57 protein-coding genes and 1 pseudogene (1 of these 58 running past the window's edge) are annotated in these 57671 nt (G+C 47.8%); 14 read left to right on the forward strand and 44 right to left on the reverse strand.

All coding sequences use genetic code 11. From position 1 onward, the window contains the following. Positions 1-227: 227 nt before the first annotated feature. A complete protein-coding gene (locus HWY38_RS18535; protein WP_003155463.1) occupies positions 228-1112 on the reverse strand; it encodes a nucleotidyltransferase-like protein in 885 nt (294 codons plus the stop codon). A gap of 202 nt (positions 1113-1314) precedes the next feature. Between HWY38_RS18535 and HWY38_RS18540 the strand changes: the two genes are divergently transcribed. Beyond that, positions 1315-1668, forward strand: coding sequence for a YgzB family protein (locus tag HWY38_RS18540; RefSeq protein WP_003155464.1), 354 nt, complete (start codon positions 1315-1317; stop codon positions 1666-1668). Between the two features lie 34 nt (positions 1669-1702). Here the strand turns inward: HWY38_RS18540 and perR are convergent, their stop codons facing one another. Together perR and bcp are read right to left on the reverse strand one after the other, a co-directional pair. Then, positions 1703-2140 (reverse strand): peroxide-responsive transcriptional repressor PerR, encoded by a 438-nt coding sequence (gene perR, locus HWY38_RS18545; RefSeq protein WP_003155465.1) that lies wholly within the window; start codon positions 2138-2140, stop codon positions 1703-1705. Between the two features lie 124 nt (positions 2141-2264). Next, a complete protein-coding gene (bcp, locus tag HWY38_RS18550; protein WP_003155466.1) occupies positions 2265-2738 on the reverse strand; it encodes a thioredoxin-dependent thiol peroxidase in 474 nt (157 codons plus the stop codon). 158 nt (positions 2739-2896) lie between these two features. On the opposite strand from bcp, the gene HWY38_RS18555 reads away from it, so the two are divergent. Together HWY38_RS18555 and HWY38_RS18560 are read left to right on the forward strand one after the other, a co-directional pair. Then, entirely contained in the window at positions 2897-4186 is a 1290-nt protein-coding gene (locus HWY38_RS18555) for a glutamate-1-semialdehyde 2,1-aminomutase (RefSeq protein ID WP_088037530.1), read from the forward strand. Positions 4187-4395: 209 nt separating this feature from the next. Further along, the gene (locus tag HWY38_RS18560; protein ID WP_003155468.1) at positions 4396-5460 is read left to right on the forward strand and encodes an aromatic acid exporter family protein; all 1065 of its coding nucleotides are present in this window, start codon (positions 4396-4398) and stop codon (positions 5458-5460) included. A gap of 79 nt (positions 5461-5539) precedes the next feature. Here HWY38_RS18560 and HWY38_RS18565 read toward each other — a convergent pair whose 3' ends face one another. From HWY38_RS18565 to fabL, 5 genes and pseudogenes are all read right to left on the reverse strand, one after another. Continuing rightward, positions 5540-7282: an ABC transporter ATP-binding protein gene (locus HWY38_RS18565; protein WP_224182367.1), complete on the reverse strand. Its 1743-nt coding sequence runs from the start codon at positions 7280-7282 to the stop codon at positions 5540-5542. 82 nt (positions 7283-7364) lie between these two features. Beyond that, positions 7365-7895, reverse strand: a complete 531-nt coding sequence (locus tag HWY38_RS18570) for a DUF402 domain-containing protein (RefSeq protein WP_003155475.1) — start codon at positions 7893-7895, stop codon at positions 7365-7367. A gap of 135 nt (positions 7896-8030) precedes the next feature. Further along, a complete protein-coding gene (locus HWY38_RS18575) occupies positions 8031-8297 on the reverse strand; it encodes a YgaB family protein (protein WP_003155476.1) in 267 nt (88 codons plus the stop codon). Between the two features lie 160 nt (positions 8298-8457). Then, positions 8458-8610, reverse strand: a pseudogene (locus HWY38_RS18580) (gamma-type small acid-soluble spore protein); the annotation flags it as partial. 84 nt (positions 8611-8694) lie between these two features. Then, a complete protein-coding gene (gene fabL / locus HWY38_RS18585) occupies positions 8695-9447 on the reverse strand; it encodes an enoyl-[acyl-carrier-protein] reductase FabL (RefSeq protein ID WP_003155478.1) in 753 nt (250 codons plus the stop codon). Positions 9448-9528: 81 nt separating this feature from the next. On the opposite strand from fabL, the gene HWY38_RS18590 reads away from it, so the two are divergent. Then, positions 9529-9753 carry a hypothetical protein gene (locus HWY38_RS18590; protein ID WP_007408563.1) on the forward strand — a complete coding sequence of 75 codons (225 nt, stop codon included), beginning with the start codon at positions 9529-9531 and terminating at the stop codon, positions 9751-9753. Between the two features lie 6 nt (positions 9754-9759). On the opposite strand, the gene mutY is transcribed toward HWY38_RS18590, so the two are convergent. Next, positions 9760-10857, reverse strand: coding sequence for an A/G-specific adenine glycosylase (gene mutY / locus HWY38_RS18595; protein ID WP_224182368.1), 1098 nt, complete (start codon positions 10855-10857; stop codon positions 9760-9762). 225 nt (positions 10858-11082) lie between these two features. On the opposite strand from mutY, the gene HWY38_RS18600 reads away from it, so the two are divergent. Beyond that, positions 11083-12066 (forward strand): metal-dependent hydrolase, encoded by a 984-nt coding sequence (locus tag HWY38_RS18600; RefSeq protein ID WP_003155481.1) that lies wholly within the window; start codon positions 11083-11085, stop codon positions 12064-12066. On the opposite strand, the gene HWY38_RS18605 is transcribed toward HWY38_RS18600, so the two are convergent. The 6 genes from HWY38_RS18605 to HWY38_RS18630 form a co-directional block, all read right to left on the reverse strand. After that, positions 12063-14648, reverse strand: coding sequence for a YfhO family protein (locus HWY38_RS18605; RefSeq protein WP_224182369.1), 2586 nt, complete (start codon positions 14646-14648; stop codon positions 12063-12065). The two genes, HWY38_RS18600 and HWY38_RS18605, sit on opposite strands and share 4 nt — an antisense overlap. Before the next feature lie 36 nt (positions 14649-14684). Next, positions 14685-15665: a glycosyltransferase family 2 protein gene (locus HWY38_RS18610; RefSeq protein ID WP_105937948.1), complete on the reverse strand. Its 981-nt coding sequence runs from the start codon at positions 15663-15665 to the stop codon at positions 14685-14687. A gap of 211 nt (positions 15666-15876) precedes the next feature. After that, a complete protein-coding gene (locus HWY38_RS18615) occupies positions 15877-16737 on the reverse strand; it encodes an alpha/beta fold hydrolase (RefSeq protein WP_224182370.1) in 861 nt (286 codons plus the stop codon). After that, positions 16730-17065 carry an SdpI family protein gene (locus tag HWY38_RS18620; RefSeq protein ID WP_015417064.1) on the reverse strand — a complete coding sequence of 112 codons (336 nt, stop codon included), beginning with the start codon at positions 17063-17065 and terminating at the stop codon, positions 16730-16732. Before HWY38_RS18620 ends, HWY38_RS18615 begins: the two co-directional genes overlap by 8 nt. An 85-nt stretch (positions 17066-17150) precedes the next feature. After that, positions 17151-17678 carry an SH3 domain-containing protein gene (locus HWY38_RS18625; protein WP_224182371.1) on the reverse strand — a complete coding sequence of 176 codons (528 nt, stop codon included), beginning with the start codon at positions 17676-17678 and terminating at the stop codon, positions 17151-17153. A 131-nt stretch (positions 17679-17809) separates the two neighbouring features. After that, entirely contained in the window at positions 17810-18079 is a 270-nt protein-coding gene (locus HWY38_RS18630) for a YfhJ family protein (protein ID WP_003155492.1), read from the reverse strand. 123 nt (positions 18080-18202) lie between these two features. Between HWY38_RS18630 and HWY38_RS18635 the strand changes: the two genes are divergently transcribed. The 3 genes from HWY38_RS18635 to HWY38_RS18645 all read left to right on the forward strand — a co-directional run bounded on the left by HWY38_RS18635 (position 18203) and on the right by HWY38_RS18645 (position 19761). Next, positions 18203-18355 carry a small, acid-soluble spore protein K gene (locus tag HWY38_RS18635; RefSeq protein ID WP_003155495.1) on the forward strand — a complete coding sequence of 51 codons (153 nt, stop codon included), beginning with the start codon at positions 18203-18205 and terminating at the stop codon, positions 18353-18355. Between the two features lie 142 nt (positions 18356-18497). Beyond that, positions 18498-19409: a trypsin-like serine peptidase gene (locus HWY38_RS18640; protein WP_044801978.1), complete on the forward strand. Its 912-nt coding sequence runs from the start codon at positions 18498-18500 to the stop codon at positions 19407-19409. After that, positions 19372-19761 (forward strand): DUF2606 family protein, encoded by a 390-nt coding sequence (locus HWY38_RS18645; RefSeq protein WP_007610158.1) that lies wholly within the window; start codon positions 19372-19374, stop codon positions 19759-19761. Before HWY38_RS18640 ends, HWY38_RS18645 begins: the two co-directional genes overlap by 38 nt. A 39-nt stretch (positions 19762-19800) precedes the next feature. Here the strand turns inward: HWY38_RS18645 and HWY38_RS18650 are convergent, their stop codons facing one another. The 3 genes from HWY38_RS18650 to recX form a co-directional block, all read right to left on the reverse strand. Continuing rightward, complete coding sequence (locus HWY38_RS18650) at positions 19801-20994, reverse strand: MFS transporter (RefSeq protein WP_025284446.1); 1194 nt, start codon at positions 20992-20994, stop codon at positions 19801-19803. A 144-nt stretch (positions 20995-21138) separates the two neighbouring features. Continuing rightward, complete coding sequence (locus tag HWY38_RS18655) at positions 21139-21453, reverse strand: YfhH family protein (RefSeq protein ID WP_007408553.1); 315 nt, start codon at positions 21451-21453, stop codon at positions 21139-21141. Positions 21454-21459: 6 nt separating this feature from the next. Beyond that, positions 21460-22251, reverse strand: coding sequence for a recombination regulator RecX (gene recX, locus HWY38_RS18660; RefSeq protein ID WP_224182372.1), 792 nt, complete (start codon positions 22249-22251; stop codon positions 21460-21462). Between the two features lie 91 nt (positions 22252-22342). Here recX and HWY38_RS18665 point away from each other — a divergent pair, with 91 nt between their 5' ends. From HWY38_RS18665 to HWY38_RS18675, 3 genes are all read left to right on the forward strand, one after another. Further along, the gene (locus tag HWY38_RS18665; protein ID WP_088037533.1) at positions 22343-23242 is read left to right on the forward strand and encodes a TIGR01777 family oxidoreductase; all 900 of its coding nucleotides are present in this window, start codon (positions 22343-22345) and stop codon (positions 23240-23242) included. A 57-nt stretch (positions 23243-23299) separates the two neighbouring features. Continuing rightward, the gene (locus tag HWY38_RS18670) at positions 23300-23410 is read left to right on the forward strand and encodes a YfhE family protein (protein ID WP_003155504.1); all 111 of its coding nucleotides are present in this window, start codon (positions 23300-23302) and stop codon (positions 23408-23410) included. A 70-nt stretch (positions 23411-23480) separates the two neighbouring features. Continuing rightward, a complete protein-coding gene (locus tag HWY38_RS18675; RefSeq protein WP_003155508.1) occupies positions 23481-23672 on the forward strand; it encodes a YfhD family protein in 192 nt (63 codons plus the stop codon). A gap of 39 nt (positions 23673-23711) precedes the next feature. Here the strand turns inward: HWY38_RS18675 and HWY38_RS18680 are convergent, their stop codons facing one another. The 3 genes from HWY38_RS18680 to mprF form a co-directional block, all read right to left on the reverse strand. After that, positions 23712-24296 (reverse strand): nitroreductase, encoded by a 585-nt coding sequence (locus HWY38_RS18680; protein WP_022552782.1) that lies wholly within the window; start codon positions 24294-24296, stop codon positions 23712-23714. A gap of 76 nt (positions 24297-24372) precedes the next feature. Further along, positions 24373-25257 carry a PhzF family phenazine biosynthesis isomerase gene (locus tag HWY38_RS18685; RefSeq protein WP_224182373.1) on the reverse strand — a complete coding sequence of 295 codons (885 nt, stop codon included), beginning with the start codon at positions 25255-25257 and terminating at the stop codon, positions 24373-24375. Between the two features lie 94 nt (positions 25258-25351). Continuing rightward, the gene (gene mprF, locus HWY38_RS18690; RefSeq protein ID WP_224182374.1) at positions 25352-27922 is read right to left on the reverse strand and encodes a bifunctional lysylphosphatidylglycerol flippase/synthetase MprF; all 2571 of its coding nucleotides are present in this window, start codon (positions 27920-27922) and stop codon (positions 25352-25354) included. 168 nt (positions 27923-28090) lie between these two features. On the opposite strand from mprF, the gene HWY38_RS18695 reads away from it, so the two are divergent. Next, positions 28091-28573 carry a MarR family transcriptional regulator gene (locus HWY38_RS18695; RefSeq protein WP_007610142.1) on the forward strand — a complete coding sequence of 161 codons (483 nt, stop codon included), beginning with the start codon at positions 28091-28093 and terminating at the stop codon, positions 28571-28573. Positions 28574-28682: 109 nt separating this feature from the next. Next, on the forward strand, positions 28683-30275 hold the full coding sequence (locus tag HWY38_RS18700) for an MFS transporter (protein WP_224182375.1): 1593 nt from the start codon (positions 28683-28685) through the stop codon (positions 30273-30275). Here HWY38_RS18700 and bstA read toward each other — a convergent pair. From bstA to HWY38_RS18725, 5 genes are all read right to left on the reverse strand, one after another. Further along, positions 30235-30777: a bacillithiol transferase BstA gene (gene bstA / locus HWY38_RS18705; RefSeq protein ID WP_007610139.1), complete on the reverse strand. Its 543-nt coding sequence runs from the start codon at positions 30775-30777 to the stop codon at positions 30235-30237. The genes HWY38_RS18700 and bstA overlap by 41 nt on opposite strands. Positions 30778-30802: 25 nt before the next feature. Further along, the gene (locus HWY38_RS18710; RefSeq protein ID WP_007408543.1) at positions 30803-31075 is read right to left on the reverse strand and encodes a ribonuclease inhibitor Barstar; all 273 of its coding nucleotides are present in this window, start codon (positions 31073-31075) and stop codon (positions 30803-30805) included. 22 nt (positions 31076-31097) lie between these two features. Further along, positions 31098-33509 carry a PEP/pyruvate-binding domain-containing protein gene (locus HWY38_RS18715; protein WP_224182376.1) on the reverse strand — a complete coding sequence of 804 codons (2412 nt, stop codon included), beginning with the start codon at positions 33507-33509 and terminating at the stop codon, positions 31098-31100. A 259-nt stretch (positions 33510-33768) separates the two neighbouring features. Further along, positions 33769-34857, reverse strand: a complete 1089-nt coding sequence (locus HWY38_RS18720; protein WP_224182377.1) for an acyltransferase family protein — start codon at positions 34855-34857, stop codon at positions 33769-33771. Next, positions 34848-35450, reverse strand: a complete 603-nt coding sequence (locus HWY38_RS18725) for an NAD(P)H-dependent oxidoreductase (RefSeq protein WP_224182378.1) — start codon at positions 35448-35450, stop codon at positions 34848-34850. The genes HWY38_RS18720 and HWY38_RS18725 overlap by 10 nt, the downstream gene beginning before the upstream one ends. Positions 35451-35664: 214 nt before the next feature. On the opposite strand from HWY38_RS18725, the gene HWY38_RS18730 reads away from it, so the two are divergent. Then, entirely contained in the window at positions 35665-36216 is a 552-nt protein-coding gene (locus tag HWY38_RS18730; protein ID WP_014304649.1) for a PadR family transcriptional regulator, read from the forward strand. Positions 36217-36253: 37 nt separating this feature from the next. Here HWY38_RS18730 and cyoE read toward each other — a convergent pair whose 3' ends face one another. From cyoE to rlmD, 18 genes are all read right to left on the reverse strand, one after another. Beyond that, positions 36254-37201 carry a heme o synthase gene (cyoE, locus tag HWY38_RS18735; RefSeq protein ID WP_224182379.1) on the reverse strand — a complete coding sequence of 316 codons (948 nt, stop codon included), beginning with the start codon at positions 37199-37201 and terminating at the stop codon, positions 36254-36256. A gap of 361 nt (positions 37202-37562) precedes the next feature. Next, on the reverse strand, positions 37563-38420 hold the full coding sequence (locus HWY38_RS18740) for a VOC family protein (protein WP_224182380.1): 858 nt from the start codon (positions 38418-38420) through the stop codon (positions 37563-37565). 16 nt (positions 38421-38436) lie between these two features. Beyond that, positions 38437-38841 (reverse strand): DoxX family protein, encoded by a 405-nt coding sequence (locus tag HWY38_RS18745; protein ID WP_012117101.1) that lies wholly within the window; start codon positions 38839-38841, stop codon positions 38437-38439. 166 nt (positions 38842-39007) lie between these two features. Next, positions 39008-40819: an ABC transporter ATP-binding protein gene (locus HWY38_RS18750; RefSeq protein ID WP_224182381.1), complete on the reverse strand. Its 1812-nt coding sequence runs from the start codon at positions 40817-40819 to the stop codon at positions 39008-39010. Further along, on the reverse strand, positions 40800-42533 hold the full coding sequence (locus HWY38_RS18755; protein WP_224182382.1) for an ABC transporter ATP-binding protein: 1734 nt from the start codon (positions 42531-42533) through the stop codon (positions 40800-40802). Before HWY38_RS18755 ends, HWY38_RS18750 begins: the two co-directional genes overlap by 20 nt. 136 nt (positions 42534-42669) lie before the next feature. Then, complete coding sequence (locus HWY38_RS18760; protein ID WP_224182383.1) at positions 42670-44256, reverse strand: alpha-glucoside-specific PTS transporter subunit IIBC; 1587 nt, start codon at positions 44254-44256, stop codon at positions 42670-42672. Positions 44257-44272: 16 nt separating this feature from the next. Next, positions 44273-45034, reverse strand: coding sequence for a MurR/RpiR family transcriptional regulator (locus HWY38_RS18765; RefSeq protein WP_003155531.1), 762 nt, complete (start codon positions 45032-45034; stop codon positions 44273-44275). A gap of 68 nt (positions 45035-45102) precedes the next feature. Further along, positions 45103-46452, reverse strand: coding sequence for a maltose-6'-phosphate glucosidase (gene glvA, locus HWY38_RS18770; protein WP_007610111.1), 1350 nt, complete (start codon positions 46450-46452; stop codon positions 45103-45105). A gap of 170 nt (positions 46453-46622) precedes the next feature. Then, the gene (locus HWY38_RS18775) at positions 46623-46805 is read right to left on the reverse strand and encodes an H-type small acid-soluble spore protein (RefSeq protein WP_003155535.1); all 183 of its coding nucleotides are present in this window, start codon (positions 46803-46805) and stop codon (positions 46623-46625) included. Between the two features lie 65 nt (positions 46806-46870). After that, positions 46871-48679, reverse strand: a complete 1809-nt coding sequence (locus HWY38_RS18780; RefSeq protein ID WP_224182384.1) for a sigma-54-dependent Fis family transcriptional regulator — start codon at positions 48677-48679, stop codon at positions 46871-46873. Positions 48680-48785: 106 nt separating this feature from the next. After that, on the reverse strand, positions 48786-50165 hold the full coding sequence (gene lpdA / locus HWY38_RS18785; RefSeq protein WP_224182385.1) for a dihydrolipoyl dehydrogenase: 1380 nt from the start codon (positions 50163-50165) through the stop codon (positions 48786-48788). A 14-nt stretch (positions 50166-50179) separates the two neighbouring features. Then, entirely contained in the window at positions 50180-51379 is a 1200-nt protein-coding gene (locus HWY38_RS18790) for a dihydrolipoamide acetyltransferase family protein (RefSeq protein WP_224182386.1), read from the reverse strand. A 14-nt stretch (positions 51380-51393) separates the two neighbouring features. Then, positions 51394-52422: an acetoin:2,6-dichlorophenolindophenol oxidoreductase subunit beta gene (gene acoB / locus HWY38_RS18795; RefSeq protein WP_224182387.1), complete on the reverse strand. Its 1029-nt coding sequence runs from the start codon at positions 52420-52422 to the stop codon at positions 51394-51396. A 1-nt stretch (position 52423) separates the two neighbouring features. Then, positions 52424-53425, reverse strand: a complete 1002-nt coding sequence (acoA, locus tag HWY38_RS18800) for an acetoin:2,6-dichlorophenolindophenol oxidoreductase subunit alpha (protein WP_224182388.1) — start codon at positions 53423-53425, stop codon at positions 52424-52426. A 276-nt stretch (positions 53426-53701) separates the two neighbouring features. Further along, positions 53702-54181 carry a DUF6884 domain-containing protein gene (locus tag HWY38_RS18805; protein WP_224182389.1) on the reverse strand — a complete coding sequence of 160 codons (480 nt, stop codon included), beginning with the start codon at positions 54179-54181 and terminating at the stop codon, positions 53702-53704. A 145-nt stretch (positions 54182-54326) separates the two neighbouring features. Further along, positions 54327-55310, reverse strand: coding sequence for a tRNA dihydrouridine synthase (locus HWY38_RS18810; RefSeq protein ID WP_007408522.1), 984 nt, complete (start codon positions 55308-55310; stop codon positions 54327-54329). Between the two features lie 785 nt (positions 55311-56095). Beyond that, on the reverse strand, positions 56096-56395 hold the full coding sequence (locus tag HWY38_RS18815) for a YfzA family protein (RefSeq protein ID WP_224182390.1): 300 nt from the start codon (positions 56393-56395) through the stop codon (positions 56096-56098). A gap of 383 nt (positions 56396-56778) precedes the next feature. Continuing rightward, a protein-coding gene (gene rlmD / locus HWY38_RS18820; protein ID WP_044801999.1) for a 23S rRNA (uracil(1939)-C(5))-methyltransferase RlmD crosses the window boundary here: on the reverse strand, positions 56779-57671 show its 3' portion. It continues 508 nt past the right edge of the window; only the last 893 of its 1401 coding nucleotides appear in the window; the start codon falls outside the window, past its right edge — the gene reads right to left on this strand; the stop codon is at positions 56779-56781.

The raw sequence follows: 57671 nt of genomic DNA on the forward strand, positions 1-57671 counted from the left end.
GTAGTTTGACTGACTACGCACATCGCTGTGCGATTTATTTAAAACTTTGAATTAACAGGTACGTTTTGTCTTGTTTAGTTTTCAAAGATCATTTCAACCTCATCTCGAGGCGACTTTTTCAGTATAACATTTCAGCGAGTTGCTGTCAAATGTTTTTTGTTTTTATTTCTCCGCCGCTGTGAGCTTTTTGGTGAAGCGCATCAGCGACGTTTAATAATATACCATGCCTATGATTCAGCGTCAACACTTTTTTTGAAAGAATATCCTCGATGATAAACTTCCTGCCCTTTGGTCTCTATTTGAGATACTTCAACAAAGCCTTTTTCCGTCAGGTAATCAAGCATGACACCGAGATCTTGGGTGAAGTGCACCAGTTCAGGGTGCTGAAGCAATTCTCCAAACTGCCACATTTCTTTTTCTTTCATCACTTGAAAAAGGTGCGCAGAACCGATTTCAGCTTTTGAATGGATGAGAAAATCATTTGCTAAGAATAATAATTCGAGCCTTTTCTCCAAGCTTTCGTGACTCTCGACAAGTTCGGAATATAGCTTATATACCTGCGGCTCAATGTGACGGACCTGGTTCCAGACTGTCGTTTCGGGATAAAACCCCCGGTCAATCACTTCTATGCGGGCCAAGTGGTGAAGAGCGTGCACTACCGCATAATATGCATCCAGAAAATGATCAGCTTCAAAAAACGCTTTTCCTTCTACAAATCTTCTGATCAGCTTGCCGTATTCCATTCCGATCTTTAATTTCCGCTCGGCGAAAGGAAAAGTGCTGAGCCGGTCATTGAGTTCAGATATATATTCATTGCGGTCAAACAGCACTTTACCGTTGATGATCCAATCTATGACTCTTCTATTTGTCCCAAGCAGAATCCATTCCTGAAGCAGAGCATCCGTTACAATATGTAAAGAAGCGGTTTTGTGTTCGAATTCATAATGCTTTATAAAAAGAGGTTCATCAGCTTGTTTGACAATGACAAGCATGACCGCATCAAAGTTATCCGTGATGGATGATGCTTTACTCCTTCTCTCAATCATAAGGACGGCCAGCGTATCGGGATGACTTGCTCTTTCTTGGTAAATTGGACGGAGAAGATTGTCCATTACGATTCCTCCAATGCGATTGTTTCACTAGCTATTGTTTCTACATTTCTATGATAAAACATGAAAGTCCTTTTTTCTAAACACATTGCACTATTATAACAAATTTCCTTTCAGGTGCCATATTTATTCTTCCCTTTTCTTACGAAAACATGAAGAATATGCCATCTGTTTTGTGCTATAGTTAAACGAGAGGGGGATGGACATGGCGAAATACTCAAGCAAAATTAATAAGATCAGAACGTTTGCGTTAAGTTTGGTTTTCGTTGGGTTTATCATTATGTACATCGGGCTGTTCTTTAAGCAGTCTGTTTTGCTTGCCAGCTTGTTTATGATTCTCGGCCTGCTGTCGATCGGACTCAGCACCGCCGTTTATTTTTGGATCGGCATGCTGTCCACAAAAGCGGTCCGGGTGATGTGCCCCGCTTGCGAGAAAGAAACGAAGATTCTGGGCAGAGTGGATATGTGCATGCATTGCAGAGAGCCGCTTACATTGGATAAAGGATTGGAAGGCCAAGCGTTCGATGAGTCTTATAACAGAAAAAACAGTGTAAAATAAACGAAGCTGACCGTATCAAAGCGGTCAGCTTCGTTTAGTGGTTTTCTTTTTTGGAACATTCTTGGCAGACGCCGTAAATCTCCAAACGGTGGTGGCTTACCTTAAACCCTGTGACGTGAGCAGCAAGCTGTTCCACTTCGTCAAGCCCGGGATAATGGAAGTCCACGATTTTTCCGCAGCTTTCACAAATGGCGTGATAATGGTCAGAGGTGACAAAGTCAAATCTGCTGGACGCATCTCCGTACGTCAGTTCCTTTACAAGCCCCGCTTCCCGGAATACACGCAAATTGTTATACACTGTCGCAACACTCATATTAGGGAATTTCCCTTCCAAGGCTTTATATATATCGTCCGCTGTCGGATGTGCCATAGAATCCACGAGATATTCCAGAATGGCATGACGTTGAGGAGTAATCCGGACTCCCGTATCCTTCAACGTGTCTAAGGCTTCTTTTAATTCATGTGCAGCCATCCGTCATGCACCTCTCTTCTAAAAAAGATTCTTACTTTATAATGTTTATAATTAGTGTACATCTTTTTCCGGTCTCCTGTCAAATGTAATCTGAAGAAAACCCCGTGAGTTCAGCATTTGTCCATTAATTAGACGCAATTTGTTCCAATTCGCGAAGCGCCTCGGCAACGTGATCTTTCACTTTTACCTTCCTCCACTCCTTCACAAGACGGCCTTCTTTGTCTAACAAAAAAGTGGATCGCTCGATACCCATATATTCTTTCCCAAAATTCTTCTTCAGCTTCCACACATCAAAAGCTTCCGCCAGTTTGTGCTCATCATCAACGAGGAGCTGGAAAGGAAGATCGTGTTTTTGCTTAAATTTTTCATGTTTATCACGGCTGTCAGGGCTTACTCCGATGATAACCGCATCAAGTCCCGCGAAACTTTCGTGCTGATCACGGAAATCACATGCTTCCGTCGTGCATCCGGGTGTCATGTCTTTCGGATAAAAATAGAGAACGACGTACTTCCCTTTAAAATCCGTCAATGCTACTTCTTCCCCGCTGTCATTCACTAATTTCATATCCGGTGCTGTTTGTCCGATTTCAATCGTCATTTCTTATACCTCCGGGTTTTTTATTAAGCGTATCCAATTCACGTTAAGATTACAACCGTTATCCCCCCGCTCTTTTCTGGAAGCATGAACCCGTTGTGCTCGCAATGAAGCATGCTACAATAGAACATGATGTAAGGAGATATTAGGAGGGTCATTTTTTGTATACAAAATCAGTTGAACTTCATAAGGAAGCGTTAGAGCATATCGTCGGAGGCGTGAACAGCCCGTCCAGATCCTATAAAGCGGTAGGCGGCGGTTCACCCGTTGCGATGGAAAAAGCGAACGGCGCTTATTTCTGGGATGTAGACGGGAATCAGTATATCGATTATTTAGCGGCTTACGGTCCGATTATTACCGGACATGCCCATCCGCATATTACTGAAGCGATTAAAACAGCGGCGGAAAACGGCGTGCTGTACGGGACGCCGACCAAACATGAGGTCACTTTCGCCAAAATGCTGAAGGAGGCCATTCCTTCACTTGATAAAGTACGATTCGTAAACTCAGGCACTGAAGCGGTGATGACAACGATCCGGGTTGCACGCGCTTATACAGGCCGCACAAAAATCATTAAATTCGCCGGCTGCTATCACGGCCATTCTGATCTCGTACTTGTCGCTGCGGGTTCCGGCCCGTCTACGCTCGGCACCCCTGATTCCGCCGGCGTGCCGAAAAGCATCGCCAATGAGGTCATTACCGTTCCTTTCAATGACATTGAAAGCTACAAAGCCGCGCTGGATAAATGGGGTTCAGAAATTGCAGCGGTTCTCGTCGAGCCGATCGTCGGCAACTTCGGCATCGTTGAACCTGAAGAAGGATTTTTAGAACAGGTAAATGAATTGACCCATAAAGCGGGCGCGCTCGTCATTTATGATGAAGTGATCACGGCGTTCCGTTTTATGTACGGAGGCGCGCAGGATCTTCTTCAAGTGAAGCCTGATTTAACGGCGCTCGGTAAAATTATCGGGGGCGGCTTGCCGATCGGCGCTTACGGAGGCAAAAAAGAGATCATGGAGCAGGTTGCTCCGCTCGGCCCGGCATATCAAGCCGGCACGATGGCCGGAAACCCGGCATCTATCCTATCAGGCATCGCCTGCCTGGAAGTGCTGAAGGAAGAAGGCGTTTACGAGCGGCTTGATGAGCTCGGCGCCAGACTTGAGCAAGGCATTCTCGCCCATGCGGAGACACATGGCATTACCATCACCGTCAACCGTTTAAAAGGCGCGCTCACGGTTTACTTCACTGATGAAAAAATCATCAATTACGAGCAGGCGGAAAATACGGACGGAGAAGCATTCGCCAAGTTCTTCAAGCTGATGCTTGAACGCGGCATCAATCTCGCTCCGTCGAAGTATGAAGCTTGGTTTATCACAACCGCACATACTGAAGAGGATATCGACGCCACTTTACAAGCCGTTGAAGATGCGTTCAGACATATGAAAAAATAACTTCTGAAACAAGCGGGAGCCTGGGGCTTCCGCTTTTTCTTTTTGTCCGATTTGTGAGATAATGGTTTTTTCAAAAAAAGACCTTGAATAATTGGTATGATCCCTGTATATTACTTTATTGTTTAGCAAATCAGCCGACAGGGAAATGTAAGTGTCAGCCGTTCGTTCGGCACATAATTTATTAGAGAAAGGAATGCACGCACAAACCAATGAAACTTGGTGCCCGCATTTTTAAAACAGGGATTGCGATTACGCTCGCGCTCTACTTAGCATCATGGATCGGACTTCCGTCGCCGATCTTTGCCGGGATTGCAGCTATATTTGCCATACAGCCCTCTATTTACAGGTCTTTTCTTATCATTATTGATCAGGTTCAGGCAAATATCATCGGCGCTGTCATCGCTACGGTTTTCGGACTGATTTTCGGACCGAGTCCGATTATGATCGGATTGACCGCAGTGATTGTCATCACGATCATGTTAAAACTGAAAATTGAACACACCATTTCGATTGCGCTCGTGACGGTTATCGCGATTTTAGAAACACCGGGAAACAGCTTCCTGACGTTCGCTCTGATACGAACAAGCACCGTAATTTTAGGCGTGCTGTCTTCTTTTATTGTGAACCTTGTGTTTCTTCCGCCGAAATACGAAACGAAGCTGACTCATCATACGGTTGAATATACCGATGAGATCATGAAATGGATCAGGCTGACGATGCGTCAGTCTACGGAACACTCGATATTGAAAGAGGATATTGAGAAGCTGAAGGAAAAAATGATGAAGCTTGATCATACGTACCTTCTTTATAAAGAGGAGAGAAGCTACTTTAAGAAAACGACGTATGTAAAGTCGCGCAAGCTTGTTTTATTCAGACAGGCGATTATTACGGCAAATCGGGCGCTTGATACGCTGAAAAAGCTGCACCGCTATGAAAACGAGATTTATCATATGCCGGAGGAATTTCAGGAGACGCTGACAGAAGAAATTGATTATCTGCTTCATTGGCACGAAAGGATTCTGATGCGGACGGTCGGCAAGATCAAACCGCATGATGACGATGCTGAAGAAAGCATAAGATATAAACAGCTTTTGACGAAGTCTTTCTTGAAAAATCAGCAGAACTGCGAGGATGAACTGCTTGATTACAATATGCTCAGCATTATGGCTGCGGTTGCGGAATACCGCGAGCAGCTGGAGCATCTCGATACACTAATTACGAGTTTTCAGACATACCACCCGAAAGACAGCGAATTAGAAACAGACGAAGAGTAACCCGGTGCTTCCGTAAAACCGGGTTTTTTTGCATTCAAAAAAACGTATGCCGCCCATTCGGACGGCATACGTTTTTGTATCAGTTCAAATTCTGAATCGTAAATAAGTGTCTGTACTGGCCGCCTTGGGCCATTAATTCCTCGTGCGTGCCGGTTTCGACGACGGCGCCGTTTTCCATGACGACAATTTTATCCGCGTGCGTAATCGTGGACAGCCTGTGGGCGACGATAAAAGTCGTCCGGTTTTTCGCAAGCTTTTCCATCGCTTCCTGAATGTAGTGTTCACTTTCAAGATCAAGAGCCGATGTCGCTTCATCCAAGATCAGCAGCGGCGGATTTTTTAAGAATACACGGGCGATCGAAATCCGCTGCTTCTGCCCGCCTGACAATTTGACGCCCCGTTCGCCGACTTTGGTTTCGTAGCCTTCGGGGAAGTTCATAATAAATTCATGGGCATTTGCCGCTTTCGCAGCCGCAACCACCTCATCCAGAGACGCTCCCGGTTTACCGATAGCGATATTTTCACGAATCGTCTCACTGAACAGAAACGTATCCTGAAGCACCATTCCGACTTGATTGCGGAGGCTTCTCGCTTCATAATCGCGAATATCCGCGCCGTCAATCAGCAGGCTGCCGCCGGATACATCATAAAAACGCGGTATGAGGCTGACAAGCGTCGATTTTCCGCCGCCGCTCATCCCGACGAGCGCGACGGTTTCCCCTTTTGTCACCTTTAAGGAAACGTCCTGCAAAATCGTTTCTTTTCCTTCCTCATAACGGAACGAGACATTTCGGAATTCAACTTCGCCCTTAATGTCGTCAGCTTTTAGTGCATTCGGTTTATCAGTCAGTTCATACGGCTCGTCGATAAATTCAAATATGCGGTCCATTGAAGCGATCGACTGGGTCAGCGTCGTCGATGAGTTGATCAATCTTCTGACCGGATTGTACATTCTGTCAATATAGCCGACGAACGCAACCATCGTCCCTACCGTCAGCGGACCGTTTATGACAAAATAACCCGCAAACGCGATAACAAGCAGCGGCGCCAAATCCGTAATGGTGTTCACGACTGCAAACGTTTTTGCGTTCCAATTCGTATGACGGATCGCTCTGTCCAGAAAATGTCCGTTTTTTTCATCAAAATTGGCTTGTTCATAATCTTCAATGGCAAAACTTCTGATAACGGGCATTCCCTGAACTCTTTCGTGCAAATGTCCCTGAACTTGGGCGAGTGCCTGAGAACGCTCACGTGTCAGTTTTCGGAGGCGGCCGTAAAAGTATTTCACTGAAATTCCGTATAACGGAAACAAAATGACAGATATCAATGTCAGCTTAACATCGAGTGTAAACATAATGCAGATGACGATCAGCACCGTCATCATATCAAGCCAGATATTCATCAGTCCCGTTATGACAAAGTCTTTTGTCTGTTCGACATCATTTATCACCCGGGAAATGACCTCGCCCGTTCTCGTGTTGGCATAAAACCTCAGGCTCAATTTTTGAATATGATCAAACAATACCCCCCTGATATCGTAGAGCACCCGGCTGCCCGTCCATTGCGCGAAGTATTGCCGATAGTACTCTACCGGGGGACGCAGAATTAAAAACAGCACGAACATGATGCCCATTATCGTGAATAGCGATGATGTTTTAGCGCTTGCCGTTCCGCTCCCTTGAATAATGTCATCGACCACGTATTTTAACAGAAGCGGGAGAGCCAGCGGGATGGAGAATTTTATAATGCCGATTAACACTGTGATAAAAATTTGTTTTTTATAAGGTTTTACAAATTGCATATAGCGTCTGATTACGCCCACACTTTATCCCCCTCTCTCTTTAAGGCGTGTGAGCCCATGTGAAAAACCTGTTGACACCCCAACAGGTTTTTTTATTGTATCTTTATTTTGTATAGCGCAGATACCGTTCATACCACATATCAACAAATTCCGGAGCAAACGGTCCTTTCCGCTGATGAATCCAGTGCAGCAGCGTATTCAGATACTCCTTCAGAATGCTGTCAATCTCTTTAGGGTAATTCATTGATTTGCGGTGGTCATCGTATTCATCCTCGTCAAGAATGTTATACGTCATATCCGGAAACACCTTGACATCCAAATCGTAATCAATATATTTGATGGCCTCTCCGTCATAAGCGAACGGCGAGCTGATGTTGCAATAATAGTGCACCCCGTCATCTCTCAGCATTCCGATGACGTTAAACCACTGACGGGCATGAAAGTAGCAGATTGCCGGTTCTCTTGTCACCCACGTCCGTCCGTCGGATTCCGTCACCATTGTCCGGTCGTTGGCTCCGATGATACACAATTCCGTACTTTTTAAAATCGTCGTTTCATTCCAAATTCGATGAAGCAGCCCGTTATGCTTATAGCTGTGAATTTGAATGGTTTCTCCTTCCTTGGGATATCCCATATTTCTCCCCTACTTTCTGTAAAGCCCTGCAGTCAATGCAGCCGCAATTGCTTTCCGACAAGTCTTTTCACTATTATAACGTTACGAATTAAAAAATGAAAATAAAAGAACCACTCCGCTTCCGGAATGGCACATTCATTTCTGCACATAGGAAGACGGCTTTTCCGTGCTGCGATAAGACTGGATGACTTGCTCTGTCTGCCTTTGGAATAACTCCTGTATGCCGGCCAGGTCTTTTCGCTTTGTCGCAATTTCGTCCTGTACATTGTCCAGCTTTGCATCTCTTTCCAGACTGATAAGTTCCGCTTCCACCTGGCGGCAGCGGTCAAGTTCTGACTGCAGCTCGAGAAGCTGATCCATGATTTTCATCTGTTCACTTACAAGCTTTTCAAACTCTGACATCGGGTTCCTCCTTAGGCTTTTAGGTTGATACTCCTTACCATTTCGATTTTCCGCCGGAAAACCCTTTGACTCATTCTGTAGAGGAATCACAAGTTTTGTCGTTTCGGCAACAGAAAAAAGCACTTCCATCCGAAGATGAAGTGCTTTTTTGTTTCAGTGATTAGCTGTTTTGCTGTTTGTTTTGTTCAGCAGATTGGTTTTGCTTTCTAACCTGCTGCGCATCAGTTTCACTGCCGAATTCAGTGCCGTATTGACCCTGACCGGAAGCTGATTGCTGGTTTTGTCTTTTCACCTGCTGAACGTCTGTTTTGCTGTATTTTGAGTTTGCCATTGTTATCACCTCCACGCACTTTAGAATGCGCAGGAGATGATAAGGCTATTCATCTTTTTTTAAAACTTATACGAGCAGAGAACGTCCTCCGTCAATAATGATGGTCTGGCCGCGGATCATGTCCGCTTTTGAAGAAACTAAAAACTCCACCGTGTCGATCATATCTTTAATCTCGACCATTCTGCCGGCCGGCGTATTTTGGCGGGCATCTTCCAGCAGTTCATCTCTGTTAGGGAAATGCTTCAGCGCGTCCGTATCAATCGCTCCGCCTGACACCGCGTTTACGATGATATTTTTCGGAGAAAGCTCAACCGCCAGATAACGGGTTAACGATTCTAAAGCGGCTTTTGAGACACCGACCGTCGTATAGTTTTCAAGATAGCGGATGCTGCCTAGCGAGCTGATGCTGACGATGTGGCCGCCTCCGTTTTTCTCCATCATCTTTGCCGCTTCCTGGGCGCAGAAAAGCAATGCTTTCGCATTGATATTCATCGTCCAGTCCCAGTGTGTTTCTTCAAGTTCCATAACCGGTCTCAGCACGCCTGAAGCCGCATTATTGACGAACACGTCCAGTCTGCCGAATGTTTCGTCAATCTGGCGGAACATGTCTTTGATTTTTGCCGGCTGGCCGACATTGGCTTTAATGACGAGCGTTTTCACGCCGAGTTTTTCAATTTCTTCGGCGGTTTCTAATGCCGCTTTTTTACTGCGGGCGTAATTGATGACGATGTTGTATCCTTTTTCCGCGAGTCTGATGGCGGCTGCTTTCCCGACGCCGCGGCTGCTTCCCGTGATCAGTGCGCATTTATTTTGTTCCATTTTTCCTCAGCTCCTTGCTGTGTATAGTTCTTTTCATTCAACAAACAATAAAAGCAATATGTGTTGAAAGGGGTCTTTTATATGTATGTCGGACGTGATATGGGCGAATTGGCCATGATGCCCAAAAAAGATTGGAGAGATTCAGAGCTCGCCTATTTCCATCATGCCTTCCAGCAAATTATGCCGTATTTAAACGAAGAAGGCCAGTCCAAATACCGGGAACTGATTCAGGAAATCGAAGCCCGCGGCGGACTGAAACGGAATGAAGCGGATTACGGCCACGGCACTCGCGTCAGTTATGACTGACGCTTTTTACAGGCGGCCGCTTTCTTCAGCCATTTTCCATATCTTTTGATGGGAAACGGGAAATGCGTATTCCTCGAGCTCCTCTTTTGTGACCCGTATGAATTCCGTTGTATCCGACACTTGTTTTACTTTACCGAAAAAGACCGAAATATTCCAGACGAGATGGGTGAAAACATGTTCTACGATGCCTTCCAGCTCCCCGATTTCAGCGGTTGTTCCCATCTCTTTTTCTAAATAGGCTTCAAGCTGCTCTCTTTCGGTTTTGATTCCTTTCTGGGTTTCGGTATTCGGAAACTCCCACAAGTTGGCGAGCAAGCCTTTTGGCGGCCGTTTATGAATATAGACATCGCCTTGATCGTCTGTCAGCACAACGGCTGCCATTGTTTTTATTCCGGGCTTTTTCTTTTTGCTTTTAACGGGCAGCTCCCGCTCTGTCCCTTCCGCAAATGCCGAGCAGTGCTTTTGTACGGGGCAAAGCAGGCAGGACGGCGATTTCGGGGTGCAGATGATCGCGCCGAGCTCCATTAAACCCTGATTGAATTCAGATGGTTTTTCATGAGAAATGAAAGCGGATACCGCCTGTTCGAAAATGGTTCTCGTTTTAGGTCTTGCGATATCGTCCCATATGGAAAGAATTCTCGACATGACACGCATCACATTGCCGTCTACGGCGGGAATCGGTTTGTTGTATGCGATGCTGAGCACGGCGCCTTTTGTATAAGGGCCGACGCCTTTCAGTCCGCCAAATTCCTTTTCCTCGGCAGGGACGACTCCCCCGTATCGCTCATGCACTTCTTTTACGGCGCTTTGCAGATTTCTTACACGGGAGTAATAACCCAGCCCTTCCCAGGCTTTGAGCACTTTTTCCTCATCGGCTTCAGCGAGCGCTGAAACGGTCGGAAATTGCTCAACAAACCGCCGGAAATAAGGAATGACGGTATCTACGCGCGTCTGCTGCAGCATCACCTCTGACACCCACACCCGATACGGGTCCTGATTTTCTCTCCACGGCAGAATTCTCTGTTCTCTTTCGAACCATGTAATTAAGTCCTCGCGAAATTTGTCTATATCTTTTTGTTTCATTTTTTCTTCAAGTGCGTTCATATCTTCTCCTCAGATGTTTCGGGTTCCGCTTTTCTTGACACCGTATTTTGGTGTAAACTTAGGGCACGTTACGATAATATGTTACATTAAATAGTGATAAAGAAAAAGCGGAAACATATGAGAACGGCGGATAAACGCCATGATTGGGCAAACAGAAAATGGGGAATATCTTATAATGCGAAATATGCGGGCGACTGATTGTTAACGCCTGCTAGGAGGTCAACAATGGATACTGGCACTCACGTTGTCATGGGTATCGCGCTTGGCGGAATCGCAACTCTTGATCCTGCCGTCGGCATGCACACCCCCATGTCTCAGGCAGTTATGATCGCCGCTCTTGCCGGCTCTCAGGCACCTGATATTGATACCATATTGAAGCTGAAAAATAATGCCGTTTATATTCGAAATCATAGAGGGTTCACGCACTCCATTCCCGCCGTTTTATTTTGGTCCGTTCTGATTCCGGGTATTTTGTTTATGTTTTATCCGGAAGCGAACTTTTTGCACCTGTGGCTGTGGACGCTCCTCGCTGTCGTGTTGCATGTGTTTGTTGACATTTTTAACGCGTACGGCACACAGGCCATCCGCCCGTTTTCGAGAAAATGGATCGCTCTCGGTTTAATCAATACCTTTGATCCGTTTATTTTCGTCAGCCATTTGGCCGCGATTGCCGTGTGGTATATCGGAGGTCATCCGGGCGTGACATTTCTGATGCTTTATATCATCCTCGCAGGATATTACGCCGTCCGGTTTTTGATGCAGCTGCGGATAAAGCGAAGGCTGCGCGAGATGATTGAAGAGGAGATTGAAACCATCATTATTTCGCCAACGATGAAATTCAGGCAGTGGCGTATCGCCGTGACGACGGCGCATGCCTTTTATGTCGGCAGAAGCCTTGACGGCCATGTCGTGATATTGGATACATTCAACCGCGTGCCCGTTCCGGAAACCGATGTGATGAAGGCCGCGAAACAGGACGAAAATATTGCAGCCTTTCTTTCATTTTCCCCCGTTTACAGGTGGGAGGTCGATACCTTTAAAGATCATTATGAGGTGCGCTTTATTGATTTACGCTACCGGAGCAAAGGCCACTACCCTTTTGTCGCCATCGTCCACCTCAGTCATGATTTAGAGCTTCTCTCTTCTTACACGGGCTGGATTTTCAGCGAGGAAAAGTTGCAGAAAAAATTAAAGCTCGGCTCTGTTTAAGAGCCGGGCTTTTTTTGTCTTCTCACATATATAGCCGCAAACACGAGGCTGATCACCGATAGAGCGGCCGCGGGTTTAAAAAACGGCGGGTAATACGTTAATTGAATATCGTTTTTTCCTTTTTGCGCTTTAAATCCGATGAAGGAATAATCCGCTTTTTCAATCTGCTCTTTTCTGCCATTTATCTTCAGCTCCCAGCCTTTTTCATATGGAATCGGAAGCATGATATACGGCGCGCGGGTTTTGTTATCATACGAGATATGAAGCGTATTTCCGCGCCAGCTTAGATCGGCCGGCGGTTCTTTTTCCGCTTTTCGGTATGCGCTTTTCAGCGTATCGTACCGTTCTTCATAAAGCGCCAGTCTGTCAAGCTGATACGATCCTTTCGGCAGACGGATTTGGATGTTTTTTGTTTTCGGCACTCTGACAGTAAGATCGTTGACACCTGTTTTGTAAATGGATTGATTCGATTTTCTCGTTGTCGTGTAATCGTTCACTTTTAATGTAAAGCCCTGGTCCTTCGCTCTATTCTTCAAATAAAAGCTGACGTAATAATCGCCGCCGTCCATCTTAGCGGCTTGCGGCGTAATGATCAGGCCGCCGCCGTCTTCGTTTACCGTCAGGATGCCGTTATGATAATCGCCATGTTCGGCCGCTATCTCTGCACGGCGGATCATATTTTTCGCCTCAGGCGCTTTTTTCGTGTTGGTTGTGCTTGATTCCATGACGATCCCGTCAAGCATTGCCCGTTCCCTGGCAAGGGCGGGCGCTTTTTTCAGGCCGTCCTCGTTATATACGCGATCGGCTGTCCGTACGAACGGAAGCATATATTGATTTTGATAAACCGCATAATGGGATGATTCCATGATTTTTTTGAACCCGTACGGCACGCCGGCCTCGTTTGTTTTTTCCGTCATATAATATTTTCCGTAAAGCAGGCTGTATAAATTAGCCCTGTTTCCTAATGTCGCATAGCGGCTGACGCTTTCTCTGCCCATGTCAATCTGGAGGTCGTTCCAGTAAAAGGACAGCAGATTACGGTTCAGTATGCTTGAGTATACGCTGAATCCGTTGAACCCGTATATGATCGGGGTGTTATTGAAAACACCGTTCATCCAATCTAAACGGGCAAACGGATCAGGGTCTTTTTCTTTCAGACGCTGAATAAGCTCCGATTGCTCTTTGCCTTTATAGTCAGCACCCGTCATAAATGTATGCGATACCGTATAAATCTTCCCGCCTTCTGATAAAGCATATTTTTCATATGTATTAGCCGTAAGCACAGCCGTAAGCAAAATGACGGCATAGACGGCGGGCACCGCGCCTTTCAGTCTTGTCTTTGCTGCAAAGAAAGCGGCTATGCTCAGCACCAGAAGAAGGATGACGGGCAGGTTGGCGTGATCAGAAATATCCAGACTGTACCGCCTCACCTGGCTCCAATAGAGCAGAACGACGAGTACGGCGGACATCAGCATACTCTTCATGCTGATGTCTGAAAGCTTAGAAAGCCCGGCTGAAACCGTTCCGGCAATCGTGAAGCACAGGACGTATTCAAACCTGTTCTGCGGAGCTGAAAAACCGTTAAAGGCACTTGCCGCGAACGGACTGAAGTGAAACAAAATATACAGCAGACTGATTCCCGCAAACAGCCGGAACAAGCGGTTTTTATATAAAGTAAATGTAAATAGAAAAAGCAAAAAAGCCGCCGGCAGGATGATAATCCGGCTAGAAAATAAAATGTTGTCGGAAAAATCAAGCCATGCAATATGCTCTGAATACGGCGGCCGCAGATTATGAAGGTATCCGTATACGACAGGAATAAAGGAAACTGCGCTTATGCCGAACCCGAGAAGACCCGACAGAATAAATATCCTGCATTGAGTGAGCCTTTTCGCCTCATTGCTTTCAAGGGGGATCACCCACCTGAATAAGATATAAATGCCGATGAAAATCAGATTAATATACGCAAAATAAAAGTTGTTGATCAATGTCAGCGCACAGGCGAAGATAAACCACGACGGTTTTTTTTCCCTGATGATTTTTTCCGCGCCCAACACAAGCAACGGCAGCCACACCATACTGTCAGTGAAAAAGTCCCAATATACCTCATGCCGGAAGTAGATAATCGAGACCCCGTACAACACGGCGCCGGCAAAAGCAGGCACCGTCCGTTTGACGAAATAGCGGAACACACACGCCGCCGTGAATATGATAAAACTCTGCTTGGCGATGCTGATAAAAACGGAGGCCTGCGCCCAAAACAGCGCATCAGCCTCACCCGTCAGCTGAATAAGCTGCAAAAAGCGGACAGCGGCGGAGATAAACAGGAATAGAAAAGAAGTAGAGAAATAATAGCCGAGCTGACTGTACACTCCCCCGCCCAGTCCGAACGAATAGCTGTAAAACAGCCTGCCGTTCATATATTGATCAAACAGCAGCTTTTTGAAGACCGCCATTTGGGCGATCCCGTCTCCAGACCCCGTCATATAGCGGCCTGCCGACCACTCTTTTAAGAAAAAAATATGAGCGGCTGCCGCAGCCAGCACACAGGCTGCCGGCAAGATCCATTTATTTTTTTTCATACAACGTCCCCAGACCCTGCGCACAGCGGCGGCTGTTTAATGGTTCCACTTGCGCTTTTTTGTATAATTCGTTTCATTTTGTTCTCCGTATGTTATATTCGCTTCTTTAATTAAATAGTGCGGGCGTTTTTTTGTTTCATAGTAAATCCGGCCGATGTATTCTCCGATGATGCCGAGACTCAAAAGCTGGATGCCCCCTAAAAACAGCACGGCGGAAATAATGGTGAAGTATCCGGGTACGGACACGCCGTGTGTCAGAATCTGAACAAAGGTCGTTACAATATAAACAATCGACAGAAGCAATATCAGAATACCGGTGAAAAAGCATACCCTCAGGGGCTTGTTGTTGAAGGAGACGACACCGTCCATTCCGTAGTTGAACAGATTGCTGAATGACCATTTGGACGTGCCGTTCTTCCTTTCGACATTTTCATAAAATACGATTTTCTGGTCAAACCCGATCCAGCAGAACAGCCCTTTCGAGAAACGGTTCCCTTCACTCAGCTTCAAAAGGGCATCAACGGCCTGCCGGCTCAGCAGGCGGAAATCTCCGACCCCGTCACGCAGGTCCACTTCGACGGCTTTGTTGATAAATTTATAATACAGGGAAGAAAGCACGGAACGCACGGGGCTGTCCCCTTTTCGGTTGCGCTGCGCGATGACTTGGTCATACCCTTCTTCATAGCCTTGAATGAAGTCTTTCAGCAGATGGGTCGGATGCTGCAGATCGGCGTCCATCACGATTACCGCTTCGCCCTGCACGTGTTCAAATCCTGCCAGAATGGCCGCTTCTTTCCCGAAGTTGCGGGAAAAAGATATGTATTTGACGCGATGGTTTCTGGCGGCCAGTTCTTTAATCTGCTGAAGGGTGTCATCCGCGCTTCCGTCATTGATGTAGAAAATTTCATAGTCATAATGAATCGTCTGAAACTCTTTTTTTAAAGATTCATGGATGAGCTTGACATTGTTCCCTTCATTGTAAGACGGAATAATAATTGAGATTAACCTTTGTTTCATGAAGGCACCTTCTTTGTATTATTCTTTTTTTAGGACGGCCTTAAAGGAATTGTCCGCAAAACTTCAGTAAGGCTTTTCCTTTTTTTAATGACGTTTAAACCCTTTTTTTGTTACACGGGCAGAAAATTTTTTCTGCATATGGTTTATATTTTGTCATGTTTTTCGGCAGATATGAGAAAAAAAAAGAAAAAGTCTGTACGCGGGACAGACTTTATTGCTGAAGGTATTCATGAATCAAATGGCTGACGATGCGCGGTTTTTCGTGAATGACCCAATGTGAGGCATCGTCTATAAAGATTAAGTCGCCGTTTGGAATCATCCGTTTTGTTTCCTTGGCGAGCTTTTTGCTCAGCGCGCGGTCATTGACGCCCCATATTAATCGGTACGGAACGGGCATTTCAAGCGGAACGGCAGGGCCTAAACCGCCGGCTCTGATCGCCCGGTACCAGTTCAGCATCGCCGTGAGCGCTCCTTTTCTGCCCCATGCCTGTTTGTAGCTGTCGACATCTTCCCGTGAAAAAAGCGCCGGGCGTTCGGATAAGCCGATCGCGTGATCCAATACGCGGTAATCGTCTTCAGACAATCTCCGTTCCGGCTTTTCCGGAAGCTGAAAGAACGCGATATAAGAGCTTTTCTTCCACTGCGGCGGGTAGAACGGTGTGACCTTCCGCATAACAGCCGGGTGCGGGATATTGACCGTGATCAATTTTTCAACGTATTGCGGCCGCGTGGATGCCAGATGCCAGGCCACGGCTCCTCCCCAATCGTGGCCGATGACGACGGCTTTGTCATCTGTAAAATGAGTGATCAGCCCGATAATGTCGTCTCTGAGCGTATCAATGGTATAGTTTTCAAGGCCCTCCGGTTTGTCACTGAGATTATAGCCGCGCTGATCAGGCACGACAACATGGTATCCGGCATCCGCCAGCGGTTTGATCTGGCTCTTCCAGCCGTACCAGAATTCCGGAAACCCGTGCAGCAGCACAGCCAAAGGACCGTCTTTCGGACCGGCTGAAGCCGTGTGCAGCGTCACTCCGTTTGTTTCGATCATGTGAAACGTAATGTCATTCATCGATTCTCCTCCCCGTTTGTTTCAATCTTCTTTCTGTTAAGACGATGATCAGTACGCTGATCGCAATCAACAATACGGCCTGAACGATCAGGGCGAACGGCTGAGTCAGCCGGATAAGCAGGCTGACCGCAAATCCAGCTGCCGCCGATATAAGGCCGAACAAAATCATGAGGAGCGCACTGAATCGATTGCCTTCTTTCCACTGCGACTCATCCGCCATAGAGCGCTTCGTCCGATATCCGTACAGGCTGTTGATCGACTTCGGCGGAAAAAATGTGACTAAAATGCCGGCCGCAGCCATCAGAAGGCCGCCGATTACCATTATCATATCCGTCACTCTCCTTTTCATCTTTTACGAAAGGAAAGGCGAAAGGTTTCAGAAAAAAAGCAGGCTCATTCGCCTGCCTGAATCTTTATTTTTGAGTTAAGTCGGCCGTTTTCACATAACCTGCTTTCCCGCCGTATGTGACGTACGCCCATTTACGGTCAAATCCTCCGTCATGGCTGAACCCCCAGCCGAGCACATTGACGGTTTCACCCGCTTTAACGGACCCTTTTTTGCCGGTTTCCAAAGTCGGCGTATAAAAAGCGGTTTGTTTCGCCGTCACCGCCTTCACCGGCTGCTTCATCAGAAAATGCGTGGAAATATAGGCTTTGTGACCTTTGTAGTCAATTTCAGCCCAATCTGCTCCTTGAAGCCGTTTAACCTTTACGGAATCCTCTGAACGAAGCGTGCCGATAATCGACCCTTGTTTATTTGGTTCTTTGCGGACGTTAAGTTCTCCTGCTTTCACGATATATGTATCTGCTGCGGTGTCTATTTTTATCTGGTGCACTGCTGCGGCATTCGCTGCCGGATCAAAAAACACGGTGCCTGCGGCTAAAAATAAGCAAAGTCCTGCGGCCGGAATAAATGCGGTTAACCCCTTCTTCATGTTCATTGTGGTTCCTCCCCGCTATTTTATGAGTTATTACACATTTCCACATTCCGCGGGTCGTCAAACATGATTTTCCCATTTCTTTTATAAAAAGAAAAAACCGCCGGACGGTATCCGGCGGGTGCACTGCTATGTTAATGCAGGAGACCCCTGCTTTGATCCAAATAATGAGAAACGTCTTCCCGAACGCTCTGGAACATATGGAGCTTGCTGCCGTATGATTCGATCCATTCCTTGACGACGCGTTCTGTCATTTGCTCTCCTTGATACGGGCGGCCGGCTTTTGCGTAAGTCGCTTCGAAATCTCCCCATAAAAGCTCAACCCAAGTTCGCGCTTGCAAATAGCTGAGCATGTCATTTTTCTCAAGCAGCAAATTCGTCAGTTTGTCGATATATGTATTCATGTCTCTGTCTCCTTTCCTTGGGAAAACCTGCTGCTTTTACGCAGCTTGTCACAGGCATATACTAACTTTACGTCTTCAATCCAGAAGGCGCAACCTTTTGATATTGGCCGAGGGGGAAAACAAATGGTCCGGAACAAGGCAAAAGGATTTCCTAATCAGAACAATAATAAGTTTGAAGGCGAACCGCGGGCAAAGGATGACTACGCTTCTAAACGGGCGGACGGTTCAATTAATTCGCACCCGCAAGAGCGCATGAGAGCTTCAGGCAGACGATAACACACCGTAAGAGACCGGGAATGATCCGGTCTCTTTTTTGCGAAAAAAAACATCCTTTTGCGGTCATAACGCTAAGTAAATTCCATAATATGTTAAATGTTCAACCGAAAGCCGGTAGACAAAAAAGGAGGGGTTTTATAAAATGAAGACAGTTTCAAAACGATTGCTGAGCCTTACCGCATTCTTACTGTCAGTTTCATTATTTGCTGTTTCAGCAGAAGCAGCGGGCAGCCCGCAGACATCTGTATCAAACAGCGGTGAGGAGTTTGACGCCAATCTGAATCAGCCTGTACAAACAACACAGACATCCCCCGCTTATGAAGGAACGGGCCTCACCAAAAGACAGCTTGCACAAAACAGCAAAGCTGACATCAAGTCATTAAAGCCTTCCAGTATTATTGGAACAGACGAACGAATCAGAATTTCTCCTACAACATCATTTCCATATCGCGCGACAGCACAGCTGACCGTCACATACAGCGGCAGCACAAGCACCTACGGATGCACCGGTTTTTTTGTCAATGCCGACACGATCGTTACGGCGGGACATTGCGTGTATGACCAGAAAAACGGCTGGGCATCGAAAATTACGGCAGCTCCCGGCCGCAACGGGTCATCGTACCCGTACGGCTCTTATTCAGGAAAGACATTCTACAGTGTCAAAGGGTGGACAGAAAACGGTGACACAAACTATGACTACGGCGCAATCAAAGTAAACGGGTCGCCTGGGGATACTGTCGGCTGGTACGGCTACCGGACGACCAACAGTTCCAGTCCGGCCGGGCTTTCCTCAACCGTGACAGGATATCCGTGCGACAAAGTGTCCGGTTCGATGTGGTCGGACAGCAAGCCGATACGTTCTGCCGAGACATATAAACTCACCTACACGACAGATACGTTCGGCTGCCAGAGCGGATCGCCCGTTTACCGCAATTACAGCGACACCGGCCAGACCGCCATTGCCATTCATACAAACGGCGGGTCGTCTTACAATCTGGGAACAAGGGTGACAAACAGTGTATTCGACAACATTCAATATTGGTCAAATCAATAAAGCTTTTGTTTTCTTTCTCGCGGCGGCCGTTTTATGCGGATGCGGCAAAGCGGATGATTCCGCCGCCAAAAAAGCACTGCCCGTTACGCTCCATGCTGAGGATGCAGACGGTTCACCGGCGGCCGGTGTGACGGTCACCGTGATGAAAGCGGCGGAGTCAGATCATCAGCCGAATATAGACCGCGGAGAGATAATAGGCAAGACTGATCACCACGGCGAGATTGCATGGAAAAGCGGCGTGAAAGGAACCTATGCCGTCGTTTTTGAAAAAGACGGAGTACCGGAAACCCGGAATATTTCCTTAGCTGAGAGTGATAAACATACGGTGATCAGCATTACATTGAAACACTGAAAAAAACTTGCAGGCGGAAAATCCCCTGCAAGCTTTTTGTTATCCTTTATGCACTTGGTATTCATAAACATCTTTCTTCTCAGACAGATGAGCGAACGTGGAAAGCACAAGGCCGAGAGCTGTCATCAGCGCACCGCCGGCAAACAGCCATGAGTAAGATCCCGTTCCGCCGAGAATCAATCCGCCGATCCAGGCGCCGAGCGCGTTTGCCAGGTTAAAGGCGGAAACGCTCACCGCAGCGGCGATTGTCGTGCCGTTTTCAGAGGAAGAAATAACCTTGGTCTGCAAAAGCGGCGGCGTGCCGAACGCACATGCGCCGAATAAAAATGTCGCTGAAACCGCGGCGGCTGGAAAAACGGCGATATAAGGAAAAATCGCCAAGACGCCGATCAAGCCGATCATCACACCGATCATCGTGCGTGTCAGCAGTTTGAGCGGCACTTTCCCCGCGAAGAAATTCCCCGCCACTCCGCCGAGACCGTAGGCAAATAATGCGCCTGTAATGCCGACTGTGCCGAACCCCGCTGAATCTCTTAAAATCGGCTCAATAAACGTGTAAGCGATAAATACGCCTGAGTAGCCGAGAATGGTGATCGCAAAGGAAAAAATCACTTGTTTATGCTTAAAGACACTCCATTCATTCATCAGCATCGGAATCACTTTCGGTTTCCGGTTCGGTACGACCAGCATCAGTCCGATCAGCCCGATCATGCCTAAAACGGAAATAATGAAAAAGACGGCCCGCCAGTTAAGGGCATCTCCTAAATATGAGCCGAACGGAACGCCGAGCATCAGCGCCACGGTTAATCCGCCGTTCATGGAAGCCGCGGCGGCGGAACGTTTTTCAGGCGGTACCATTTCACTCGCAAATACCATGGCGATCGCAAAAAAAGCTCCGTGGATGGATGCGGATAAAATTCTGGAAATCGCCAGCACGGCGAAGTTCGGCGCAAAGACGCTCATCAGGTTGGCAAGGACGAAGATGCCCATCAGCCCTAGCAGCACCGGCTTTCTCGGCAGCTTAACCGCGATAATGGTTACGATCGGGCCCGTCAGGCAGACGCTTGCCGCGTACGCCGTAACAAGCATGCCCGCTGAAGATACATGTATATGAAAGTCATCGGCAATCGACGTCAGAATACCCATGACAGCGTATTCCGTATACCCGATGGAAAATGTGCAGATCATTAAAACAAAAATCATTAATTTCACAGATGGCTGTTTCATTTTGATATTCAACGCAAATCGCCTCCTTTTTATTAAAAAAACAACGAAGTCCATCTTAAAAGATATTAAAAATGAATTCAATCATTTTTTACTGAAAGGTTGAAACGAATGTGCCCGAAAAGAAAAAGAGGCCGGAACCGGCCTCTTTTGTTATTTTTTTTCTTTTAAAACGGAAATCGGCAGTGCTTCTTCCCCGTCTGACGGGGAAGATCTGTGTCCCCAGGCGAATACGCCGTTGATGTAATCAATGCGGAAAGTGTCATCAGAACCTTCTATCTGATACACCCCGCCGGGCCGAAAGTCTTCCGGGTTGAGCATGTAAGCTTTGGCCATCGTAATTTTCCGTTCAAGCACGGCCAGTTCATTTACAATGCCCATCTGTTCCGCTTTTCGCGCTTTTTCCGTCAGTCCCGCAATTTCTGTCTGTAGTTCATGAGGCGTCATTTGACTGTATCGTTTGTCCATTTCAGTTTACTCCTCTTCCTGCAAGAATTGATCAATATCGTCAATCGAGAATCCTTTTCTGAATAAGTACTGTTTGATCTTCATTCCGCTTTCATAACTGCCGTCATAGCGGTATTTCCTGATCGCTTTTTCCGCATGAGCCTTCAGAGCTTCCATCTCGGCTTCATCATCATTTTCATACTCCGTCTGCTCCAGAGCGGCATTGATGACGTCGAAAGGGAAACCTTTTCGCTGAAGCTGCATCTGCGCCCGCTGTCTGATCTCTTTTGTGGACAGCTTTTTGTCCTTTTTCAGGATTTTGCCGATATGTTTCAGCGCTTCTTGTATCTGCTCATCAAATGTAAACGCACTGAGCGTCTCCTTGATGGTATCGTCGTCTATTCCTTTCGCTCTCAGCTCGCGGAACAGGACGTCAGGGCCTTTGCCGTTTGTTTTTTTGTGGGTGCTCGTATAGGCTTCGGCAAATTCTTTGTCATTTAAGTAGCGGTAATCGTACAGTTTATGGATGACTTCAGAAATGACCATGTCCGGTGTTTCTTTTTTCTTCAGATGATCCCGGACTTCTTTTTCAGAGCGCATCCGGTATGATAAAAATTCTACGGCGCGGTTAAAGGCTTTTTTCACGTCATCGCCGTACTGGATTTCAAGAATGTCAAGCTCGTCCAGTTCTTTCCCTTTTTTCAGGTCAAAACGCACAAGCACGTCGGCGTCGACGCTGAATGCATATTTCTCATCAAGAAAGATGTTGAAGCGCTCGGTATTTTTCTTTTGGGTCGATATTTTTGTAATAAACGGCATCCCGGTCTCCTTCCCCGCCCCGATGTTCAGGCGTTTTTCTTTTTGGCAAATGAGGTACAGTATATGTATCAACGTGTAAGGAGAGATGGATATGAATATCGCGATGACAGGCGGCACTGGTTTTCTGGGCCGGCATCTGACAGGTGTGTTTACCCGCCGGGGACATCATGTCTATATTTTATCAAGAAAACAGAGAGAAACCGAACAAAAAAATGTGACATATGTTCAATGGCTGGCCGAAAACGCGGCGCCTGAGCGCGAGCTTCCCCCTATTGATGTATGGGTGAACCTCGCCGGCAAATCCATCTTTGACCGCTGGACGGACACAACGAAGGAACAAATCATTTCAAGCAGAATAGAAGCGACGAGAGAAGTCAGACGGATTATGAAGCAGCAGCCGAAAAAACCCCGGGCTTTGATTCAGGCAAGCGCCGTCGGCATTTACGGCACAAGCACAGAGAAAACGTTCACTGAGCAGTCCGATACGTCAAATGAAGACTTTCTCAGTCATACGGCTCATATGTGGGAGCGTGAAGGCCAGAAAATTGAAGCGCTCGGCATCCGGACGGTATATGCCAGATTCGGCGTGATGCTCGGTGAAAAAGGCGCCCTGCCGCTCATGGTTCTCCCTTATAAGCTGTTAGCGGGCGGCACCGTCGGCTCTGGACGGCAGTGGCTGTCATGGGTTCATGTCGATGACGCCGCGGAACTTATTGCTTTTGCGGCGGAGCATGATGACTTGTCCGGTCCCATGAATGTGACATCGCCGAATCCCGTAGAAATGAAGCAATTCGGAAAGACGATCGCAAGCGTCCTGCACCGCCCCCATTGGATTCCCGTACCGGAATTTTTTCTGGAGAAGGCCTTGGGAGAAATGAGCCTGCTGATCGTAAAAGGCCAGCGCGTCCTGCCTAAGCAGGCGCTGACATCCGGTTTTCAGTTTACGTATGAAGAACTTGAGTTGGCTTTAAAGGATATCTTATCTGCATAAAAACGGAAATAAAAGCCAATCCTATTGGTATTCTGTTTTGAAGGAGGGTCTTCTTTTATGGAAAAGAAGCGCGAAAAACATCAGCAGGGAGCCAATCTGAAAAAAATGCAGGAAGTCCTTTATTCCGGTGAATTTAAAAAAGCGGAAAGAGCAGCCAAACGGAAATAAACTGAATAAAGATCAGGACCGGGCAGATACTATGTTTGTTTGATATCACTTTTTTCAGGGGGCGATTGATATGGGCAGAAATCATACTCACAAAAACCGTGATAAAAACAAACAAAAACTTCCTCAGGTTCCGGATGCTTTGAAACGCGAAACAGACGGCACGTACGAGGAATATTCAAGCGAGCTTGCTGATTCCGCTGACCGCGAAGCGCAGGCGCGGATGAAAGCCGCGGACAACAGAGCTAAAAGCAAAACCCGCTAATACGAAATCCCCGCCTCTGTATAGAGACGGGGATTTTTTTTACAGTTCGGTAAACAGGCTTTTTGCCGGCGTCCGTTCTTTCGCCTTAGGCTGTTCGTCCGGATAGCCCGTTTGAATGATGGCGGCAAAGCGCTCATTGTCCGCAAGGCCGAAGTCTTGGTGCACCTGTTTGTCATACATAATGCGGCCGCTTTTCCAGACCATGCCGATGCCGTTTTCATGTGCGAGAAGCTGAAGGTTTTGAATCATGCCGCTCAGCGCCGCGAAATCATCGTTTCTCGTAAATTCATTTTCATCTTCTTTTAAGACGACCAGTAAAAATCCCGGAACGGCGCTGAGGTTTTTTCTCATGTTCCGCTCTTTTTCCTCGTTGAAATCATCTTTTATCTTTTTGAAAAATGAGACGTAGCTGTCCGCAAGCTTTGCTTTTCCCGCTTCGCTTGCTGCGTAGATAAAACGCCATGGCTCCGTCAGTCTGTGGTTCGGTGCGTAAACGGCTGTTTCAAGCATCTCTAATATGACTTCAGAAGGTACGGTTTCCGGTTTAAACGACCGGATGGATCTTCTGTTTCTGATTGTATGTGCAAGACTTTCGTTTTGCTGTAATTGTTCGGTTTTCGGCATGCCGATTCACCTTCCTATCCAAATGAAAATGATTATCATTTATAATATAACGGATACGACCGGCTTTTGTAAACCGTTACGGAAGCTGAAAATTGATTGTTTCGGCATACACGGCCGTTCCCGTCATCTTGATGTTCATCTTTTCGTTATCTTCTGTAATCCTGATTTCCACTTTTCCGTCTTTCCCGATTTCCTGACCTTGTTCAATCGTGAGGCATTCAGCTTCGGAGCCTCCGTATTGCCGCATATAGGCCGCCATGACGCCTGAAGCGGTTCCCGTGACGGGATCTTCGGTCGTACCGGAGAAAGGGGAAGAAAAATGGCGTCCGTGCAGATCACTTTCCGGATGAACGGTTTCAAGAGAAAACGGATGAACGCTCGCTTTCGGAAGATCGCACAAAATAGCGGGGAATTGTGCGTTGTCCGGCACCATATTCCGTGATGCTTTAAGTGATCTCAGCGGAACAATCAGTGTCCAGATCCCCGTTGATCCGTAGACAATCGGCAGCTCGCTGTGAAAATCCTCAGCCGTAATCCCGAGCGAGGCGGCAAGCTTTTCTTTGTCGCCCGTAAACGGCAGAAATTGCGGGGGAGCCTGTTCGAGTGTGATGTATACCCGGCCGTTTCGTTCAGCGGCTTTTGCGGGAAGAATGCCGGCTTTTGTTTCAATTTGATATGTCTGATCAGCCTGAAGCCTTCCCTTTTCAATTAATGCGTAAAGAGAGGCGACGGTAGCATGTCCGCATAAATTCATTTCGTGGCCGGGTGTAAAATAGCGGATGCGCAGATCGGCTTCTCCGCTTTTACAGAGAAATGAGGTTTCATTGTACCCTGCCATTTCGGCGATCATCTGCATCTCTTCATCTGAATAATCATCTCCGTTAAAGACGATTCCCGCGGGATTTCCCAAATCCGGAATATCGGAAAACGCTTCATATTTAAACACGGTTGCCTGTTTCATTCATCAGCCTTCCTTTCACCTTATGATCATGTTATTCAGTATAACAGAGTGAAATTAGAATTTTTAGTCAATTTTTTTTAAAAAAAGACGCCTTTTAACGGCGTCTTTTTTTGGTTTTTCCGATCAGGCGGGTGACGAGGATCATCGTGACGGACAGCGATCTGTTTTTGCGGTATGCCAAGTATTTCCCGCGCCACTCCGGTTTGTATTTTTCTTTAAAGGCCCGCAGCCCGCTGAAGCTGTACATATACCGGACGTTGTTGAAGATGACGGCCGCGATTCTTTCCGACCAGAAAGATGTAAAAGCCGTACCTACGTTTGACAAAGGCGCCATGCCCATATTGAAGGTGGTATAGCCTTTTTCCTGCGCCCAGAGAAACAGACGGATGAAAAGCGCGTCCATAATACCGTTCGGCGCGCTTTTCCGATAACGCATCAAGTCGACGGATATCTCGCCTTCCTGATACATCGGCATCAGGTTGGCAAAAGCGATGATCTCCCCTTCCGCGTCTTTCACGTAAGCAATCGGCGCCTGTTCCAGATAATCCCGGTCGAAGAAACCGAGAGAAAAACCTTTCTCTTTTTTCGGACCGAGCCATTCGTCCGAAATGTCTTTCAGCTTGGCGATAAACTCGGAGGAAAACGGCGGTTCCCCGACATGAAATGTGTAGCCTTCGCGGTCAAATTTGTTGTTAATCGCCCGCAGCCCCGCTTTTTTCTTACCTGAGAGCGTAAAGGCCTCCATATCCACGAACGCTTCTTCTCCAAGCTTGAAGAAGTTATAGCCGAAGTCATGGTACAGCGCCAGATCTTCACGTTCGATCTGATAAAACATGACACTCAGCCCCTGCTTATGCGCTTCATTCAGAAATTCCTCAATCACAAGCGGAAAAGAGTCTCTCTGTCCTGACGGATCACCGAGCACGACAAGCCTCCTGGAAATCTGGCTGAACAATAAAAGCGCTTTGCCGTCGCTTGAGAAATAAAACCGCTTATCCCCGAGAAAGCCGAGATGGCTGAGCGCATTTCCGCCTTCTTCCGCCAAAAAGGACTTCAGCCGTTCAGGATCGGCCTCTTCTCCGATCGGCTTCGATCTTTTATGATAAAAGAACGTAAACAAAAGGAAAAACAGCGGCACAACAATAATGGCCGTCATCGTGGCATATGTAATGTGCGAATTGTTATGGACGAAATAGTCGTGGCGCAGGAGCCGATTCATTTTATCCCAAATAAAGCCGGCAATGAGATTGTAGTTAAACAAGGCGATAATAAACAGAGCGGCCGCAAAAATCATCTGGCCGAGCGTATACGATGCCTGCTCTCTGATAAACTGCCGCTTTAACAGCACAAGCAATACGATGACGACAGGCAGAATAAAGATCGCGCTGATGTTCATTCCTTTTAAGAAACTGAACACAAAACCGCCGACCAGCGCGGCAACCGCCATTGAATAAGAACGTTTCGTCCGTTTGTATAATTCAATCGGCAAAATTAATAGAATCAAAGCCGCGCTTAGCGATAACGCGTTAAACGCAAGGAGCGCCGGGCGCGGAATGTGCGGAATGACCGTCTCCCTGTCGATCGGCAGGGCGACGGACGCAAGCACAACGACTCCCGACACGAAAACCAAAAGCGACAGCGAACCGTAAAGCACCCTGATTAAGATGGCGCGCTGGAATACGAGAAGCACGTTCGTCGTTTCCACGGCAGGCGCCATCTTCGGATTTGATTCCAGCCGTTTAAGCGTATTTTCCGTTAAGTCGCCGGCCGCAAAGAACAGCCCGAACACAAACGGAATAAATGAATACACAATCCGGTAGATGACGATGGATGTCACAACCGCCTCCTGTGGAAAGCCCATATTCTGCATGCCGAGCAGAAACAGAAGGTCAAACGAACCGAATCCTCCCGGCACAAGGCTGATGATTCCCCCGATAGCGGCAATGGCAAATACCCCGAATACATGGCGGACATCCGCGTGAATCCCCATGACATACAGGGAATAATACATGACGACGGCCGCCGCAAACCATTCGGCAAACGATGCCCCGATGTAAGAAAAAACCGGATGCCTCGGTTTTGCTTCACCGTCTTCTGCGCCAGCTTTTTTATTGTTGATCCCAGCGGCGATTAAGGCTGCCGGCACAATAAGCGCCACTCCGGCGATAACAGCCCACAGCCACGGTTTCTCACCTGTAATCTCTCCAACCGGCAGAACCCGGGCGATGGTCAGGATACTGAAGACGGACAGCCCGAGCAGCGCTGAGGACGTAAGCCAGGCGATGCCTGCGACGAGGCGTTTTACGTCATTCGTATGTTCTTTGTAAAGCATCGTCCGCAGCCCGACGCCCGCCAGACCGCCGAATCCAAGGACATTGTTAAAGGAATTGGCGATAAAAGAGACCCTGAATACTTTCCAATTCGGAATGTTGAGGCGAAGCGTCCGTTTCAGCACAAAGTCATAAAAGGACATCGCGCTGACGGCAAGAAGGCCGAGCAGAACGAGAATAAATAAATCGTAACGCTCAATCCCGTTAATAATGTACAGCGTTCGTTTAAAAGAAAGGTCTGTCAATTCCTTTTTGGACTGATAAATGACTAAAAGCAAAACTGCAATAGGAAATAATACTTTTAATATCGATAAGGCATTCTTTTTAGTCAGCAATGTTCTCTCCAATCATCATAAAATAGCTTATTTATTATAATTCCCCCAATAATCTCCAACATATTATACACTACCACCTCACATTCAAACAAAACTCGCCTGCAACTTTCTTTCTCTGATTAAAATCAGTAATATGGTATGCAGGAGTATGAATGAGGAAGTGAGACGATGGATTATAATCTGCATGATACAACGGTATTAGGCGGTGATATTTTTTCTCCTGAGGAACGGGATATTTGGGTGCTGTATATGAAAGTGATGACATCGGCGGGGCTCGGCGATGTGTCGGAGTGGATGAAGCTTGATATGAGCATGCCGCAAATGAAGGTGCTGATGCTTCTGAACAACCACGGGACGCTTAAGGTGAGTGACATAGCGGAGAAAATGGGCGCTTCCCTTTCAAATACGACGGGGCTGCTTGACCGTTTAGAAAAATCATGTTTCATTACACGCGCTCCGTCAGAAGAAGACCGCCGTTCAGTCGTCGTTCAATTAACGGAAAACGCGAAAGATATTTTCCGCAGCCTTTATCAAAAAGGACATGTAAAATTGAAGCGTTCATTGGAAACGCTGACCGCTGAAGAAAAACAAACGGTCAATCAAGGGCTTTCCATTTTGGCAAGAGCGCTTGATTCTTCCAAACAGGGATAGAGATGAAAAAGGCCTGCCGGTATCGGCGGCCTTTTTTTGTTTGACATTTAATTCATTTGAAGTGAATAATATATTCGAAGTGAATTAAAAAACGGAAGGATTGATCAGTATGCCGGAGCCATTGCAAACAGAAAAAAACCAGAGCTGGGCCATCACTCTCTTTACGATCGGTGTGTTCATGGCGGCGCTGGACAACGGAATTATTTCCGCTGCTCTGACGACGATTAACAGATCTTTTGATGTTTCTCCTTCATGGGGATCGTGGGGAGTGACCCTTTACACATTGGGACTCAGTGTCAGTGTGCCGATTGTCGGCAAGCTGTCGGACCGATACGGGCGGAAAAAGCTGTTTATGATTGAAGTCGGGCTGTTCGGACTCGGCTCTTTGCTTGTCGCACTCAGTCAGAGCTTCCCGATGTTTTTGGCGGCACGGCTCATTCAGGCCCTTGGCGGCGGCGGAATTTTTATTATCGGGAGTTCGCATGTGCTGGCCGTGCTTCCGAAGGAGAAACAGGGGAAAGCTCTCGGGCTTTTAGGGGCGATGAACGGTATGGCGGCCGTCCTCGGACCGAATATCGGGAGCTTTTTGCTTGATGTAACCGGGTCGTGGCATTGGCTGTTCTTGATTAATCTGCCGATTGCCGCCGCTTTGATTGTGTGCGGCGGTTTGTTTATCGCTGAAACGAAAGAGCCTGAGGCGAAACGGCTTGACCTCGCCGGCACAATGCTGCTGTCTCTTGCGATCTTATCTTGCATGATCGGCATCACGAATCTCGATGGGGCGAAGCTGTCAGAAAGCATAATGAACGTAAAGGTGTACGGGTATATTTCGGGATCGGCACTTCTCTTTCTGGTGCTGCTTAAGGTCGAAAAGCGGGTTGAAAACCGAGGGGGCGATCCGATTCTCGCCTACTCGCTGCTGCAAAATAAAGTGTTTCAATGGACGCTCGTCATCGGATTTTTATCGGGAGGGCTGCTCGCTGCGGTCATTTTTATTCCTTCTTATGCGGAGCAATATTTGCACGTCTCGGCGGAGAAAGCGGGTTATTGGATGACGCCGCTCGCGTTGGCGTCAGGAATCGGAGCGTGGCTCGGCGGGGCGATCACGGATAAAAAAGGGCCGGTCTTTTCCGCGGTTGTATCAGGCGCCATCGCATTTGCAGGCTTCAGCCTGTTTCCGTTATGGGTAACGGATAAATGGGAATTTGTCACAGCGAGTGTCATTGCGGGGATCGGTTTCGGATTTCTGCTCGGGGCTCCGCTGAATGTGCTTGTATCAGAAACGGCGGGCCAAAACAAAGGAACAGCGCTCGGCACGCTGTCACTCGTAAGGCAGGTCGGGCTGACGCTCGCTCCGGCTTTATATGCCGGCTTCATTACAGCGGGCTTTGACCGGATCGGAGATGACATCAAAAACCGTTTAGCGAAAAGCGGCATTCCCGCTGATCAGGCGCAAATGCCCGATATCGGCGGCGGACTTTCTTCGTTGCAGGAGCAAGTGAGCCGAATCCCCGTTCCCGCCGTCAAAAAAGCGGTTTCTGATGCGATTGAAGCGGGCATTTCCAGCGGCTACCACCATCTTTATACGGCAGCCGCCGTCATTTCATTATGCACGATTGTGTCTGCGGCGGTTTTGGCGTATTTCCGGAAGCCGGCATCCTCTAAGACAGATGCCAGCCCATCCGCCGGGAAAGCTCAGTAATATGGGCGATGTGATGTTCAGAGTGCCAGACATATAGCCCGAGCGCTTGTTCCAGCGTAACCGTCTCTTTAGATACAGGATGGAAGTATGTCCGTTTGAATTGGGCTTCCGTCATGGAGCGCAAAAGAGCGGCCCATCTTCTGTGCAGGATCGTTAACAGCTCAAGCGCATCTCCGCAAGCGGCGGTTTTGGAATCATGAAGATCGGCCCAGCCTTTTTCATCATAAGGACGGATTTCCGGTTCATTCTCCGTTAAGCTCAATTTAAACCGGGTATAGCCGTTCATGTGGCTGTCCGCCAGATGGTGAACCACTTGTCGGACAGTCCATCCCCCTTCGCGGTACGGCGTATCAAGCTGACTGTCCGACATCGCTCTGACAGCTTGTTTCAGTTTGGCCGGAGCGTGTTCCAGCGCATTGATCCATTCTTGTTTCTGTCCGGCCGAAATCGATTCAGCCGGCTGATATTCTCCAATCGGATAGCTGAGGGTTTGTTTTTCCATTTTTGTCTCTCTCCCGCTGATCGTATTATGAAAGTATGATGGTGATGTCGCAGCCTTCCGCTTTCGCTTCACGAAAGACCTGAAGCACACTCTCGGCGCCATTTTCTGTAAGCTGCTTGCTTTGTTCAAACTGTCTCCATTCTAAAACGAGGGGGTATTCCACCCATCCGGTCAGACAATCCCATAAAGCGTCAAGGTTTTCACCGTAGTATTCAGGAAGGGCAAGTTCCTTTTTCAATGTCTGGTGCAGGTCGCTCATACTTCTGATTTGCTCCCCGTTAATAACTGCTTTATTCATGCGCGGCTCCTTTCCCATGTTTTTATTCTATCAGTTTACCATTTTCCTCTTCAGAAGTGGCCGGAGTCTGCCGCGGTTCCAGCTGGACGATGCCTTGCCCGCCGTCAACGGCCACCCTGTCCCCCGTTTTCAGTTTTGACGTTGCATTTCCGCACCCGACAACGGCAGGAATCCCCAGTTCCCGGGCGACGATCGCCGCGTGGGACAAAGGGGCGCCGACATCCGTGATGATAGCAGCCGCTCTTGGAAAAAGCGGGGTCCAGCCTACATTGGTTGTCGACGTCACTAAAATTTCCCCCGCCGCAAAAGAATCCCCGTCTTCCGGAGCATCAAGGACACGGACAATGCCCTCCACTCTCCCGGCCGCTCCCGCGAAACCTTTTAAAGTATGCGCATCATCAGTTTCCGCAGGCATAAAAGCATCGTAATAATCCGCTCTTCTGTCAGGATCCTCAGCCCATTTAAACGGATTGAATCTTCCGTTAATAACAGATGGGAACGGCGGCAGTTTTTTATAGGTTTCATAGTTTTGCTTTCTCGCTTGAATTGACGCAACCGCCGGCTCTTTCCCCGCGAGCAGATCGGTTATTTCATGCAGATACAGGAAGAAAATATCGTCCTTCATGCCGGTCATTTCCGCCGCTCTGAGTGCGAATGCTCTGGCTGTCCGGTACACCCTGACAAATTCGGATCTGGTTGTTTCTCTAATATTCGCGTATTCTGACGCTTTTTCCATTTTGGCTTTGAGCCATTTGACCTTATGAGGATACTTTTCTTCAAATCTTCGGAAGGCCTGTTCATGCGCCCGCTGCTGTTTCAAAAGCAGTTGTTCGGCATCAATACCCGACTCCTTGTGTTCTTTGATCTGCTTCGTCAGCCAATCCCGATTTTCTCCCGGATGCGGTATGGAAAGTTCGTATTCATGCGGGCCACGGTGGCCTTGGTTCCTGAGGTATTCTTCCTCGCTCATACGGCCTTTCATGACTTGATCAATGCCGATAATCGGCTCCAGGCTGGCCAGTCCGCCTTTTCCCCTCAGATTGGAGAGCAAGAGATTCGCATCTTCTATCCCTGCGAGTTTTGTTAATTGAGAGGTTAACGACGAAGAGGATTGCGCAGAATCACGCCCGCCGGATATTAACGCAAACCACGCGTTGCATAAATACGGATAGATCTCATTGTTCCATATCGCTAATAATGCCCGCTCCGTTTCGGCACGTTTCAGCTTTTCCTCAATATTCCGGCACCACTCCGGCGATTCGTCCAAGTAGGAGGACATGTTTTTTTTCGCTTGCTTCATTTTCGACAGATACGGTTTCAGTTTTTTCGGGATGATCTTCAAAAGTTCATACTTTGAGAACGGATATAAAGGAATCTTCATTTCCGCCGGGATTTCTCCCAATGTATCGCTCATCATTTTTCCTATTTTTCCGCCTTTCGGATTCAGACCGAAAGCGGCAAGAACGGAAAGAGGCTGGCTCATATTGTTATAGGCTCTGCCGCAAATATTGCCGGACCAGACATAATAGCCCGGAATAATGCCCGACTCTTCATCCAGATTCCGGAGGAGCGACCATGTCAGCGGCGTCATCACATCGGGAATCGCTTCTCCTATATTGGTGTTTGTCCATAAAAAATCACCGCTGAAAGAATCATTCCATTCATAGGTTTCCAGATTTCCGGCTTGTAAGGTCGTAATCGGGCGGGATTGAAGAATATACAATGTCCCGCCCGCGGCAGCCCATTCAATATCCTGCGGCCCTCCAAGATCTTTTTCCAGCTTTTTCGCCAGTTTATAGAGCTTTGACGCATATTTGCGAAATTCCCCGGGGCCGTCATATTTTTTCTTGGGCCGTGCCAGTTTAAAAGAATAGGCATCGGCTTCCCCGGAAACAAGCTGCTCCCCGAGACCGTAGACGTAATTGCCTGTCATCTCCCGCCTGCTCCCCGTAATCGGATCTGCGGTAAACAGCACTCCGGATATCTCAGACGGTATCATCAGCTGGATGACGATTGCGATTTCATGCTCATCTTCCATTCCCTGAACGGCGCTGTACGCTTTCACTCTTTCTGACTGTGTCGATCGGCGGACTTCATCAATCGCCCTGAACATGTCTTGATCTGTTTTGACATTCAACACCGTATCGAATTCTCCGGCAAAGGAAGCCTGAGCGGAATCCTCGCTCAGCGCGGATGAGCGTACGGCAAACAACGCAGATGCATGGCGGCTGCGGATGGAATTCACATATTGATCAACAGCCTCTCTCGCCTGATGGCGGAGCTGTCCGTCCTGAAAGGCAGACGGCAAAATCACAAACCCTTCAGGCACAGGATACCCGCTTTGATACATTTTAGAGAGAATGCTTCCTTTTCCTCCCGCAAAGGAATAAAGTTCGGCCGGAAGTTCTCCGAATGTTTTGACACAGTGATTCATAATGTCCCCGCTCCTTTTTAGTCGTTCATCCAAGCTCACAGTTTTTCTCTTTTTCACTTTTTTTGAAAGTATTTCCTATAATTATACAATATATCGGTCTTCACAAGGGAGAAAATCGATGGCGTTATTTTGTCATAAATGCATCCGTCAAAACGGTCGCAGGCGGGGGGGCTTTGTTTGCAGGATGTACAACTATCCGTCCTCGTGCCGGATAAGGCGGACCCGTATCAAAAAAGGCGGCCGAAACGCCGCCTTTTTTTCAGACTGTGCGGCCTTGATGCGCCGCCGTATTTCTTTTGGTCTGCTTCGGCTGATACACTTTCCCGACAAACAGGTATCCATATCTGAAATGGTTGCACACCCAAGATACGAAAATGGGACCGAGCGTGCAGATCAAAAACAGCAGAAGGATGGCAGCCGCTAAAGGCATTGACCGCAAATAGCCTTCCAGAAGATATCCGCTGATTAAAAAGTAGGAGTGCAGCAGATAGATTGAAAACGAATAGTTGCTGATCATCATCACAATCGCGGGCACTTTTTTGAGCTTTGAAAACAGATGAAAACACAGAAAGATCATACTGACCGCGTAAATCATAATATCCGGACGCTTAGAGGAAATGGAGCCGCCGCTGATATATGAAACGGCCACAATCAATATTGCCGATACGGCCGCACTGAAGTAAACCGCATAACGGTACTGATTGATGAGCGCTAAAAAACGCGGATATTCCTTTCCGCAATAAAATGCCAGACAGAAATAAAACACCCAGCCCGGAAACGGAACCCAAAAGAACGGAAAAATAGAATCAAGCCCCGATGATGCCGGCGGATGAACGATGGAAAAGTAAGCCAGATAGACGGCGTTGATGATAAACGAAACAGACAGCACCCACACGGGAGATGTGTTGTTCAGCCAGCGGTGCAGCAGCATATGGAGAATGTAAAATTGAAAGATCACAAGAATGAAGTAGCCGATGAAGTTTCCTAAAAACACATTTTCTAAAAATTTACCGATCACTGAAACGAATCCGGCTCCTTCTTCCGCCACGCTTTTCATTAAAATGGCATCCACCGCGGCAATAAACAGAAACGGCACGAAAATGACTTTGCCCCTTTTCTTTAAAAAACCCGCGGGAACGCCTCCCGGGTATGACCTGGCAAGCAGAAATTCCGAAATAAAGATAAACGCCGGCGTGCTGAACATCAACAGGGTCCGAAAAGCATCAACCGTGTGGGCGGCACTGGCTAAGGACTCTTCCTGAATCATCAGTACCATTGAAACTGCGTGAAGCAGAACCACACTTAAACAGGACAGGCAGCGAATTACGAAAATTTCTTTTATCTGCATGCGGCCGCTCCTTTTTCACAAGCGCGCCGGACTTTAGCGTATGCTTGGCGCAGCCATTTTTCCCGCAGCTCGGGTGTGCTCGTTTTGACGACAGAAAAAAGATTCCGCTCGGCTTTTTGAATGCCGCAAAATTGCAGAATGCCTTTTTTCAGCGTAATCCAGTCCGAGTTTTTCCGGAACCACTTTAAGTACCAGCCCGGGGAATCCGCCGTATAAAAGACTTGTGCCGTCTCTGCCCGGAGCAGTCCTTTTACGCGGCCGTTTTCATATGTGTAGGCTTCTCCGGCAACAAGCACTCTGTCAAAAAAGCCTTTCATAATCGCCGGAACGCCTCCCCACCACAGCGGGTAGATGAAAATGAGATGATCCGCTTCTTTCATCAGTTTCCGGTATTTCTTCGTTACAGCGTCCCGGTTCATGTCAGAGCGCTTTTTTTCGCCGCCGTACTTCAGCACGGGATCAAATTGGTCGGCGTATAAGTCAATGACCGTATAGCTTCGGCCGCTGTCCTTTAAAGCCATGACGACGTATTTTACGAGAGCCGCATTGAAACTGTTCTCATCCGGGTTTGCATACACAATCACCGTCTTCATATGTCCCTCCCAGTATTTCTTAATTTTTACAATGATTATATCATGATGTCATATGAATGAGGCAAAGACATGAGAAAGGCTTTTTGATAACCCCTTTCTGCATATTTTCGCTGATTTTGCCGCCGCAGATTCAATTACAAGCATCCGGCACTTCTGCGTTTTTGAGCGGCCGTATGGTATACTAGCTGTCAAATGAATGGGCTTGGAGGACAACATGAGAATTTTAAAGTACGCGATTTTAGGGCTTTTGCGAAAAGGCGAATTGAGCGGATATGATATATCGAGCTATTTTAAGGAAGAGCTCGGCCAGTTTTGGAGCGCAAAGCACAGCCAGATTTATCCGGAATTAAAAAAACTGACGGCTGAGGGATTTATTACGTTTCGCACTGCGATTCAAGGAACAAAGCTTGAGAAAAAAATGTACACGCTGACTGACAAGGGAGAGCTGGAGCTTGCTGCCTGGCTGACGAAAAAAGACCCGATTCCGGAAACGGTGAAGGATGAATTTATGCTGAAGGCTTATTTCATCTCAGCTTTGACGCAGGAAGAAGCGGATGAGCTATTCACCGATCAGCTCGTAAAGCGGCAGGAGAAATTGTCCGATCTGGAAAACAGTTATCAAGAACTGATGACATCGTCCGCGGAGGCGGATTCATTTTCTTCTCCTGATTTCGGCCATTATCTCGTGCTGACAAAAGCGCTTGAGCGGGAACGGAATTATATTTCCTGGCTTGAAGATATTTTGGCTCTCATCAAAAAAGCATAAACAAAACGGGGCGGCTCTGTATCTGCAAGCCGCCTGTTTACGTTCTGAGAACCGCATTGATAAACGAATCAGCCATTAAAATAAGAAAAAGCAGACTGAAATACACAATCGAATAAAAAAACATCCCCTTCGACCATTGCGTGTCATCCGCCGCCTGAAAGCCTTTGATGCTCCGGTACAGCCAGATAGCCCCGAGCAGAAGAGCGGACGCGGTATAAAACGGGCTGACGTCTATATATAGAGGAACGAGCAGCGAAACCGCAGTCAGAACGGCAATATAGCGCAGCATTTTTATTTTTGTGACGCGATTGCCTTTTATAATCGGCAAAAGCGGAATGCCGGCGGCACGATACTCTTCCTTTCGCCTGATTCCGATCGCCCAGAAATGCGGCGGCTGCCACAAAAACATAATCGCGTATAACAAAATCGCGGGCATATCAATGTACCCGGTCAGCGCGCAATAACCGATTAAAGGCGGAGCCGCCCCCGGAAAGCTGCCGACAAATGTGCTCCAGACGGATTGTCTTTTAAACCAAAGCGTATAAACGACGGCATACAGCAAAAATGCAAGCAGGCCAAGAACGGCGGTCAGTACATTAAGCGAAGCAAGCATGATGAATCCGCATGCGCCGAGACATGTGCCGTACAGGATCATGACCGGCGGCGGTATTCTCCCCGTGACGCTTGCGCGGGTCCGGGTTCGCGCCATTTTTGCGTCCATGCCGCGGTCAAAGAAGTTATTAAAAACAGTGCTTGATGCCATGACCAACGCCGTTCCGATCATAGCAACCGTCATGGCGGCAAATATACCGGGCCCTCCGACCGTCCTTTCCGACTGAAGCCATGCGATCCAAAATCCGCCCAATGCGGCGAGTGAATTTGAGATGATAATCCCCGGTTTGGCAAGAATGATAAAGTCCTTGACCGTCACCCGGTTTCCGTTATGCTTCATAGACTGTTCCGTCTGTGCTGCATTTGAATTCATTTGTTCAGGTTCTCCTTTTTCGGCTTATCATATCAGGAAGAATCAGGAAGAACAATTTATTTTGGACATTTTTCACATAATTGTAAATTGTATATGAAAAGCCGCATCTTGTGACCGGATGCGGCTTTTGCCTTTTTCTATTCAAATTCTGCCCATACAACACCCTGATCCGCCGAACGGACACAATTTTCAATCCAGCGGATGCCCTGAGCTCGGGCCGGCGATGGCGGGCTCCATGCGTCATTTTTGCGCCTCACTGAGATGTTCGCTCTCTTCAGTCACAGACGTTCTTTCCCGAGCCTTTTCAAGAAAAACTTCAGAAAAATAAAAACCTTGCCGATTAGACGGCAAGGTTTGTTTCTTACAGTGTAAATGCGATATCCGCCCCTGATACAGGGTCTTTGACGAATACGCCCTCTTCTTTTTCTTCGGTCTCAAAGCCGGCATCGTTCAGCGCTTTTGTCACACGTGACAGCTCTTTTTGATGCGGGAGCACGATGGTGTAATAATCCAGCCCGCTTGCGTTTCCCGGTTTCGGCGGCGCATGTTTTCCGGCCCATATATTCAGACCGATGTGATGGTGATACCCTCCCGCCGAAACAAACAGAGCAGACATGCCCGCGTAATTGCCGACAATGTCAAAACCAAGAATATCGGTGTAAAACGCTTTGGCTTCCTGTAAGTCCGTCACATGAAGATGGATGTGGCCGATAACAGTTCCTTCTGGGAGACGGCTTTTCCGTTCGGCTCCGGCTTCTTCCAAAAGCCCGTCCACATCGACGGGCGCCGTTTGCATGACATAATTGTCCTCTGCATCCCGGCGCCACGTGCTGCGGGGACGATCGGCGTATATTTCAATACCGTTGCCGTCCGGATCAGACAGGTAAAGGGCCTCACTGACCGCGTGATCCCCCTGACCGAGCGCGATGCCGTTTTCAATCAGCCTGGCCAATGCGATGCCGAGTTCTTTCCGGTCAGGCAGAAGTATCGCGAAATGGTAAAGGCCGGTGACAGACCGCTCCGGCAGAACGACGGCGCTTGGATTTTCTTCAAGCACCAGCAGGACGCGTTTTCCGTCTGCTGACAGTCTTGCTGAACGATCTGTCTGTGAGATGACTTGAAGGCCGATTACATTCCGGTAAAAGCCGAGCGAGCGTTCCATATTTTTAATGGTCAATTTGACATAGCCGATTGCCGTATCTTGATGAATACCGGTCATTTGAACGCCTTCTTTCTTATGCTGAAAAAGTTTCGCCCTTTTTTGATTTGAAAAGGAGCTGATCCAATGAAAGCAGACGGCTTCCTGAAAGCGCTAAGTGAATTGACGCAACCAGTAAGATGAAATCAAATTCCGATCCGCCCATAAATGGTGAGGAAAGCTTCGCCGTGAAGATGGCGCCGACTAATGTGACGGCAAACAGAACGCCGATAATGCGCGTTGCCAAACCGAAAAAGATTAAAACCCCGCCGACAAGCTCAATCGTTGCGATGACATAGACCATAAAGGCCGGAATCCCGATGCTCTGGAAAAATTGCGCAGTTCCTTCCAACCCTTGAAACTTGGATAAACCGTGAACAAAAAAGATAATACCTGTTACAACCCTTAAAAGCAGTGTTCCTGTTTCGAATGATTTATTCATAAAATCCTCCTTGAAAATTATTATCACTTACTTTATGTAAGCTAGTATATATACATAACTTATTTACGTCAAGTAATTTTGTTACATTTAACGAAAATAACTTAAAAGTACTATTTGCCTTCGCAAAAAAAGACCCCCGCACTCAGTCGGAGGTCTTTTTCCCTATCTATGATTCCCGGAACTGGCTTTCATATAATTCCCGGTAAAACCCGTTCTGGCTGAGAAGTTCGGCATGGGTTCCTTTTTCAGCCATTTCGCCGTCTTTCAGCACAAGAATCTGATCGGCTTTTTGAATCGTGTTCAGCCTGTGAGCGATGATGACGCTTGTTCTGCCCGCCATTAAACGGCCGAGCGCTTCTTGTATTTTCACTTCCGTCACCGTATCAATGTTGCTCGTCGCTTCATCCAAGATGAGCAGCACCGGGTCCGCCAGCACAGCTCTCGCGATGGAAATGAGCTGTTTTTGTCCTTGGCTGATGCCCGCGCCGTTTTGGGTAAGAACGGTATCGTAGCCTTTCGGGAGCCGTTCGATGAATCCGTGGGCATTGGCGGCTTTTGCGGCTGCCTCCACCTCTTGATCAGATGCGTCCAGACGGCCGTAACGGATATTTTCCCTGATGGTGCCCTGAAAGAGAAAGGAATCCTGCAGGACAAACCCCATGTTTTTTCTCAGACTGGATCTCGTCAGTTTTTTGATGTCCGTTCCGTCGATGAGGATTTTTCCGTTATTCGGCTCGTAAAAACGGGCGATCAGGCTCGTAACGGTTGTTTTACCCGCTCCGGTCGGTCCGACGAAGGCGATTGACTGTCCTTTCGGAACGCTGAAGGACAGGTGTTTTAAGATCGGGCTGTCTTCCTGATAGCCGAAGGAGACATCTCGGAATTCAATCTCTCCCGTTTTGATCGGCTGGTACAGCGCATGCTCTTCATCTTCCCGCTCCTCTTTTTCATCCAGCACGTCAAACACCCGCTCAGCCCCGGCGATGGCCGATAACATCGTATTGAACTGATTGGCTAAATCATTTAAAGGGCGCGTGAACTGCCGCGAGTATTCGGCGAATACGACGATAGATCCGATCGAGATCCATCCCTTTAGCGCAAACAGCCCGCCGACCGCCGCTATAATCGTAAAGCTTAAATTGTTTAAAGAGTTCATGACTTTCGGAATGAATCCCGAAATTGTCTGCGCCCAAAACCCCGATGATTGTAACGCCGCGTTTTTTTCTAAAAATTGTTCCATGACGCGGTCTTCCCTCGAGTAGGCTTTAATGACCTTCGCCCCTGATATCGACTCTTCAATAAAACCGTTCAGCTCGCCGAGGTTTTTCTGCTGCTGCTTAAACAGGAGTCCCGTCCGGTTGGTGATCCATTTAATGCTCAAAAGCATGATCGGAATAATCAAAAGCGTGATCAATGTTAAAAGCGGACTCATGTACAGCATGACGGAGATTGTGCCGACGAATGTAATGACGCTCGACAGCACTTGAATGACGGATGTATTTAAAGTGGAGCTGACATTTTCGATATCATTGGTGACCCGGCTCATTAAGTCCCCGAGCCGCTGTTTATCAAAAAACGGAATCGGCAGCTCATGGAGATGGGTAAACAACTCGCTCCGCATTTTAAACACGGTGCTTTGCGAGATATTGATCATCCAATAGTTTTGAAACCATAAGGACAATGATTGCACGAGGTAAATCCCAAACAGGATGAACAGCACCCCCGCCAATCCATCTGTCGTCTGTCCGACGATAAAATGATCAATCGCTTTCCCGATGACGAACGGTCCGAGCAGGCCGAATATGGCGCTTATGACTACCATGATGATCACAAGGGTTAAAAGCCCTTTTTTCTCGGCTACATAAGACCAGATTCTGCGGCCTTTTGTATCTTTTGCTTTCGCGCGTTTTCTGCCGCCTTCATTTGATTTGAGCGGTATTTTCGGATATCGGAAAGGTTTACGAATGTCTTTTTGCATTGTCAGCTCCCTCCTTTCCGAATTGTGATTCATAAATCTGCCGGTACAGATGAGACTGTGCCATCAGCTCTTTGTGCGTGCCTTTGGCCAGCAGTTCGCCGTCTTCAAACAATAAGATGGTGTCAGCCTTCATCGCGGTCGTTATTTTCTGCGTAATAATCAGTGTCGTGCATTCATAGGATCGGATCGCTTGTAAAAGCTTCGCTTCCGTTTGAAGATCAAGCGCGCTCGTACTGTCATCTAACAGCAGGAGGGACGGCTTTCTGATAAAAGCGCGCGCGATGGAAATCCGCTGCTTCTGCCCGCCTGACAAATTGACGCCCCGCTGTCCCAGCACCGTGTCGTATCCGTTTGACAGCTTCATAATTGTTTCATGGATTTGCGCGTCTTTGGCCGCTTCCATTACTTCATCTAGTGAAGCATCCTCCCGCCCCCAGGCGATATTTTCACGGATGGTTCCCGAAAACAGAAGCACTTCCTGCGGAACATAGCCGATTTCCCTGCGCAGCCCGCAAGCGGAGAATTCACCGATCGGTTTGCCGTCTATGAAAATACTGCCCGAATCAGCCGTGTACAGGCGCGGAATCAGCTGAAAAAGCGTTGATTTCCCTGAGCCTGTCGCGCCCATAATGGCAACCGTTTCTTTCGGGCTGGCAGAAAAGGACACGTGATGCAGTGCGTCTTTTTCCATGCCCGGATAGCGGAAGGACACTTCGCGAAACTCAATCCCGCCTGCAAGCGCCCGTACCGGGTCCTGCCCCGTTCCCTCGCCGCCTTCTGTTTCCAGCACCTCGCCGATTCTTTCTCCGGAAGCCTTTGCCCGGGAAAATACCATGATGAGAAAAGGAAGGACGGACAGCGCGCCTGTAATCCGCGTCGCATAGTTAATGACGGAAACGACATCGCCGACCTGCGCTCCGCCCTGAGCAATGCTTTTGGCGCCGAACCATAAGATAAACAAAATGCAAATGTTCATCAGCAGCATTAAAATCGGCATCGCCGCTTCCACGAGACGAAAAGCGGAGACCGTTTTTTCCATCAGCTTCGTATTCGATTTCAAAAAACGTTTCACTTCGTGGTTTGCACGGAGTAGCGCTTTAATCAGTTTGATCGCCGTCAGGTTTTCCTGCATGATCATGTTGACCTGATCAAGCCGCTTTTGCACAGACCGAAACAGCGCGCCGCCTCGTTTCAGCACCCACAGCAAAAACAAAAGCAAAATCGGCACCGTGATCAGCAGAAAAAACCCGAGTTTCGCATTGACGGTCAGCGAGAGAATAATGCCGCCCGCGATCATTAACGGCGCACGAAGCATAAACCGGAGACTCATGAAAAGCATATTTTGGACCTGTGTCACATCGTTTGTCAGCCGGGTGATAAACGATGTGGATGAGAATTGCGCAAACGTCGAATAAGAGAAGGATTGAATTTTTTGAAAAAGCCCCTTTCGCGTATCATACGCATAGCTCTGGCTGATGTGGGCGGAGTAGAATGAATTTAAAATGCCCGATGCGAATGAAACAGCGGTCAGTCCGATCATCACGCCGCCCCACAGCCAAACCGTACCGAGATCCTGCTTTAAAATTCCTTCGTCAATGATTTTCCCGATCAGCAGGGGCTGTATCAGCTCTACCGCAAGCTCGATGAGCATGAAAAACAGAGCGATTCCCGCCAAAAGAGAATACGGTTTTACATATGATAAAGCCTTTGACATGTGTAAGCCTCCAAATCCTTTGTTCAATATTATTATTTTATGCCTTTCCGGCAAATGAATAAAGAAATTTGGTGTGCCGTTTTTTCAATAATCTGCGAAAAAGATAAAACCTTCCCGGGGAGGGAAGGTTTTGACCTTATAGATCCAATTGCTGTTCAATGAGCTCCCGCATTTGCGGAACGCCTAATCCGACAATGACCTGAAGCGCCCTGCCTTTTCTGACGACCCCGTGGGCTCCCAGCTCTCTGAAATCGGCGTCACTTTTGACCTTTGATTCATCAGCGACAGTGACGCGGAGACGGGTGGCGCAGTTGGTGACCTCCGTAATATTGTCCTTTCCGCCCAGCGCTTCAATATACAAAGCGGCTGTATCCCGCTGTGTTTCGTCTGCCGCCGCTGTTTCTTTTGAAGCCTGCTTCCGTTCTCTGTACTCCTTTTTCGAATAGAGCTTTGTTTCCTGCCCTTCCTCTTTTTCTCTGCCCGGTGTGGCGATGTTGAATTTGAGAATGAGGAAACGGAAGACGAAAAAGTAAACAGCGGTAAAACACAACCCGATGATGATCTGGTATACATACGTCAAGCCGTGGCTTGACGCCAGCGGGATCCAGTTCAAGGTCGCAGCTTCGATCAAACCGCCTCCCATATTTCCGACGACGCCGGCCATATACATGACGGTTGCCATGGAAGCGGCAAGCAAAGCATGAACCGCAAATAAAAACGGCGAGATAAAAAGGAATGTAAATTCAATCGGCTCTGTAATTCCCGCGACAATGGACGTCAAGGTGACCGGGATCAATAGGCCGGCGACGATTTTTTTCTTTTCCTTTGAAGCCGTGGCGTAAAAAGCGAGCGCGATTCCCGGAATGCCGAAGATTTTCGAGTTTCCGTGAAGCGCGAAGCCCCCCTGCGGGAACAATTCTTTCAGCGGTTTGACGCTTTGAGAGTATTCCCCGAGATGCTGGGCCCAATAGGTGACGATACCGCCTTCAGCCACAGCCGGACCGTAAATAAACGGCGAGTAAATAAAATGATGCAGGCCGGTCGGAATTAAAATCCGCTCCAGGAATGTGTAAATCCACACGCCGATCGCCCCGGAAGAAACGAGAAAACTTTGCAGCGAGCCGATTCCGGACTGAACCATCGGCCATACGTATGCCACCGCAAGTGAAATCGGTATCATAATGAAGAAAGAAATGATAACGATGTATGAAGATCCTTGAAAAATCCCCAGAAAATCCGGCAGTTTTTTATCAAAATAACGATTGTGCAAATACACGACAATAGATGAAATAAAGATGGCGCCGATAATATTCGTATCAAGCGTTTTGATTCCGGCGATCATCGTCAGCCCGCTCGTTCCGCCGGCTTCCTGAGTCATATCGACGTGAAAAGCCCCGCCCCAAACCGTCAGAATCGCATTGATAAAGTAATTGAATGTCAGATAAACTGTAAGCGCTTCCAAACAAGCTCGCGCCTGCGCTTTTTTCGCTAAAGCGACAGGTATGCCGATCGCAAACAGGAGCGGCATTTGATTAAAGACGGTCCAGCCGCCCTGTTCAATGACGTACCAGCATTGATACCAAAGCCCGTCAGGATCAGCCAGCGGCCCCATCAGCGTTTTATTTTTAAACAGCGTACTCAGACCGACAATAATACCGGAAAATGCAAATAATAAAACAGGCACAAACATCGCGCTGCCGAAGCGCTGGACTTTTTGCATCATTTCACGTGACCTCCCGCTATTTATCAAAATTTTCAAGCTCTTTATAATCAACATATGCACGGAATAACGCTTCGCCCACCAGAAAAAACGGGGCAAATGCGACGATTTCCGTTTTATCGCTTAACGTCACCGGCTTGCTGGTCGCATAAAGATTATACGGCGTCGTTTGCGCCAGTACGTTGTTTTTCAGATTGGTGATTGAAATAAACGGAACTCCCTTTGCGGACAGGGTTCTTACCTGCGGAATTAATTCGGGTGTTTCGCCTGATAAAGAAATAATGATGAATACGTCATCAACCTTAAAATCATCACACATGATATTAAACTCTGTGATGTCCTGAATTAAAATCAGATACTTCCGCCGGGATACAAACATCCGCTGCAGCTCACGGGCGCACACCCTCTGAGCCGTCCCCGATCCGTAAACGAAAATCCGTTTTGCTTCATCTATCAGCCGGCACATCTCCGTCATATCTTTTGACTTCACATATTTTACATTGGCTTCAATATCATCCAGCAGCTTTTCAAACGTCATATTCTCGCCCTCTTCAGGCTGATCCTCCCATTTCAGAAAAACCCGGAATTCACTGTAGCCGCTGAAGCCCAGTTTTTGGGCGAGCCGCAGGATGGAAGACCGAGAGACATTGCAGGCTTTCGCCATGTCATTGATACCGAGATGGTAGCACGTATGTTTATGATTCAATATATATTTTAAAATATAAAAATCGTTGTCATTTAATTTCGCGTAATGCTGGTTAACCAGTTCTTCAAGACTCATCCCAAAAATCCCCCCGTTTTCTTTCTATTATATAGAATAACAGATAAAGAAAACGGGGAAGATTGTCATCAGGAAATAGGAGACGGACTCACATCAAGCTCAGGCCAGTAGTCCTTATTAGCCTCCATCAGATCTTCAAGAATCAGTCTTGCCACACGGGCATTCGGCACTGTTTTTGACAGGATCAGCGCCTGCCACAGCTTTTGAAATGACCGCTCTTCCCACGCTTCAGCCGTCAGTTTTTCGACAGACACCTGCTGTTCCATCAGGCCTTTTTGAAATTGCGGTATATTCCCGACTGAGAGGGGTTCCGGTCCGTTTGAGCCTACGAGACAAGGAATCTCAACCATAGCTGATGGATCAAAGTTTGCGATCGCGCCGTTATTTTCAACGATTAACAGCATTCTCTCCCCGGTGTTGTAAGCGATGGCCCGGGCAAGGTCGACGATATATGAAGCATGATCATCAATTTTAATTTCACTGTTCTCCGATGATTGTTCGCGCGTAATCATATCGCATTGGCTGAAAATGAAAGCTTCGCGCCCTTCCATAACTTCATTGGCTCTCGTATGGTTCGGGTTTGATTTTTTCACCATATCATCCGGGAATAAGTAATATTGCAGATATGTGTTCGGGAGCGTATCCGGATCAGCCGCCTGTACGTCGCGCGCTTTTTTGAATGTGTCATTCCAGCTTGCTTCAGTCTGTTCGGCCTCCGTCTTCGGAACGTAGCCGTATTCACGGACATGCTCTTTCAGCTTCGGCATTAAATCATTGCCATGCCGGTCTGTGATGGACGTCCACCAGCCAAAGTGGTTTAAGCCGTAGTAACGGACGTTCATTTCTTTTCGTGAAGATAATCCGAGGATGTTCGCCATGCGATCCTCAATTCCGACCGGCATGTCGCAGATGTTCAATATTTTTGAATTCGGTCTGAGGCGTCGTGTAGCTTCAGCCACGATCGCCGCCGGATTGGAGTAATTCAGCATCCATGCGTCAGGCGAGTACGTTTCCATATAATCAAGAATCTCCAGAACACCGCCGATAGAGCGCATGCCGTATGCGATTCCGCCCGGCCCGCATGTTTCCTGGCCGACCACGCCGTACTTCAGCGGGATTTGTTCATCAAGCGCGCGCATCGCATATTTTCCGACGCGGATATGCGCCATGACGAAGTCAACATCCGTAAAAGCCGTCTCTGGGTCATCAGTCGCCAAAAATTCAATGTCCGGCGCTTTTTCTTTTATGAATACCTCACACGCACCCGCAATCCGCTCCTGCCTTTCTTTATCATTGTCATAAAGTTTCAGCTTTCTGATCGGAAACTCTTCCAGGTGATTCAAAAGCATTAATACAATTCCGGGGGTAAATGTGCTGCCGCCGCCTGCAATAACGATTGAGAATGATTTGTCTGTCATGTGAAGCCCTCCTCTGATAACGTTTACATTTCATTTATATCATGAGAAGGTCCGATCTGTACCGGGTTTGGAGGAGTTAGATCATTTAATCATTTTTAGTTATTTTTCTCAAAAAGCGGGAAAGTTCCCACAGGTACGAAAGAGGCCTGCTGTCATCAGCAGACCCATTCTCAAAAATGCTCTTGTAAATCAGAAAGCAGCACTTCCTGCTCAAATTGAGGATTTCCGATCGGAAAAATCCTGGCTGTTTCCTTGTCTTCGTTGACATGCTGAATATAAATCGGAACTCCTTCATACGTCACATACGCCATGGCGGCGGATTCCGAAATGTCTTTCGCACGCTGTGTATTCACGTCTCAAACCTCCTTTAGACCTCACACATAACGTGTCCGGCCGCCAAGAGAAGTATGCTTGTTTCTTACAATTGTCCGGCGGTAAGTTTGAATTTTTTGAGGCGTTTGTAAAACGTGCTCCGCGGGATTCCGGCCATTTTGGCGGCCAGCGTGACATTCCCCTTCGCCGATTCAAGCGCGTTTACGATGATGTTTTTCTGAATGTGCTCCCGGATGGAGACGGGGGACGCTTCTTCCTGTTCATAAGACTCGGCCGCCTCTTTAAGACCTGACGCTTCAAGCAGGGCTGCGATGGGGCGTTCTGACAGCCGTCCGTCCGGGAACATGACGGAAAGACGTTCAAATACATTAAACAATTCCCTGATATTCCCCGGCCATTTCCGGCTCTTTAATAGGTCTAAAAAGTCATCAGGAAGCTCCCCGCGCCAGCCGTGATTTCGCTGAAATTCAAGGAAGAGGCCGGGAATGTCTTCGGTGCGTTCTCTTAATGGAGGGAGATGGATCGGACAGACGTGAAGCCGGTAAAATAAATCTTCTCTCAGCTTTTTGCATTCGACAAGCTGTCTCAGATCAGTGTGGGTGGCAGTGATGATTCTGATGTCAACGGGAATCTCTTTTGTCCCGCCGACCGGGGTGACTTTCCGTTCCTGCAGCACCCGTAACAGAGCGACCTGCATGGAGTGTGATATTTCTCCGATTTCATCGAGGAAAAGCGTGCCTTTATCGGCTTTTTGCAAAGCGCCGTTATGTCCTTTCCGTTTGGCCCCGGTGAAGGCGCCTTCCGAGTAGCCGAACAGTTCGCTTTCAATCAGCTTTTCGGGGACCGCTCCGCAATTGACGGCGATAAACGGGCCGTTTTTCCTGGAGCTGTTGTTATGAATCGCCCGGGCGGCAACCTCCTTTCCCGTCCCGGTTTCTCCCGTAAGACAAACGGTTGCGTCCGTTCGGGCGACAAGCTCCAGCTGCTGAAGCATATGTCGGGATGACGGGCTTTTGCCTGCCGCACCATGGAATATAAAAGACGGCTTTTCTTCTCGTTTGGATAAGTAAATGCACGAGAAGCCGTTCTCCTCCCGCTTCGCCTGCTTGATGTGAAAGCCCTGTTCCTCAAGCTCGCGCAGCGTATGTCCGGTAAAATGCTGAACGGGACGGCTTGCAGCGATAACCCTGCTCATTTCATTGCAAAGCACGATCGGATCGTGTGACCGGGTCAGCCCGGCGAATTTGCTGATCATGTCAAGTTCTGTCATTTTGATCTTTAGGGCAAGCTCCCGTTCCGCCGTATAAGCGATGGAGGAGGCAATTCCGAGCATAAAAGGCTGAGCGCGGGCGGCGGGGCAGGAAATATCAATGACACCCGCCAGCCGCCCGTCTTCATAACGGATGGGCGCGGCGGAACAGCTCCAGTGATGAGAAGCGAGTGAATAATGTTCAGAGCCGTGTATCATGACCGGCTCATTTGTATAAAGAGCCGTCCCGATCGCATTCGTGCCGACGGCCGTTTCCGTCCAGCGGGCGCCTTTTAAGAAATTGATGCGGTTCGCTTCATGAATGGTGCGCGGGTGGCCGTCAACTGAATGGACAACGCCGTCTGAATCAATCAGGAGGACCATCATTTCCATTTCCCGCATTGCCGTTTTCATTCTTTCTGCATGAGGCATTGAGGCTGCTAAAAATAACGCATGCTTCTCGGCCTGCCTTTCTAAATGATCTGCCGGCATTACATTCGGCCCCTTTTCGAGATAAGGGTTGACGTCGGCTTTTTTGCAGCGGTGCCATGAGGCAGCCACCCGCTTCTGAATACGGGATTCATCGAGCACGCCTTCTTTCACAAAGCGCTTCCAGGTTTTAAAATCATTCCGAATGACATTCATTGTATTCGCTCCCCCCTGTTCAGACCATCTTTTCATATATTGTAGGGGAAAAATAAAGCGCTTTCAATGAAAAATACCCCTTCTCATCTGAGAAAGGGTATTCCGGTTATACGGAATGCACCGCAAGTCCGGTGACATTCAGCAGGGCTTCCTGAAGCGTTTCTGACAGAGTCGGATGCGCCGCGATAAAGTGCTCCGACATATCCGCCGTCATTTCACCGTTCATCATCATGACCGCCTGACCGATCAATTCCGTCACGTCCGGCCCGATCATTGACACGCCGACGATTTCTCCGAATTCCGGTTCGGCAATGATTTTCATTTTGCCGCCATGCTGATGTTTAATTAACGCTTTTCCGTTAGCAGAAAATGAGCATTCTCCGATTTTTACATCTCCGTATGTCTCTCTCGCCTGTGTTTCCGTCAGCCCGACAGCGGCCATTTCCGGTGATGTATAAATACAGCGGGGCACCGCCCGCATATTGACTTTGCTGTCCTTTCCCGAGGCATGCGCGGCGGCTGTGATTCCTTCATGAATGGCGGCATGCGCGAGCTGCATTCCTCCGGCCGCATCGCCGCATGCGTATATATGAGGCACATTGGTCTGCATATGGTCATTGACTTCAATGCCGCGCGGAGAATAGCGGATGCCGGCCTGCTCCAGATTCAGCTCTTGCAAACGCGGTTTTCTCCCGATTGCAACCAAAACGTGATCAGCCTGAGCCTCAATTTCTTTGCCGTCTTTTGTCCACACGGCGGTTTTCCTTTCTTTGTCAATCCGTTGAAGGACGGCTTTTGTCTGAATATCAGCCCCGCTGTCTCTTAAAGAGTCTTCGAAAACGGCAGCGATTTCCCCGTCTTCTGCCGGGAGCAGCCGGTCAGCCGATTCAATCACCGTCACTTTCGTTTTAAACCGGCTGAATAAAGAGGCAAATTCACAGCCGATCACACCTCCCCCGACAATAAGCAGGGAAGAAGGGATTTTCTGTAAAGAAAGCGCGTCTTTGCTGTCGATCACCCAATCGCCGTCAAATGGGGCAAACGGCAGCTCCGCCGGTTCAGATCCGGATGCAATCAATATCCGATCCGCTTCCAGAATGTCTTTTGCGCCTCCTTCTCCTTTAACAAGCAATGTCTGCTCTGTGAGAAATGAAGCTGTCCCGCTGATGACTTTAATCTGATTTGCTTTCATTAAGTATTGAATTCCCTGCACGAGCTGGCTGACGATTTGCCGTTTGCGCCCCTGCATGCGGGCCCAATTGAGTGTAATGTTTTGCGGCAGTTCGATGCCGAATGTATCTGCGTGCCTGATTTTATCAAGCACATTCGCGCTTTCCAAAAGCGACTTTGTCGGGATGCATCCCTCATTGAGACAAGTGCCTCCGAGCGGCCCTTTGTCGATCAGAACGACTTCTTCTCCCCTCCGCGCGGCAGTCACGGCAGCTGCATATCCGGCAGGCCCGCCGCCGATAATGGCTAGTGTCAATCTCTTCACCCTCTCTATAAAATCAATCCGGCCGGCTCTTCAAGCAGCGCTTTGACCGTTTTCAGGAAGTCCGCAGCCGGTGCGCCGTCACATACTCTGTGATCAAAGGTAAGGCTCAGCGGCAGCATGGTGCTTTTGACAAGCTCATCTCCTTTAAACGCAGGCGTTTCATAGCTTGCGCCTACTCCGAGAATACCGGCTTCAGGCGGATTAAGAATCGGGGTGAAATGCTCAATTCCGTAACCCCCGAGATTTGTAATAGAAAATGTCGATCCGTGCAGATCATCTCCGGAAGCATTGCCTTCCCGCGCCCGGCGTGCCGATGTGCTGATGTGATCCGCAAGCTCAAGGAATGAAAGCTTTTCCGCATCCCGGATCACCGGCACGACGAGACCGTTTTCAAGAGAAACCGCCATCCCGAGGTGGACATATGGATAGGTGATGATCCGCTCCTCTTGATAAGAGCTGTTCAGCTCAGGATGCTGTTTCAGCGCAAGCACCGCAGCCCGGGATACGAAATGTGTGACCGTCAGTTTAACACCGCTCCGCTTTTTCGCGCTGTCGGCGAGCTGCTGCTGCCATTTTACAAGCTCCGTAATGTCCGCTTTCATCGTCAGCGTCAGCTGGGCGCTGTTTTGCAGGCTTTTGTGCATTCGGTCTGCAATCACTTTTCTCATCGCTGAAGCCGTTTTTCCCTCCGGCTGTGCCGTCTGAACCGAAGACTGCGGTTCAGGTTCCGTCTTCATTGCCTTGATGACGTCAGCTTTTACGATTCTGCCTCCGGGCCCCGTCCCGTTCAGCGTATCAACTTTCAACCCGGCTTTCTCCGCCATTTTTCGGGCAACGGGAGATATTTTCACGCGGTGTTTACGCTTTTGCACGGCTTTGGGAGCAGGAATATGTTCAGATTCAGGTTCAGATTGCGGTTTCCCTGCATTTTCAGGAGCCGGCGCCTCCTTCTCCCGCACTTCTTCGCCGTTTTCCCCGATATAACAGATGGGCGTTCCCGGCGGGACTCCTTCTCCCTCTTTGACTTTAATGTGAAGAAGCGTGCCGCTTTCAGGCGCTTCTATTTCCATTTCTATTTTTTCCGAGTTGATGCTGGCGATGCTTTCTCCCTTTTCAACCGGGTCGCCGACTTTTTTATTCCAGACGGATACTTCACCTTGCTTCATCGCCATTCCCAGCTTCGGCATTACTACTTTTACAGCCATTCTATATCCCTCCTTTAATTCATTGCCGGCTCGCCAAGCAATTCAAGCGTGACGCTGACAATTTTATCTGGTGTCGGCAAATATTGATCTTCAAGCACCGGCGAAAACGGCACCGGTGTATGCGGCGCTGTAATCCGCTTAATCGGCGCATCAAGCAAATCAAAGCCCTTATCGGCGACAATCGCAGCAATATCCGTGGCGATGCTGCAGCGCGGATTGGCTTCGTCAATGATGATCAGCCGGTTTGTTTTTTCTAACGATGTGAAAATCGCTTCCTCATCTAAAGGAGACAGACTCCGGGGATCAAGCACCTCGGCGTCGATGCCTTTCTCAGAAAGCTGTGCAGCCGCTTCAAGCGCGGTGTTGACCTGCTTGCCAACCGCAAACAGCGTGATGTCGCTGCCTTCGCGTTTGATATCCGCTTTTCCGAGCGGAATTGTATAATAATCTTCCGGCACCTCGCCCTTCATGTTGTAGGACGTTTTGTCTTCAAAAAAGAATACCGGATCATTGTCTTCTATTGCCGAAAGCAGCAAACCTTTGGCGTCATATGGATTGGACGGCACAACCGTCTTCAGACCCGGGATGCTGGTGAACAGGCCATACAGCGCCTGCGAATGCTGAGCGGCTGCCCGGAACCCGGCTCCGTATGTGGTGCGGACGGTGATCGGCACTTGCGCTTTACCGCCGAACATATAGCGGAATTTCGCCCCTTGGTTGATCACTTGGTCAAAGCACGTTCCGATAAAATCGTTAAACATCAGTTCCGCAATCGGTCTCAGCCCCGTGGATGCCGCAGCCATGGCCGCACCCATGTAGCCCGCCTCAGAAATCGGTGTGTCCAGCACTCGGCTGCGCCCGAATTCCTGTACAAGCCCCTTTGTGACCCCGAGTACACCGCCCCATGCTTCATCATCCTGCAAATGATCGACCGCCGCTCCCCCGGCGACATCTTCACCGATTACAAGCACATTGTCGTCTTTTCTCATCGCAAGCTTCATTGCTTCATTGATCGCGTCCGACATGCTTATGACTCTCGCCATCTCACATTCCCCCTTTTTCATATGACACGTAGACGTCTGTCAACAGCTCCGACTCTTTCGGATATGGACTCTTGTCGCTGAACGAGACGGCTTTTTCAATCGATTCGCTGACACGCTGTTCGATGTCTGACAGTTTATTTGCATCTGTTTCTTTTAGAAGATAGTCTTTAAAGCCTTGAATGGCATCCTTTTCTTCAAGATGCTCAGTCTTTTCATCCTTTGTTTTATAAGTTTGGGCATCTCCTTCGAAATGTCCGTAGTTTCTGTAAGTCATACATTCAATCAAAGACGGGCCTCCGCCGTTTCTTGCTCTTTCTATCGCTTCCCCGGCTGCCTGATAAACTGCTAAAATATCTTTTCCGTCCACCGTGACCCCTGGCATGTTGTAGGCAGCCGCCCGATCGGCGATTGAATCACAGGCTGACGCGTACTCAAATGTGGTGGCTTCGCCGTAGCCGTTGTTTTCGGCGATGAACACGACAGGAAGGTTCCATACTGCCGCTAAGTTCAGCCCTTCATGGAAGGTCCCTTGGTTATTGGCTCCGTCTCCAAAGAAGCAAACGCTTACATTTTTAGTTTGTTTATATTTAGCCGTGAGCGCTGATCCGCATGCGAGCGTAAAGCCGCCCCCGACGATTCCATTTGCGCCTAACATGCCTTTATCAAGATCCGCAATGTGCATAGAACCGCCTTTTCCTTTACACAGTCCGGTCGCTTTTCCGAATATTTCCGCCATCATGCCGTCCAGATCACAGCCTTTGGCGATACAATGGCCATGTCCCCTGTGCGTGCTTGTAATGCTGTCGCCATCATCTAAATGAGCGCACACGCCTGCAGCTACCGCTTCTTCACCGGCATACAAATGGACGAATCCGGGAAGCACTCCTTGCGCGAACAGTTCATGCACTTTGTCTTCAAAGCCCCTGATTTCCAGCATCTTTTGGTACATCCACAGCGCTTTCTCCTCAGTTAATGACAAGCCTTCTCGTTTTAACAATTCCATTTTGTGCGCCTCCTTCTATTTAGGGTTCACATATATAAATGCAAGAAGTGTGCCAGCCTTTGGAGCCCGGAAAATGAATGTTTTTATTTTTACACCGGAGACAGTTTGAGACAGGTGTCTCATTTTGTCTCGATCTGTTCTCTTTGTCTCGTTTTATGGCATACAAAAAAGACCGGGCATCACCCTGTCTTTGACAATGATCGACGTATTTATTTCCTCGGAAATCTTTTAACTGCTTCATTCTTCTGCATACAGTCTATCGCGGCGTTTGAGTGGTTATACTCTTTTTTCATATCCGCGTGCTTGCAGTTCATGCTTTTCTTCAACAGCCCGATTCAGCGCTTGAAGCATGTAGCCAATGCCTTTATACGATGACAAAGGCCAGGTGATATGCTGATGCTCTCCGATGACGGCGTTTAGGACGCTTCGGTATTTTTTCCCGCCAAGCATGACAAGCTCTTCGATGTCGGAAAAGCCTTTTTCATGAAATTGACGGCGCAGCTCGTCCGCTGCCATGATCTCCGGATGACCGGTTCCAAAAGTGACATCGTAATTTCCTGGAACAATATCATCCGGACGAAGGAATCCGTGCTTCGCCGACAAAATCACCCACTCATCGAAAAATGCTTTCGCATATTGCTCGCACGCCTGGTGAAACGGGCTGAGATAAGCGTCTTCCGCCCTTACCGGCCCTGTATCTGAATGGACATCCCAAATTTTTTTCTTGCCGCAGGGGATGATGCACAGTCGTTTCATTTTTCTCTCCCCCTTTATGATGTATCTCCTATCAATGTACCATTATTCGTTTATTTCTGCATGACGGATATGTCTCGGTAAAAGCTGCACACAAAAAGACCCGGAATTCAAACCGAACTCCGGGCCGGATGAAGAGTTGTTTATGTCACTCTTGCTCCATCCCATCAAGATACTTTCTCTCAAAGTCATCGAGCAATGCACGCACTTCATCTGTTGACTTTGTATTCATGCATTGATTTCTTAATTCACTTGCTCCCCGGAATCCGCGGAGATATATCTTGAAAAAGCGAGGGAGCGGTTTATATGCTCGAGCTTCTGCTTTTGAATATTCATCATGAAGATCCAGATGCAATCTCAAAAGATCAAGCAATTCCTTACTGCTATGCTCTCTCGGCTCCTTTTCAAAGGCAAATGGATTAGTAAAAATGCCTCGTCCAATCATAATCCCGTCAACACCGTATTGTTCAGCGAGTTTCAAGCCGGTTTCACGGTCAGGAATATCCCCATTGATCGTCAAAAGGGTATCCGGCGCTATCTCATCACGAAGTTTCTTGATTTCCGGGATGAGCTCCCAATGCGCATCTACTTTACTCATTTCCGCTCTTGTACGCAGATGAATGGAAAGATTCGCAATGTCTTGTTTCAGTATGTGTGTCAGCCAGCCTCGCCATTCGTCTATATCCGTGTAGCCGAGTCTGGTCTTCACACTTACCGGCAGACCCCCTGCTTTCGCCGCCTGTATTAATTCGGCTGCAACTTCAGGACGGCAAATCAGGCCGCTTCCCTTTCCATTCCCCGCCACATTAGGTACAGGACAGCCCATATTGATATCCAGGCCCTTAAACCCTAATTCCGCCATCCCAATACTCATTTGGCGAAAGTTTTCAGGCTTATCTCCCCATATGTGGGCAACCATCGGCTGTTCATCCTCCGTGAAAGTCAAACGGCCGCGCACACTATCCTTCCCATCCGGGTGACAATAGCTTTCTGAGTTTGTAAACTCTGTGAAAAACACATCAGGTCTGCCTGCTTCACTCACAACATGGCGAAAAACGACATCCGTCACATCTTCCATTGGTGCCAGTACAAAAAATGGCCGCGGTAATTCACGCCAGAAATTATCTGTCATAACAAATCCAAATCCTTTCATGATGGGATACAGCCAAACCTTTATCCCAAAATTAAAAACTGGCCATGCTTCTTTTACACTTATAGCATGTGTCAGCACTTCTTATCAAACGATAGTAAATTTTGAACATTTCACTTTTTACACGTTAAAAAGTGAAAAGCAAACTGAAGTAGAATAGATATGATAGAACACCTTACAACTCCTTAACCATATAATCGGTTCGAAAGAGAAAAAAGTGTGCTGATTATCTACACCTATTTTTTTATTTATATTGTGGTTTATTAATAGTAGCGCTGACCTTCATCTTTCTTAGCGGCCTTACTTTTGCTCTTTTTGGACAAAAAGGATTCCAACCTAAATAGAATATCATAAGAGTTCTCCCTATTACCAATGCAAAATAATTGTCCTGTTATCGAAGATAAAATATTTAACGCTGCACCATATCCGTATCTCAATATCATTTGCGGAAAAATAATTTGATTAAGCAAATGGGGTTGGGGCGGTATATCTGAGTACTCAAGAGAATGTAAAAAGTTAACTTACCGCTTGTGAATCACATGGAGTAAAGAGGATGGGATGGGAAGAGAAAATAAACTCGAACTTAACAGAATTCAAGAATTTCAATCTGGTATGTTAATATCTTTATACAATCACCTATATATGTTTGTATAAGGTTACGATTCGGTAATCCTGATCCAAAACCAATAAAATAGACTGCTGACTAAGTGCCGCAGTCTTCATTCATAAGATTAATAAGAAAGTTTCTTTCATCATTAAATAAGGCATCAGAAGTTATGGCTTTCATTTCGAATATCCTTTGTTATACCTGTGATTATGTGTATAACAGTGAAAACCCCCAAGAAAACAGTGACAATATTAAACCATGGATTACCATAGAATGAAAGATATGTTTGAAAGAAATCCAGTTCAGCTATGTTTGCTGGGAATCCATTCATTTCTCTATAATTAGGACCCCATCCCGTTAATACTGCAAAATTAAAATAAAGCTGTGAAACTAAAAATGCCAACAACGTTTGAAACCAACTTCTTTTAAATAACGGTCGTTTTTTGTTTACTTTATCCATTTCCTTTTCTCCAATACTTTTTAGCAAGTGACAATCTAACATCATTATATGATGAAGCATGATTGTCGCGATAATTACTTATTAAAGAAGTTTACAAAATATTAACTGAAATTACAAGTATTCACGGAACTTGAACGACTTGTTATTGCTTCTGGTTCACAACAATATCTTCATATTTTTCTGTAATGCCGTTTCCAAACGGAAAAAAGAAAGTGTTAATAGAAAGCAGCCTGCTTGGCTGTTTTTCACTTGCTTTTCCATACGTTTTTTCAACTCTTTTTATCAGTTAAATAAAGACAGTCAGGACAAGGTTTGCGCATGAAAAGACCCGGAAATCGGAAATGTTTATACCGAAATCCAGGTCTGATTACGAATTGTTTATTTTAGTTAGACGATTTCAACACAAGCTTCGCCACGGCTTCCACATGAGCCGTCTGCGGAAACATATCCACAGGCTGAATATATTCGACGCGATAGTCCTTCGACAGCGTCTGCAAGTCTTTCGCCAGTGTGGAAGGATTGCAGGATACGTAGACGAAGCGCTTCGGTTTTACTTTTTTGATGGTATCTAAAAATGTTCTGTCACAGCCCGTTCTCGGCGGGTCGACGATGACCACGTCAGGACGGAAGCCTTCTTTCGTCCATTTCGGGAGCCAGTGTTCGGCTGTTCCTGTGACATATGCCGCGTTTTTGATGCCGTGTTTTTTGGCGTTTTTCTTCGCATCATCAATTGATTCTTTAATGACGTCCATGCCGCGGATCTCTTTTGCGCCGCTTGAAACCCACATGCCGATCGTACCGACGCCGCAATACGCGTCTACGACTTTTTCTTTTCCTGTCAGCTGAGCCGCTTGTTTCACTTCGTCATACAGCTTGACCGTCTGCTCAGGGTTGAGCTGGAAGAAGGCGCGGGCGCTCAGTTCAAATGACACGTCACCGAGCACTTCTTGAATGGCATGGCTTCCGGCCAGCGCTTGTGTTTTGTCACCGAAAATGACGGATGTGCGCGCGCCATTGACGTTTTGAATAATCGATTTCACTTCCGGCAGACGGTTCTGAATGGCTTTGACGATCTCGTCTTTATTCGGCAGTGTCTCTTTCGCGGTGACAAGCACGACCTGCACCTCGCCTGTTTCAAAACCGACTCTCGTCACGATGGTGCGGACATCGCCTTTTTTGGTCCGTTCGTTATAAACGGATACGTTGTGTTTTTCCAAAATACGGCGGACGATACCCGTTGTTTTGTTTGTCGCCGGATGCTGGACAATGCATTCCT

This window comes from Bacillus sp. KS1 (assembly GCF_020075515.1).
Lineage (GTDB): Bacteria > Bacillota > Bacilli > Bacillales > Bacillaceae > Bacillus > Bacillus velezensis.

Bases quoted from the DNA above. Each gene is read 5' to 3' on its own strand.
- HWY38_RS18535 (WP_003155463.1), bottom strand. From the start codon at position 1,112: ATGGACAATCTTCTCCGTCCAATTTACCAAGAAAGAGCAAGTCATCCC.
- HWY38_RS18540 (WP_003155464.1), top strand. From the start codon at position 1,315: ATGGCGAAATACTCAAGCAAAATTAATAAGATCAGAACGTTTGCGTTA.
- perR (WP_003155465.1), bottom strand. From the start codon at position 2,140: ATGGCTGCACATGAATTAAAAGAAGCCTTAGACACGTTGAAGGATACG.
- bcp (WP_003155466.1), bottom strand. From the start codon at position 2,738: ATGACGATTGAAATCGGACAAACAGCACCGGATATGAAATTAGTGAAT.
- HWY38_RS18560 (WP_003155468.1), top strand. From the start codon at position 4,396: ATGAAACTTGGTGCCCGCATTTTTAAAACAGGGATTGCGATTACGCTC.
- HWY38_RS18570 (WP_003155475.1), bottom strand. From the start codon at position 7,895: ATGGGATATCCCAAGGAAGGAGAAACCATTCAAATTCACAGCTATAAG.
- HWY38_RS18575 (WP_003155476.1), bottom strand. From the start codon at position 8,297: ATGTCAGAGTTTGAAAAGCTTGTAAGTGAACAGATGAAAATCATGGAT.
- fabL (WP_003155478.1), bottom strand. From the start codon at position 9,447: ATGGAACAAAATAAATGCGCACTGATCACGGGAAGCAGCCGCGGCGTC.
- HWY38_RS18590 (WP_007408563.1), top strand. From the start codon at position 9,529: ATGTATGTCGGACGTGATATGGGCGAATTGGCCATGATGCCCAAAAAA.
- mutY (WP_224182368.1), bottom strand. From the start codon at position 10,857: ATGAACGCACTTGAAGAAAAAATGAAACAAAAAGATATAGACAAATTT.
- HWY38_RS18600 (WP_003155481.1), top strand. From the start codon at position 11,083: ATGGATACTGGCACTCACGTTGTCATGGGTATCGCGCTTGGCGGAATC.
- HWY38_RS18605 (WP_224182369.1), bottom strand. From the start codon at position 14,648: ATGAAAAAAAATAAATGGATCTTGCCGGCAGCCTGTGTGCTGGCTGCG.
- HWY38_RS18610 (WP_105937948.1), bottom strand. From the start codon at position 15,665: ATGAAACAAAGGTTAATCTCAATTATTATTCCGTCTTACAATGAAGGG.
- HWY38_RS18615 (WP_224182370.1), bottom strand. From the start codon at position 16,737: ATGAATGACATTACGTTTCACATGATCGAAACAAACGGAGTGACGCTG.
- HWY38_RS18620 (WP_015417064.1), bottom strand. From the start codon at position 17,065: ATGATAATGGTAATCGGCGGCCTTCTGATGGCTGCGGCCGGCATTTTA.
- HWY38_RS18625 (WP_224182371.1), bottom strand. From the start codon at position 17,678: ATGAACATGAAGAAGGGGTTAACCGCATTTATTCCGGCCGCAGGACTT.
- HWY38_RS18630 (WP_003155492.1), bottom strand. From the start codon at position 18,079: ATGAATACATATATCGACAAACTGACGAATTTGCTGCTTGAGAAAAAT.
- HWY38_RS18635 (WP_003155495.1), top strand. From the start codon at position 18,203: ATGGTCCGGAACAAGGCAAAAGGATTTCCTAATCAGAACAATAATAAG.
- HWY38_RS18640 (WP_044801978.1), top strand. From the start codon at position 18,498: ATGAAGACAGTTTCAAAACGATTGCTGAGCCTTACCGCATTCTTACTG.
- HWY38_RS18655 (WP_007408553.1), bottom strand. From the start codon at position 21,453: ATGGACAAACGATACAGTCAAATGACGCCTCATGAACTACAGACAGAA.
- recX (WP_224182372.1), bottom strand. From the start codon at position 22,251: ATGCCGTTTATTACAAAAATATCGACCCAAAAGAAAAATACCGAGCGC.
- HWY38_RS18665 (WP_088037533.1), top strand. From the start codon at position 22,343: ATGAATATCGCGATGACAGGCGGCACTGGTTTTCTGGGCCGGCATCTG.
- HWY38_RS18670 (WP_003155504.1), top strand. From the start codon at position 23,300: ATGGAAAAGAAGCGCGAAAAACATCAGCAGGGAGCCAATCTGAAAAAA.
- HWY38_RS18675 (WP_003155508.1), top strand. From the start codon at position 23,481: ATGGGCAGAAATCATACTCACAAAAACCGTGATAAAAACAAACAAAAA.
- HWY38_RS18680 (WP_022552782.1), bottom strand. From the start codon at position 24,296: ATGCCGAAAACCGAACAATTACAGCAAAACGAAAGTCTTGCACATACA.
- HWY38_RS18685 (WP_224182373.1), bottom strand. From the start codon at position 25,257: ATGAAACAGGCAACCGTGTTTAAATATGAAGCGTTTTCCGATATTCCG.
- HWY38_RS18695 (WP_007610142.1), top strand. From the start codon at position 28,091: ATGGATTATAATCTGCATGATACAACGGTATTAGGCGGTGATATTTTT.
- HWY38_RS18700 (WP_224182375.1), top strand. From the start codon at position 28,683: ATGCCGGAGCCATTGCAAACAGAAAAAAACCAGAGCTGGGCCATCACT.
- bstA (WP_007610139.1), bottom strand. From the start codon at position 30,777: ATGGAAAAACAAACCCTCAGCTATCCGATTGGAGAATATCAGCCGGCT.
- HWY38_RS18710 (WP_007408543.1), bottom strand. From the start codon at position 31,075: ATGAATAAAGCAGTTATTAACGGGGAGCAAATCAGAAGTATGAGCGAC.
- HWY38_RS18715 (WP_224182376.1), bottom strand. From the start codon at position 33,509: ATGAATCACTGTGTCAAAACATTCGGAGAACTTCCGGCCGAACTTTAT.
- HWY38_RS18720 (WP_224182377.1), bottom strand. From the start codon at position 34,857: ATGCAGATAAAAGAAATTTTCGTAATTCGCTGCCTGTCCTGTTTAAGT.
- HWY38_RS18725 (WP_224182378.1), bottom strand. From the start codon at position 35,450: ATGAAGACGGTGATTGTGTATGCAAACCCGGATGAGAACAGTTTCAAT.
- HWY38_RS18730 (WP_014304649.1), top strand. From the start codon at position 35,665: ATGAGAATTTTAAAGTACGCGATTTTAGGGCTTTTGCGAAAAGGCGAA.
- cyoE (WP_224182379.1), bottom strand. From the start codon at position 37,201: ATGAATTCAAATGCAGCACAGACGGAACAGTCTATGAAGCATAACGGA.
- HWY38_RS18740 (WP_224182380.1), bottom strand. From the start codon at position 38,420: ATGACCGGTATTCATCAAGATACGGCAATCGGCTATGTCAAATTGACC.
- HWY38_RS18745 (WP_012117101.1), bottom strand. From the start codon at position 38,841: ATGAATAAATCATTCGAAACAGGAACACTGCTTTTAAGGGTTGTAACA.
- HWY38_RS18750 (WP_224182381.1), bottom strand. From the start codon at position 40,819: ATGCAAAAAGACATTCGTAAACCTTTCCGATATCCGAAAATACCGCTC.
- HWY38_RS18755 (WP_224182382.1), bottom strand. From the start codon at position 42,533: ATGTCAAAGGCTTTATCATATGTAAAACCGTATTCTCTTTTGGCGGGA.
- HWY38_RS18760 (WP_224182383.1), bottom strand. From the start codon at position 44,256: ATGATGCAAAAAGTCCAGCGCTTCGGCAGCGCGATGTTTGTGCCTGTT.
- HWY38_RS18765 (WP_003155531.1), bottom strand. From the start codon at position 45,034: ATGAGTCTTGAAGAACTGGTTAACCAGCATTACGCGAAATTAAATGAC.
- glvA (WP_007610111.1), bottom strand. From the start codon at position 46,452: ATGACAGACAAATCATTCTCAATCGTTATTGCAGGCGGCGGCAGCACA.
- HWY38_RS18780 (WP_224182384.1), bottom strand. From the start codon at position 48,679: ATGAATGTCATTCGGAATGATTTTAAAACCTGGAAGCGCTTTGTGAAA.
- HWY38_RS18790 (WP_224182386.1), bottom strand. From the start codon at position 51,379: ATGGCTGTAAAAGTAGTAATGCCGAAGCTGGGAATGGCGATGAAGCAA.
- acoB (WP_224182387.1), bottom strand. From the start codon at position 52,422: ATGGCGAGAGTCATAAGCATGTCGGACGCGATCAATGAAGCAATGAAG.
- acoA (WP_224182388.1), bottom strand. From the start codon at position 53,425: ATGGAATTGTTAAAACGAGAAGGCTTGTCATTAACTGAGGAGAAAGCG.
- HWY38_RS18805 (WP_224182389.1), bottom strand. From the start codon at position 54,181: ATGAAACGACTGTGCATCATCCCCTGCGGCAAGAAAAAAATTTGGGAT.
- HWY38_RS18810 (WP_007408522.1), bottom strand. From the start codon at position 55,310: ATGACAGATAATTTCTGGCGTGAATTACCGCGGCCATTTTTTGTACTG.
- HWY38_RS18815 (WP_224182390.1), bottom strand. From the start codon at position 56,395: ATGGATAAAGTAAACAAAAAACGACCGTTATTTAAAAGAAGTTGGTTT.